The sequence below is a fragment of the Mesoterricola sediminis genome (assembly GCF_030295425.1).
Taxonomy (GTDB): domain Bacteria; phylum Acidobacteriota; class Holophagae; order Holophagales; family Holophagaceae; genus Mesoterricola; species Mesoterricola sediminis.
The window spans coordinates 1,084,445-1,140,396 of sequence record NZ_AP027081.1 but is presented as its reverse complement, the minus strand read 5'-3'; the positions used below and the strand labels follow the sequence as shown (position 1 = coordinate 1,140,396).

Below are 55,952 nucleotides of genomic sequence, written 5' to 3'. Positions count from 1 at the left end.
GAAAGCGCGCGCTCATCCAGGAGGACCGGCTGCTGGAGGGCTGGATCGCCAATTATCCCTACAAGCTGAGGCCCAACTTGAATCCGCGACGCTACCGCGCCCTGCGCCCTCAGGGATGGCCGACGGACACGCTCGATCCCCTGCAAGCCCAGTGGGGAGGCGAGGTCGCGGCGGATCGTTTGACAGGTCACCTGCAGCCGGCGCGATTCATCCTCTACACGGTGGTGCCGCCCGAGAAACTGGCCACCCACCTTCGCTTGCGTCCCGATCCTGCGGGGGACGTGGAAATCCTGGAGCGGTTCTGGCATTTCCCGAATCCTCCGGGCTATCCTGCCGACCTGGTGCCTCCCCTCCTGGTCCATGCGGACCTGATTGCCAGCGGTGATCCCCGCAATGTCGACCTCGCCCGGATGATCCATGTCACCCATCCCGCTCCGTGAAGGCCTCCACCTGGACCCCGTGCTTGTCAGGGTCCTGGCCCGGGTGGACAGTGCGGCCAGGGACCTGGGCGCGCCCTACCTTCTGACGGGCGCCATGGCCCGCGAGATCCTCCTCGTCTTCGTGCATGGCCTGCCCCGCGGACGGGCCACGCGCGATGCGGATTTCGGTATCCAGGTGGAGGATTGGGCGTCCTTCGAATCCTTCAGACAGATCCTCCTGGAAGGTGTTGGGTTCGAGGCGGATCCAGTCATCCAGCACCGCCTCTATACGCATGCGGAAGCGTTCGGCGTCCGGATGCCCGTGGACCTGGTCCCCTTCGGCCCCCTCGAATCCCCGGGTGGAATCATCCGCTGGCCGCAGGACAAGGATGTGGTCATGGACGTGCGGGGCTTCCACGTCGGCATGGGAAACACCCAATCCATCCAGGTGGAGCCCGGCCTGGTGGTGCCGATTCCCCAGGTCGAAGCCATGATCCTCATGAAGGCCCTGGCATGGAAGGATCGGGGAGCCGTGACCCGCGGACGGGATGCTGTCGATCTGGTGGAACTCCTGGAGCGCGCGGAAGACCTGATCGGCCTGGAAGCCCTCTATGACAACCACATGGAGACCGTGGAGCGGAATGGCGGCGACCCCAGGTTGGCGGGCGCCGAGGTATTGGGATGGAGGGCCCGGAATTGCGCACCCCCGGAACTCGGAGATGAAGTCGAGGCGATCCTGGGGCAAGGCCTGGAGGCGAATCTGGTCACCCAGGTCCTGGCTGGAAGCGGCGGCGGGGAGGTTTCCCGGCGCGCGGAGGCCATCACGGCCGTGGTCCGGGCCTGCATACGTGGCCTGGGCATCTTACGCGGAAGGCCCAGTTCATGACCCAGAACCTCACCGCATTTTGGAGCATTTCGTGGAGCACGCCCGGCCAGGCAATGAGCCGTGCCGATTAAAAACAAGAACACCCTTGATTACTCAAGGGTGTCTGCTGGTAGGGCTAACGGGATTCGAACCCGTGTTGCCGCCGTGAAAGGGCGGCGTCCTGACCCCTAGACGATAGCCCCCCGGGGTGTGGAACTTGGTGTGTTTTCAAGTGGTGAGCCCTGCCGGACTCGAACCGGCGACAATCTCCTTAAAAGGGAGGTGCTCTAACCAGCTGAGCTAAGGGCCCATGCCGCTGCCGGCGAATGATCAGTTTGCCTTCGGAGCGCTTGAAGGTCAAGGGTTGCTTCGGGGAAGCGGGGATCCCAAGCTGACTGGGGGAGGTCCGGCATGGAGGAGCCGAAGGGCTGGCGCGTCACGGTGGCCGTGGTGGTGGAGCGGGAAGGCCGCTTCCTGGTGGTCGAGGAGACGGATGGGGTTCACCCCGAGCGGGTGTTCAACCAACCGGCTGGTCACGTGGATCCGGGAGAGACGCTCCGGCAGGCCATGGTCCGGGAGACCTGGGAGGAGACGGGCCTGGACCTCACCCTGGAGCACTTCCTGGGCGTCTACCAGATCCAGGCGAAGAACGGCCGCGACTACATGCGCTTCGCGTTCACGGGGTCGGTCCCCCCGGACGCCGAGGCCCGGCCGCGGGATCCGGAGATCCTCGCCTGCCACTGGCTCACCCGCGAGGAAATCGCCCGCAGGCCGCGATCCTCCGCCGTCCTGGCGGTCATTGACGACTACCTGGCCGGCACCCGCCACCCCCTTTCGGCGGTGGAACGGGTGCTGCGGGACCGGGCCTGAATCACTGCTCGGAATAGAGCACGTAATCCATGGGCGCCGAACTGGCGCTGTAGGGATATCCGGTGGACTGGAGCACGCGGACCTTCCCCTGGGACGTGAAACCCAGGAAGGGCGGGAGGTTCGGCCTGGGTCCCAGGATGACCCTGTTCCAGGCGCCGCTGGCGTAGGTCACAAGGAGACTTCCTTGGCTGGTCGGGCAGGACAGGACCAGCCTGTCGCCGGCGGGGCTCACCTGCACCGGGAGGGCCATCATATTGGTGGTCACGCTGGCGAGGACCGTCGGCAGGGTCCACGTTCCGGCGATCCGGTGGCTCCACACCAGGTCGTCGCCGCCGTTATAGGGGTAGTGCGGGCGCACCAACAGCACGTGCAGGTCCCCATCCGAGGTCGCGGAGATCGCCAACGAGGAGGAGGCGCCGTACGAATTTCCATCGGTGGGCAGGGCTTCGGAGGCCCACGCGCCGGCGCCGGTCCGTCGCAGCACCCACGTTCCGTTATAACAACTGACCAGGACAGCCGGCGCCCCGGAGGCGTCCAGGGTCAGGGCCATGTAGGAGATGTTCGCATTCGCCGGCAAGGCCGAGGCCAGCGTCTCCGTCGTCCAGGTGCCGTTATCCGCCTTGAAGGCGTAGGACAGACCCCCGTTGGCGGCCATGAACAGAACCACGGGATGTCCATTGGCGTCCAGGCGCGTGAGGGGGGTGGGGGCATAGCTGGGCAGCACGGCACGGGTGATTTCCTCCGACTGCCAGGCGGATCCATCGAACCAGGCATGGACGAAGGCCATATCGTTGGTCCCCTGCATGACGATGCGGGTGTAGACCCCATGGGGGTGGCTCGACGCGTCGGACAGGACCCAAGGATCGGCGGAGGCGTTGGCATTGGGGAAGGTCTGAGCCGCCCAGGTCCCGCCCACGAGGTAGTTGATCTGGCAGGGCATCGAGGAGGAACCCGAGGTTCCCAGGATCCAGGTTCCGTCAGGCGCCAGGGCGCCCGAGAGGGCCACCGGGAGTTGGAGGAGGGAAGGCGTCACAGCCAAGCCGGGCGCGGTCTCCGGCAGGGTGGCCACCTTCGCGACCGGGCTCGGAGCTCCGGAGGTGGCCCCCGCGATCCTGGCTTCCACGCGATAGGTGTAGTACCCGGTGGCCAGTTGGAGATCGTCATAGGTGGTCGCCGTTGGCGCCAGCGTCGCGACGACGGAGAAGTAGGGGTAGGCATCCAGGCCCGAGGACCGCAGGACGACCACCGAGGCCGCGCGCGCGCTCCGGTTGGTCCAGCTGAGGTGGACGCTCTCGAACCCGGGCGTCGCGACCAGATCGATGGGGGCGCTGAGGGAGGTCTGCACGCTGTTGCCGACGCTGGAGGCGGAGGCCTGGCCCTTGGCGTAGGTCACCCGGTAGGAGAGATAGACGCCCTCCGGAACGTCGAGGTCGGTGTAGGTCGTGGCCCCGAACATCACGGACGGGATGGGGGTCCAGACGGTGCCGGCCGTGGCAGAGGAGCTGGCAATGCCGCGCTCCAGGGTCAGCGTATCGGCGATGGCGCTGTTGTTGTACCAGGTCACCTTGTAGCCGCCGCCCACCTGCTCCACGTAGGGATAGGTCGGGGCGCGGAGCGGCGTGGTGACCGAGGCCACGTTGCTGTAGGCGGAGACGTCGGTTCCGCGCTGGCAGTTCATGCGGAAGTTCAAGGCCGTGAGTTCAGGCAGGCCCAGGGTGCCGGTCGTGTAGCTCGCACCGGTCCAGGTCGACGGGAGAAGGCTGTTGAGGTTCAGCTTGACGAAGCTGCCCGATCCGAACTGGCCCTCCACGTTATAGCCGTCGAAGGTCTGGCTGGGCGGGGTCCAGGCCAGTTCGATCTCGTCCGTATAAGCCTCGGACCATTTCGCGCTGAAGTTGGTGGGCGCCGTGAGGGATGAACCCTTGCCGCCCCCGCCGCCGCTGCAGCCGGCGAGGGTCGCGAGCGCGAGGAGGGCCGCGCAGATCGAGGTTCGGAGAGGGTTCTGGAACATGGAGGCTCCGGAAGGCCAGGGGTGGGGTGCCCGCATGGGGCGCGGATCGGAGCCCGGCAGGCCGGTAGCCGGGTCCCCGGGGCGGCGGCCCCGTGCGTCCTGAATGGAAAGGGATGGCTCCAGTGTACCAGCTAGGATCTGGCATAAAAAGCCCCGGATCGAAGTCCGGGGCCTTTTATTTTCATGGTCTTGAGGCAGGTTTCCCGCGGGTTTCCGCGCCGGCCTCCTGGTCGTGCGTCCCGCCCGCAGCGGGGGGGAAGGACCTGGGCGCCCAGGCTCCGAGTGCAGCGTCCGCAAAGTTGCCTGAATCATCCGAGGGGAGCGGCCGCTGCACTTCCATCGGGGGCATAGCCCCCTATGGCGTCGGGAAGGCAGTGCCTTCCCGACTGTCGCCCCGGGCCCCCAGACCCCCGGCAAGTGCCGCTCCCATCGCGTACGGATTTTCCAAGAGACTTGGCGGACGCGGCTCCTAGCGTTCCGAGAAGAGGAGGAAGTCCGTCTGGGTCTGGGGCGACCCCATCACAAACCGGAGCTTGCCCTCGGGGGTGAACCCCAGCATGGGGCCCACCCCATAGGCCAAGCCCAGGTTCGGCGTGATCCAGGCGCCCTGCGAATAGACCAGGAGATGGGTCCCCGTGCCGTCGAACGCGGCGCAGGCGATGCGGTCGCCGGCGGGGCTGACCCGGTACTCCCCGCCGGGCATGAGGGTGCCGCTGGCGGTCATCAGGACGGTGGGCGCGCCCCAGGTCCCGGAGGCGCGCCGGACCCAGACCAGTTCATTGGAGGCAGGGGAGGTTACGGGGAGGTGGGCCCTTCCCACGAGGAGGTGCAGATCCCCGTCGGCGGTCACCGCGAGCCCCAGCCGGGAGAGGGACGTATCGGTGGCCCGATCCAGGGGGACGGCCTCGGCTTGCCAGGTCTGGGGACCGGTGCGCCGGGCCACGTTCCAGGTGGTGGCATTGGCGATCGCGACGACGGGTACGCCCGCCGCGTCCAGGGACAGCGCATACCGGATCGCCCCCCCCGCAAGCGGCGGCTGGACTGCGGCCAGGGATTCCGTCATCCAGGATCCATCCTCGCCTTTGAGCGTGCAGGAGAGGACCCCCGAGGAGAGCGGGGCCACCACGACCGGGTTCCCGGACCGGTCCAGACTGGCCAGGATGGGGAGGGACCAGAACCTGTCATAGTCGCCGGTGGCGAGCGCTTCATCCTGCCAAACGGACCCATCGAACCAGGCGTGCCGGAGCATCTGGCTGGAACTGCCCTGGATGGCGGGGCGCAGGTAGAGCACGTGGGGCTGGTCGGAGGCGTCGAGCAGGATGCCCGGCTGGGCGAACTTCGTGGCATTCGGGAAACCCTGGGACGTCCACGTGCCGCCGGATGGCAGGTAGACCTGGCTGGAGCTGCTCCCGCCCTGCAGAAAACCGATCACCCAGGTCCCATCCCTGCGAAGGGCCCCGAGGTTGACACTCGGCCACTGGACCGAGAGGCCTTCGAGGGAGAACCCGGGCGTGGCGGCCGGCAACGCCGCGCCCAGCACGGTCGGGCTGCTGACGGTCATGGTGGGTTCCGGGTGCCGCGCCTGGATTTGGTAGAAGTAGGTGCCCGCGGCCAGGTCCAGATCGTCGTACGAGGTGGCCGTCGGCGGCAGGGTGGCGAGCTCGGTCAGGCTGCCCCCCCCATCCTTACCCGACTGGCGGAGGACCACCAGTGAGGTGGCGCCCGTGGTTTGGTTGGTCCAGGTCAGGTGGACGCTGGCCGGCCCCGGGGTGGCCACCAGTTGGGTGGGGGCGCTGATGGACGTCACCTGGGAATTGGAATAGCCGGACATCGAGGCCTCGCCCTTGGCGTAGGTCACCCGGTAGGAAACGCTCATCCCTTCCGGCGCCTCGAGGTCCGTGTATTGGAGATCCCCGAACCGGACCGACGGAAGCCGGGTCCAGACCTTGTCGGAAGGCGTGCTTGGCGAGGCGACGCCCCGCTCGAGGGTGAGGGTATCGGCCACCAGGCTTGGGTTGGTCCAACTGACCTGGACATGGTCCGCGTAGAAGTACGCCCCGACGTTCTTCGGGGCCCGGAGGCGGGTCATGAGCGTTACGACGTTGCTGTACGCGGAGACGCGGGGGGTCCGGAACGTATTCATGCGGAACCGGAGTGGGACCAGTTCGGGCAGGTTGTTCAGATTCATCGGGAACGAGGAACTGGTCCAGGCAGCGTGGATGTACTCCGTGTTCAGACGTACGAAGGGGCCGGCGTCCACCTGGTATTCCATGTTGTAGCCGTCGAGTTCGCAGGTCGGCGCGGTCCAGGAGGTGATCATCATGTCTTCGTAGTCCGGGGACCAATGCGCGGCGAAATTCGTCGGGGGATCGAGGGCCTCCTGGCCCTTGCCGCAGCCGGCGAGGGCCGCGAGCACGAGCATGGATACCAGACCCAGGGGATGAAGGATTTTGGAGATCATCGATACCTCGGACAACGATCGGGGAGGGCATCCGCGCGGCGCACCCGGAAAGGATGCGGCCGATCAGGAGCAATGCGAGGGCGGAGGCGGGAGTTCATGGCTCGGTGTACTGGACGTAATCCGACCAGCCATTGGCGTACTCATAGCCCGCCTTCTGGAGGACCCGCAGGCGCCCATCGGACATGAAGCCCAGCAGCGGCGGCGGCTCCAGCGCGGGTCCCAGGACCACCTGGGCCCAGGCGCCCTGGGCAAAGGCCAGCAGGGTGTTGCCCAGGGGGGTTGGACAGGCGACGATCACCCGGGTCCCATCGGGGCTCGCCTTCGCCTGGATGCTGGGCGTGGGGGACGCGTCGCGGAGGGCGACCAGGGTCGCGGGCGAACTCCAGGCTCCGCCGCTCCGTCGGCTCCAGGCCAGGTTGTACGTTCTGCTGAGGAAGGTCGTTTCCATGGCCAGGAAGAGGTGCAGGTCGCCATCCGCCGTGGCTACGAGCGAGCCGCGTCCGCCGTACTCCGCCAGGCCGCTGGGAAGGGCCTCCGCGACCCACGCGTCGGCACCGGTGCGGCGCAGGAGCTGGGGTCCGGGGTAATCCCCCGCGAGCACGGCCGGTGCGCCGGCCCCGTCCAGGATCAGGGTGAACCGATCACACACGAAGCCCACGGGCAGGAAGGGATCCAGCGTCTCCGACTGCCAGGTGCCGTCCTCCCCCCTGCTCATGTAGATCAGGTCCCGGGCGGAGGTCAGGAAGAGCACGCTGGGATGCTGGCTGCCGGCCGGCAGTACGAAGGCCGGCGGGGCGAAGCCCGTGGGCAGGGAGGTCCGGGTGATTTCCTCCTCCTGCCAAGCGCCCCCGTCAAACCAGGCGTGCACAAGGACGGATTGAGAACTCCCTTGGGCGACGGGCCGGGCCAGGACAAGGTGGGGCCGGCCCTGGGCGTCCGACGCGAGGCCCGGCGATGCCAGCCGGGTGGCGCTGGCGAACGCCTGCGTGACCCAGGTGCCATCGACCGGATGGAAGACCCGGCAAGTCGAGGAAAGCCCGGGCGGAATGCCCAGGAACCAGGTCCCCTGGGGGGCCAGGGCCCCGAGGCTGCCGCTGGGCATGGCAGGGAGGATGCTGGGGACGACGGTCAGGCCCGGGACCGCGGCGGGTCGGATCGCCACCTTGACGGCCGGACTCGGGGCTCCGGCGAAGGCTCCGGCGGCCCTCGCCTCCACCCGGTACGTGTAGTACCCGGTGGGTACCTGGACGTCGTCAAAAGAGGTCCCCGTCGGCGGAAGGGTCGCGATGGGCAGGAATGTCGGGTCGGCGCCCAGGGTCGAAGCGCGGGCGACGACGACGGAGGCGGCCGCCGTGCTCCGGTTGGCCCACGTCAGGTGGACGGAATCGGCCCCCGGCGTCGCCACCAGGTTGACGGGCCCGTTCAAGCCGCTCGTGAAGACCAGGCTGGTGGAGGAGGTCGAGGCCGCGCCCCTGGCGTAGGTCACCCGATAACAGATTCCTGCGCCTTCCGGGGCCGCGAAGTCCGTGTAGTCGAGGGCGCCGAAGGCGACGCCGGGGATCTGCGTCCAGACGGCGTCGGGCGCGTACCCGTTCGGGGTGACGCCCCGCTCCAGGGTCAGCGAATCGGCCACAAGGCTGTTGTTGATCCAGGTCACCCTGTAGCCACCGATCACCTCGGTCGTCACGGGGCGCGCCGGGGCCCGGAGCGGCGCGATGAGGCTGGCCTCGTTGGAGTACCCGGAAGTCCCGGACCCGCGCGTGGAACTCATCCGGAAGGAGAGGGGCGTGAGTTCGGGAAGGGTGGACAACGGGATCGGCCAATGCCCGTAGGTCCATGCCGGATTGTACAGGCCCTCGGTGTTCAGCCGGGTGTAGCCGCCCGAATCGATCCGGAATTCCGCGTTGTAGCCGTCGACGGGTTGGGCCGGGGCGGTCCAGGTCAGGTGCGCATGGTCCGCGAAGGTGGTGGACCAGCTCGCGGTGAGGTGGGTCGGCGGTTCCAGGGGAACCTGCGGCTGGCCCCCGCCCCCGCTGCAGCCCGGGAGGATCGCCAGGGCGAGGAGGGCCAGGCAGTTCAGGGGTCGAAGGGGATGCTGGGCCATCGAGGGCTCCGGAAAACCAGCCGGGCATCCCCCCGCCTGGAATGCGGGCTGGTTCCGGGCGGACCGGAAGCCGGGCCCCGGGGCGGCTGCCCCGAGCGGGATGCCAAGAGTACGGATGCCTCAAATCTACCAGCAGGCGTCAGGAATAAAAAGGCCCCGGGGAGGGGCCCCGGGGCTTTTCGGTTAAGGGATCCGGGAGCTACTTACCGCGGATTTCCTTCACGATCTCCTTGGCCTCGTAGACCTTGTCCAGGGCGGCCAGGATGGCCCGGGCGTCCACGGAGATGCCGCGGTTGGCGCGGCCGTCGTAGAAGAAGTGGCCGGGGAGGCTCTCGATGTTGCCATCGAAGATGAGTCCCACCAGCTCGCCCTTGCGGTCCACGACGGGGCTGCCGGAGTTCCCGCCGATGATGTCCACGGCGTGGGCGAAGACGAAGGGGGTGTCCATGTCGAGGGCGGCGCGCTTCTCCATCCAGCGCTTGGGCAGGGCCCAGGCGCCGTGCTCGGCCTCGGGGCCCCAGCCCGCGGCGCGATCGAACATGCCGCCGAAGGTCGTGAAGGGCTGGATGAGGGTCCCGTTGGCGGGATAGCCGGCCACGGGGCCGTAGGCGAGCCGGAGGGTGAGGGTGGCGTCCGGATAGACGGTCTTGCCGTAGGCCTTGAATCGGGCCTTGGCGATGCGGGCGCCGTGCTCGGCGATGACGGCGTTGATCGCCTCCATGCGCTTGCGGAACTCCCGGTTGGGGGCGTCGAGGATGCGGGCCATCCGGATCATGGGATCGGTGCTGGCTTCGACGGCCTTCCTGCCGCCCTCAAGGAGGGCCTTGCGGACGGCGGGATCGGCCAGCTTCGAGCCCTCGACGGCGGCCTTGGCCGCGGCCTCGGGGGTGCGGCCGTCCAGGATGGCCTTGATGTACGCGGGAGGGGCGCCGGCGGCGGCCTCCTTGAGGCCGAAGGCGAACTGGGCCGTCTCCAGGGCCGGGAAGAAGGGGCGCTCGTTGAGCAGCCGGCGCTTCACGGCGTCGAGGTTGGCGTCCTTGTACTCGTCGAGGCGCTTCTCGGCGGGGAGGCCGGCCTCGTCGGCGAGGCGGACCAGGGTCAGGGCCTGGCCCAGGAGGGTGCTCCCCAGCATGGCGCCGGAGCGCGCGTTGGCGAACTGGCTCTCCTCGAAGAGCGCCTTCTGGGCCTCGAGGGCCTTCTCGATGGCGGACCAGCTGCCCTTGGCGTCGGAGCCGGGATCGGCGGCCACCTTGGCCTTGAGCTCCTCCTCGTCCTTGCGGATGCGGTCCATGGCGGACCTGTCGCGGAGGCCGGACACGTAGCCGGTGGAGGCCTTGATGCTGTTCTCCAGGCCGAAGATGAGGCTGTTGACCTGGCGGCGGTTCTCGGGGGAGAGGCTGCCGTAGGCCAGGAGGGACTCCCGCTGGCGCTCCATGGCCTTGATGCGCCGGGGCAGGCTGAACTCGCCGGCGTGGAGCATCTGGGCGAAGGTGGCCAGCCGCTCCGTGGAGCCGGGGTGGCCGACCACGAAGGTCAGGTCGCCGGCCTTGACGCCGGTGGAGGTCCAGGTGAGGTGGTGAGCGGGATGGTAGGGCTTGCCGTCCTCGTAGACCCGGAAGAGGGTGAAGTCCAGGTTGTGGCGCGGGTAGGTGAAGTTGTCCGGATCCCCGCCGAAGAAGGCCACCTGCATTTCCGGGGCCATCACGAGGCGGACGTCGGTGTGCCGCTTGTAGGCGTAGATCCAGGTCTCGCCGCCCTGGTAGAGGCGGACGACGTCGGGGCTGAGGCCCGTCTTCTCGCGGACCTCCTTCTGGATGCGGGCCAGCTCCTCGCGCCGGGCCTTCTGGGCCTCGGCCTCCGACAGGCCGGGCTTCACCGCCTTGGCCACGCGGTCGGTCACGTTCTCCATGGAGACGAGGGTCCGCAGCTCCAGGCCGGGGACCTTGAGCTCCTGGTCACGGGAAGTGGCCAGGAAGCCGTCCTTGATGAAGTCCTTCTTCAGGCGGTCCGAAAGGAGCTGGACGGAGCTGCGGCCCACGTGGTGGTTCGTCAGGACGAGCCCGTCGGCGCTGATGAAGGAGCCGCTGCCGCCGCCGAAGTGGATGGCGGAGAGGCGCACATGGTCCAGCCAGGCCTGGTCAGGCGCGAAACCGTAGGCCGCCTTCATCTTGGCGACGGGGAGGTTGTCGAACGTCCACATGCCTTCGTCGGCGCGGAGGGCGGATCCGGCGGCGAGGGCGGCGGCGAGGGCGAGGAGGGGGAGGCGGGTCCTCATGGCTGCTCCTATTTGGCGTTGATCTCGGTGACGAGGTGTCCGGCGCCGTAGACCTTGTCCAGGGCCGCCAGGATGGCGGAGGCGTCGACGGAGATGGCGCGGTTGACCTTGGGATCGAAGAAGAAGCGCCCAGCGTTGGATTCGATGTTCCCGTCGAACACCAGGCCGATGAGCCGGCCCTGGCGGTCCACCACGGGGGAGCCCGAGTTGCCGCCGATGATGTCGTTGTTGGTGATGAAGTTGAAACGGGTCCTCAGGTCGAGGCGGCCCCGGGCCTCCTGCCAGCGCTTCGGCAGCTCCCAGGAGTGGTCCTCGGCCTCCGGGCCCCACGCGTCGGCACGGTCATAGAGGCCGCCGAAGGTGGTGAAGGGGGGCGCCAGGGTGCCGGCGGAGGGGTAGGTCTCGACGGCGCCGTAGGTCAGGCGCAGGGTGAAGGTGGCGTCGGGATAGACGGAGCGGCCCCGGACGCGGAAGCGGGCCTGGGCGATCCGGCCGCCGTGCTCCGAGAGGATGGCCTGGACCTCGCGCTGCTCCTTGCGGATGGGCTTCTGGATCTCCAGGATCCTGCGGGCGAGCACCAGCATCGGGTCCTTGGCGGCGGCCTCGGATCCGCCGGAGAGAAGGCCCTCGCGGACCTTGGCGTCCATGAGGCGGGTGCCGGAGACCAGGGCCTCGGCGGCGGCCTCGGGGGTGCGTCCCTGTAGGGCCGCGGCCACGAAGGGATGGGCCGCGCCCAGCTCGGCCTGGGCGGCCTTGAGGCCCGCGACGATGCTTTCCTTCTCGAGGGCCGGGGCGGGGATGAGGGTGGCCTTGAGGCGGCCCTTCACGCGCTCGATGTCGGCGTCGCTGCGGAACTGGGGGTCCCGCTCGCCCTTGGGCAGGGCGGCCTCGGCCTCCAGCCTGGCCACCGCCAGGGCGAACTCCAGGGTGCGGCTGCCCAGCCCGCCCACGAGAGACTCCTCGACGGCGGCCTTGACCCGGCGGGCGGTGGCGGCGGCGACCTTGTCCCAGCTGCCGCCGGCCAGGGCCTTCAGCGCGGGGTCCTTCTCGACGGCCGCGCGCAGCTCGGCCTCGGCCCGGGCGACCTCGGCCATGGCCTCCTTGTCCCGGAGGCCGGTGAGCTGGTTCACGTAGACCTTGTAGCCGTTCTCCACGCCCATGATGGCGTCGGAGACCTGGCGGGCCTGCTCGGGGCCGGAAGCGGCGTAGGCGTGGAGCACCTTGCGGGCCCGGTCCAGGGTCCGGACCATGAGGGGGGTCAGGGCGTCGCGCTGGGCCTCCATCTGGGCCAGGGTCTCCAGGCGGGAGGTCCGCCCGGGGTGACCGACCATGAAGGTCATGTCCCCGTACTTGGGGCCGGAGGCGGCCCAGGCCAGGTGGTGGGCGGGGCGGTAGGGCTTGCCGTCCTCGTAGACGCGGAAGAGGCTGAAATCCAGGCAGAACCGGGGGTAGGAGAAGTTGTCCCATTCCTTGCCGAAGGCGGCGATGCCGTATTCGGGGGCCATGACGAGCCGGACATCCTTGTGGACCTTGTAGGCGTAGATCCAGGTCTCGCCGCCCTGGTAGAGGACCACGGGCTCGCAGAGCAGGCCGGTCCGGGTCCGGGCCTCCTTGAGGAGGCCGGCGAGGGCCTCCTGGCGGGCCGCGGCGGCCCGGGCCTCGTCGGCCCCGGCCGGGACGGCCTTGGCCAGCGCCTCGGTGACGTTCTCCATGGACATCAGGGTGTGCAGCTCCAGGCCGGGGACCTTGATCTCCTGGTCCCGGGTGGCGGCCACGAAGCCGTTGCCCACGTAGTCGTGGGTCGGGTCGGAGACGCGCTCGATCCAGCTGTGGCCCACGTGGTGGTTGGTCAGCACGAGGCCGTCGGCGCTGATGAAGGAACCGCTGCCGCCCGGGAAGCGCACCGCGCTGAGGCGCACGTGGTCGAGCCAGGCCGCGTCGGGGGCGAAGCCGTACTTGGCCTTCATCTTCTGGGTGGGGAGGTTGTCGAACGTCCACATGCCCTCGTCGGCGCGGAGCGCGGGGGCCGCGATGAGGAGGGCCAGCAGGGGGGTGAGGGATGCGCGCATCGGAGGCTCCATGGAACGGGTTACTTGGTAGTGATTTCCTTGACCAGGTGCTGGGCGTCGTAGACCTTGCCGAGGGCCTCGAGGATGGCCCGCGCGTCCACGGAGACGCCCCGGTTGACTCTGGCGTCGTAGTAGTAGCGGCCCGCGAGGCTCTCGATGTTGCCGTCGAAGATGAGCCCCGCCAGCTCCCCCTTGCGGTTCAGCACCGGGCTGCCGGAATTGCCCCCGATGATGTCCACGCTGTGGGCGAAGTTGTACGGCGTCTCCAGGGCCAGGCGGCCCTTGCGCTCCCACCAGCGGGCAGGGAGGGACCAGGCCCCCCCTTCCGCCTCGGGGCCCCAGGCCAGGGCCCGGTCGAAAAGGCCGTGGAGGGTGGTGAAGGGCTGGATGTGGGTGCCGTTGGCCGGGTAGCCGGAGACGGCGCCGTAGGTCAGGCGCAGGGTGAAGGTGGCGTCGGGGTAGACGCCCTTGCCGAAGATCCGGAACCGGGCCCCGGCGATGCGGCCGCCGTGCTCGGCGACCACGGCGTTGACCTCGTCCTCGATCCGCTGGCGCAGGAGACGGTTGGGCGCTTCCAGCTTCCGGGCCAGGAGGAGCATGGGGTCCCGGGAGGCCAGCACCGCCTCGCGCCCGCCCTCCAGGAGGGCCTTGCGGACGGCGGGATCGCCCAGGCGGGAGCCCGCCACGGCGGCCTTGGCCACCGCCTCGGGGCTCTGGCCGCCCAGCATGGCCTGGACGAAGGGGTGAGCGGCGCCGAGCCCTTCCAGGGCCGACTTCAGGCCATGGGTGAACAGGGCCGTCTCCAGTTCGGGATGGTAGGGGCGGTCCACCAGGAGGCGGCGCCGGGTGGCCTCCACGTTGGCGTCGTTGTATTCGGCCAGGCGCCTGGCGCCGGGCAGGGCGGCCTGTTCCGGCAGGCGCACCAGGGTCAGGGCATGGCCCAGCAGGGTGCTGTTGCAGGTGTCCACCAGGGCCTGTTCCCGCCAGAGGGCGTTCCGGACCTCCATGGCCTTGGCGATGGCGTCCCAGCTCCCCCCGGCCTTGGCCTTGAGGGCGGGGTCGGCCTCCACCTGGGCCCGCAGGTCCTGCTCGGCCTTGGCCAGCCGGGCCAGGGCCTCGGCGTCCTTCAGGCCCGCGAGGTAGCCGTTCATGGCCTTGAGGCTGTTCTCCACGTTCAGGATCTGGGCGGCGACCTGACGCTGATGTTCGGGGGAGCGGCGGCCGTAGTCGACCAGGGCCCCGCGCAGGGCGTCCAGGGCGCGGATCCGCTCGGGCCACGCCACATCCCGGGAGGCCAGCATCTGGGCCTGGGTCTCGAGGCGGGCGGTGGAGCCGGGATGGCCGGTGACGAAGGTCAGATCGCCGGCCTTGAGGCCCTCCGTGGCCCAGGCCAGGTGGGCCTTGGGATGGTAGGGCCGGCCGTCCTCGTAGACCCGGAAGAGGGCGAAGTCCAGGCCGAACCTCGGGTAGGTGAAGTTGTCGGCGTCGCCCCCGAACTTGGCCATCCGCACCTCGGGCGCCATCACCAGGCGCACGTCGGTGTGCTTCTGGTAGCTGTAGATCCAGTACTCGCCCCCCTGGTAGAGCTTGACCACCTCGGACCGCAGCCCGGTCCGGTCCTGGATCTCCTTCTGGATCCGCCCCAGTTCGGCCTGGCGCGCCTCCGGGGCGGCCTTGGCCACCCGGGCCGTCACGTCCTCCATGGCCACGAGGGTGTAGAGTTCCAGGCCGGGGACCTTGATCTCCTGGTCGCGGGTGGCGGCCACGAACCCGTTCTTCACCAGGTCGCGCCCCTGACCCGAGACCGCCTGGATGTGGTCGCGGCCCACGTGGTGGTTGGTGAGCACCAGGCCATCGGCGCTGATGAAGGAACCGCTTCCGCCGGGGAAGCGCAGGGAGCTGAGCCGGGCGTGGTCCAGCCAGGCCTGGTCCGGCGCGAAGCCGAATTTCTCCTTCATACTGGCGAGGGGGAGGTTATCAAACGTCCACATCCCCTCCTCGGCGCGCAGGCCTGGCAGGGCGACCAGGGACAGGGCTAGGCCGAGCAGGCTTGGCTTCATGGGAGGCTCCAAATATGCCTCAGTTTACGAGGCCCACGGCCGGCGAACAATGGTAAAGGTCACACGGCCCCTGCGGCTCAGGCGATGGGCACCGTGAGGGTCATGGTCGTCCCCCTGCCTTCTCCCTCGCTATGCAGGGAGATGGTGCCGTTCATCATTTCCATGAGGTGTTTGCAGATGACAAGGCCCAGGCCGGTGCCGCCGTACTCCCGGCTGTGGCCGCCGTCCGCCTGGACGAACTTCTGGAAGAGCCGGGCCTGGGCCTCCCGGGTCACCCCGATGCCCGTATCGGCCACGATGAGCGCCACCTCGCCGAAGCCCCGCTCGACGATCACGTGGACCGAGCCCTCCTTGGTGAACTTCAGGGCGTTGGACAGGAGGTTCAGGAGCACCTGGCGGAGCCGGCCCGGGTCGGCCATGACCTCGGGGACCGCCTCGAGGCCCGCGGGCCAGTGGAGCTCGACCTCGGGCTTGCGGGGGTAGCCCTGGACGATGGCCTTCACCTCGTCCAGAAGGCCTCCGAGGCCGACGGGCTCGATCCGCATCTGCATGCGGCCGCTCTCGATCTTGGCGAGGTCCAGGATGTCGTTGAGGAGGTCCAGCAGGTGCTTGCCGGAAGCGTAGCTGTCGGCCAGCATCCGGCGCATCTCCTCCTCGTCCTCGTAGAATCCGTCCAGGACGAGGCGGGTGAAGCCCAGGATGCCGGTCAGGGGGGTCCTCAGCTCGTGGCTCGTCAGGGCCAGGAACTCGCTCCGGAAGCGGTCCGCCTCCCGCAGGGCGGCATTGGCCTTCTCGAGTTCCGTGGCCTGCCGCTGGAGGGTGTCGCGCTGCTCCCCCAGGTCCCGGAAGAGCCACGCGTTGTAGATGCTGGCCGCCACCTGGCGCTGGAGGATGGTGACGGAGTTCTGGTCCTCGTCCATGGGACGGCCCGCCTCGAGGCAGATGACGGCGAAGCCCATGAGGAGGAGCTGGTTCTCGAAGGGGACGTAGTAGAGGGCCGTGTCCTCCCCGGTCCGCAGGGGTTCCAGGCATCCGCCGTGGAGCCCCTCGTCCATCCACTGGTCCTGGAAGAGGACCATGGGGGCGCCGGGGAAGGGGTTGGGGGCCGGGAGCCGGAGGGAGGTCCACACCGACCTGGGGAGGCCGTAGCCGCAGCGGGGTTCGTAGCGGGCCCCGGAATCCTCGAGGATCCAGACGACGCAGGTGCGGGCCCCGAACTCCTGCACGAGGACGTCCTGGACGACCCCGGCGATCTGGGGCGCCCGGGGGGTGGCGGCCAGGATCTCGGCCACGTGCTGGAGGACGCTCATCTGGTGGGACCGCCGGGCCAGGCGCCCCCTCAGGTCCGCCAGCTCCTGGGTGAGGCCGGAGATCTGCCGCTGCCCCTGGAGGAGCTCCACCAGCAGCTCCGTGTTCTGCCCCGCCCCGGCCAGGGGACCCTGGGCCCCGGGCGCCGCCGGGCGGCCCGCGGCGGGGCCCGGCTTGAAGGGATTGGAGGGGGCGGTGCTCATTCGCTACCAGAATGCCCTCCTGGGCGCCCAATGCAAGAATTCTTGTGGAGGCGCGGGCCGCGGCCTCAGACTGGAAACTTCAACGTGAAACCAGGCATGAAACAGGCCCATCTCAAAGCCCCCGCCACCGAGCGCCTCATCTTCTGGAGCGTCGCCTTCATCCTCCTCAGCCAGATGGCCTGGTGGATCAGCCTCCAGATCCGGGAGTCCAGGAACCTCCAGAACGCCCGCATCGCCACCATGCGGGCCGGCCGCGCCGAGGCCTGGCAGATGGACAGCGCCGAGATCCTCCGCATCGTCTTCCAGCGGGACCCCGCCTCCGACCGGCCCGGCATGGTGGAGGCCAAGCTGCCGGAGTTCCCCCCCCTGCAGATCCGGAAGGCCGCCATCGAGCAGCGCTTCCCCTACGTCGCGGTGGTCCCCGGCCCGGTGGAGCCCGACGATCCCATCCTCCTCGACCAGTCCGCCTACCTGACCCTGCGCACCGAGATCCTCTCGGCCATGGAGCGGGAGCGGACCCTGGCCCTGTGGAGGGCCGCCGGCGAGGCGGCGGTGATGGTCCTGGCGGTGCTCCTCGGCCTCAGCTACATCTACCGCAAGCTGAACAGCGAGATGGAGCTCAAGCTACGCCAGCGGAACTTCATCGCCTCCGTCACCCACGAGCTCAAGACGCCCATCGCCAGCCTCCGGGTCTGGATGGAGACGCTCTTCACCCGGGAGCTGGGGCCCGACCGGAAGGCGAGGGTCCAGCAGCTCATGGACGGCGACCTGCTCCGGCTCACGGAACTCGTGGGCAACCTCCTGGACGTGGCCCGGGCCGACGCCGGGAGCCTGGAGCTGAAGCCCGAGCGCGTGGAGCTGGCCCCCTGGCTCCGGGAGGTCGCGGACGGCATGGACCACCGCCTGGGCACCGGTTCCCTGGGCCTCAACCTCCAGCTGGGCATCGACATCTGGGCGGACATCGACCCCCGGGCCATGGCCCAGGTGGTGGAGAACCTCCTGTCCAACGCCCACAAGTACGCGCCCGAGCCCCGGAAGACGACGGTCACCCTTGACTCGGACGGCGAGATGGCCATCATCAGCGTTTCGGACCGCGGCAACGGCATCAGTCCCCGCGAGCTCCCCCGCCTGTTCCAGCGCTTCTACCGGGTGGGCGACGAGATGACCCGCCAAGTGGCCGGCACCGGCCTTGGCCTCTTTCTTTCATGGGAAATTGTGACGCTCCACAAAGGCACCATAAAAGCTTCAAGCCCCGGTCTGGGGCAGGGCGCGACGTTCACGGTTCGCATTCCCCTCGCCTCGCGGTAGGTTGGAAGGATGATTCCGCCGAACGAAAGCGATCTCATCGCGAGGGCCCAGACAGGGGACGGCGACGCCTTCAGCGAGCTTGTGGCTCCGCATCTCGGATTGTTCTTTGCCGGCATCCACCGCATCCTCCAGGACACCCTCGACGCGCAGGACGCCCTCCAGGAGGCCCTGATCAGCATCCACACCGAACTGGGGCGGTTCCAGGGGAAGAGCAAATTCTCCACCTGGGCCTACCGCATCTGCATCAATGAGGCACTCATGCTGCGCCGGTCCCGCATCCGCCGCCGCGAGGACGCCATCGAAGATTTTCTGCCACGTTTCTCCCCCGACGGGCATCTCATGAACACGGACAGGATGCGGGACTGGAGCCAGGAAGCGATGGCCCTCGTCTCGGTTGAAAGGGACCAGATGCGGGCCAAGATCCGGGAGGGCCTCAACCGCCTTTCCGATGATCAGCGGGCCGTGTTCATCTTGAGGGATCTCGAAGGCATGAACACCGACGAAGTTGCACACAAGCTGGGCATCAGCCGCGGCCTCGTGAGGCAGCGCCTCCACCGGGCGCGCCTGGGGCTCCGGGGGTTCCTGGACGCGTTCATGGCCGGGAGGCGGGGATGATTCCGCGTTTCATCACCTGCGAGCGCGCGGTGTCCATGTTCTCCGACTACGCGGATGGGTGCCTCCCCTCCAGCCGGGTCCTCCTCCTGCGCCTGCACCTCCCCCTCTGCCCCGCCTGCCGCGCCATCCTGGCGACGATGCGGGCCCTGCCGGCCCTCGTGGCCCAGGTGGACGACGAGGCCCCCGAGGCCGCCCGCGCCGCCCTGCGGGGCGCCCTGGCCCGCATCGCCCGCGGGGAGGTCCCCCCTCCCGCCCGGCCCTGGCCCGCGACGCCGGTGCCGGAGGAGGCCCGGGACCTGCTGGGGGGGAGGCCCGACCTGCCCCTCGCCATCCTCGCCGCGGCCCACGAGGCCCTGGCCGGCGCCCGGCGCCCTGAGGCGGGCCCCTTCCACCTGCCCAAGGGCATCCTGGAGCGGCTCCCCCCCGCGGACCAGTGGCGCTGGGCGGCGGATGAGGGCGGCCGCCGCAGGGCCGAACTGATCGCGGAACCCGGCGGATCCCGCCTGGTGCTGGCCTTCGCCCCCGGCGACGCCCCGGCCCCGCCCCACCGGCACCTGGGCTCGGAGAGCGTCCTCGTCCTGGCGGGCACCCTCCTGGACGACGGCCTTCCCCTCGCGCCCGGAACCTGGGTCCACCACGGGCGGGGGTCGGTGCACGCGCCGGCCGCCGTGGGGGGATGCTGGTGCCTGATCCGCGAGGAGGGGGAGACGGAGGCCGCCGAGCCCCCCCGCTGAGGTCAGCCGAGGCGGGCCAGGATGCCGGCCTGGAGGTCGGCGGCGGTCGCCACGCCCCGGTCCGTGACGAGGCTCGTCACCAGGGCCGCAGGGGTCACGTCGAAGGAGGGGTTGAAGGCGGGGGTGTCATCGGCGGCCCAGGCGCGGCCGCCCTGCCCCCTCACCTCGGCCGCGTCCCGCATCTCGATGGGGATCCCGGCCCCGGCGGGGCAGGCCAGGTCCACCGTGGACCAGGGGGCGACGGGATGGAAGGGGACCCCGTGGAAGCGGCACTGCACCGCCAGGCCGTAGGTGCCGACCTTGTTGGCGAAGTCGCCGTTGGCGGCGACCCGGTCGGCGCCCACCAGGACCCGGTCGATGCGCCCGTCCCGGAGGAGGATGGCGGCCATGGAATCGGTGAGGAGCGTGTGGGGCACGCCGGCCCGGGCCAGCTCCCACGCGGTGAGGCGCGCCCCCTGGAGCAGGGGCCGGGTCTCGTCCACGTAGACGTGGCGGACCTTGCCGGCCTCCCAGGCCCGGAGGATCACGCCCAGGGCCGTCCCCACCCCCACGGTCGCGAGGGCCCCCGAGTTGCAGTGGGTGAGGACGGCCTCCCCGGCGCCCAGGAGGGACACCCCGTGGCGGGCCATGGCCTCGCAGAGGGCCACGTCCTCCCGGAAGATCGCCTCGGCCTCGGCGGCCAGGGCCGGGGCGCCCAGGGGGATGCGCTCCGCCATGCGGTCCATGGCCCACATGAGGTTGACGGCGGTGGGGCGCGCCGCCCGGAGGGAAGCGGCCGCCTGGCGGAGCGACGATTCGTCCGCACCCGACTCCGCGAAGACCGCCAGGGCCAGGGCGGCGGCGACGCCGATCAGGGGGGCGCCTCGGACGGCCAGCCGGCGGATGTGCCCCACCATGGCGTCGGGGTCGCCGCCGTCCACCCAGGCTTCCTCCCGGGGGAGGCGGGTCTGGTCCAGGATGAGGAGCCTGCGCCCGTCGTAGCGCAGGGCGAGGGACGTCATGGGGTTCACAGCAGCCTCCTTCCGTTCCGGGCGCGGGCCTCCCGGAGGGCTTCCACCTCCTCCGGCGGGAGGGCCGCGGCGCCGCCCAGTTCCAGGGCCGCCTTGAGGATCTGGCACACGTGCTCCAGGCGCTCCACGCCCCGGTAGGCCTCCTCCAGGTCCTCCCCCCAGGCGAGGGCGCCGTGGCGGGAAAGCATGAGGAGGCGGCGCTCCGGCAGGAAGGGCGCGAGGACCTCGCCCATGGCGGCGGTGCCGGGACGGGCATAGGGGACGATGGGGACCGCCCCCGCCGCGAGGATCACCTCCGGCAGGGCGTCGGAGGGGAGCCAGGCCCAGTCCGGCCGCGCCAGGCTCAGGGCGATGGCCGTGGGGGGATGGGCGTGGACGACGGCGCGGGCCTCGGGGCAGGCCCGGTACACCGCCAGGTGCATCAGCCGCTCCGTGCTGGGCCGCCCCGCGAGCACCGTGCCGTCGGGGTCCAGGAGGGCCAGGTCGCCCGGGGCCATGCGGTTCTTGGCGACGCCGGAGGGGGTGATGGCGATGGTGCCGTCCTCCAGCCGCACGCTGACGTTGCCGTCGGCGGCGGCCAGGAGGTTCCGCCCGTGGAGGCGGCGGCAGACGTCACACACCTCCGCGCGGAGGTCGTCCTCGCGGGGGGCCATCCCGGGCCTACTTGAGGACCACCCGCTCCGGGGCGGAGAGGGTGAAGGCCACGGGCTTGGCCGCGGGGATCTTGATGATGGTGTCGGCGGTTCCGGCCGCGAGGGCGGTGCCGGCGGCGGCCCCGATGGCGGCGCCGCCCAGGGCGTGGTCGCCCTGGTTGTTGCGGCTGGAGAGGATGCCCACCAGGGCCCCGAGGGCGGCGGTGCCGCCGATGAACTTGGTGTTGCGCTCGCCGCGCTTGTCGCCGACGACGAGGAAGGTGCCCGCCTCCACGTCATTGGCGCCCACGGTGGTCAGGCGGATGCCGAGGCCCCCCTGGCCGCTCTGAAGGCGACCGGCCGGCGTGCTCTGGGCCACCACGCCCTTGACGGGGGTGCCCTTGGGCCAGACCACCCGGCCGTTCACGGAGACGGGCTCGGCGAGGGTGCCCTCCCAGGCGTCGCCCGCCTGGTCCTTGTCCGTGGCCAGGTCCCGGCCGATCTCGACGATCAGGCGGGTGTTGGCGGGCACTTCCACCAGGACCGCCCGGTCGGCGACGGCCTTGGGGGCGGCCGCCAGTTCCTGGGCCTCGGTGTGGCGCTGGGCGGCGGCCTTCTTGGCCTGGTCCAGGCGCCGGTCCAGGGCCTTGACCTGGGCCTGGCTGACGTGGATGGCGGCGTCGGCGTCGCCCTCGCCGGCCACCTTCCCGGCCTTGATTTCCTCCAGCTGCTTTTCGAGCGCGGCGACCCGGTCGTCAGCAGCCTTGGCCGCTTCCTGGGCCTGCTTCACCGCAGGGCTGGTCCGGTCGCAGGCGACCCCGAGGACGAGGACGAGGGCCGCGGCGGTGGAAAGAATGGGACGGTTGAGCATGGCGCGCCTCCGGGCTAGGTCAGAAAATGAAGTATAGTTGACCAGGGCCCGCACTGGCGCCTGGGTCATGGGATTTCGACATTTGACGTTAAACCTCTCCCCCCGCAGCGAATCGGTCCTCAAGACGCTCATCGAGACCTATCTCGTCGAGGGTGAGCCTGTAGGCTCGCGCGTCCTGTCCAAGCGCATCCCGGGGGCCTATTCCAGCGCCACCATCCGCAATGTGCTGGCGGATCTGGAGGATGAAGCGCTCCTGGACCAGCCCCATACCTCGGCCGGCCGGATCCCCACGGAGAAGGCCTATCGCTATTACGTGGACCACTGGGTGCAACCGATCCAGCCGGACCCGGTGGAGGCCGCGCGCCTGTCCGAAGCGCTCGGCGGCCTGGACGGCCGCGAGGGGGATGCCGCCTGGCTGCGCAACGCCGCCCGGGTCCTCTCCGAGGCCATGAAGGGCATCTGCGTCGCCCTGCCCCTCCACCTGAGCCGGAGCCGGCTCGTGCGCCTGGAGTTCATCCCCCTCGGCGGCGGCCATCCGCCTGATCGCCTTGTCGCCCTCTGGGTGGGCACGGGGGGCGAGGTGGAGCACCAGCTCCTCGCGAACCCCTGGGGCCTGCGCGCCGAGACCCTCATCGAGCTGGGCAACTTCGCCACCGCCCACTTCCATGGGCTGACCCTCCCCGAACTCAAGGCCCGCCTCATCACCGATCTGGAAGGGAAGGCCACGGACGCCGAAATGCTCGCCCGCCGCCTGAACGACCTGGCCTCCTGCATGTCCCCCCAGCCGGAGGGTTCCCTGGTGGTCGCCGGCCTGGGCGAGCTGGGCAAGTTCCCCGAATTCCTGGATCCCGGCCGGTTCCGCGGCCTGGTGGAGATCTTCGAGCAGCACGAGCGGCTCGCCCACCTCCTGAACGCCTTCGCGGAGGCCGCCACCCAGGAGGTGCAGCTGCTGCTGGGCTCGGAGAACCCCTTCCTCCCCGACCTGCCCCTGGCCACCGCCCTGCGCACCGTGACCGTCCGGGGCGGACCCCAGGTCACCTTCGCCCTCATGGGCCCGCTGCGGCTGGACTACCGGAAGGTCGCGGGCGGCCTGGCGGGATGGCCCGCCCCCCTCGGCCGGGGAAATTCCGGCAACGTTTGACCCTCTGCGCTTAACATTTCATTATCGAGTTGATCATGGCAGACCAGAAACCCAATCCCTCTCAGGACCTCTCTCCCGGGACCGTCCCTCCCGAGAATGACCTCACCATGGAACTCAACCTGGAGGAATTCGGGGAGGGCCAGGATCTCCAGGCCCTTGCCGATGAAGCCGCGGATGGCCTGGAGGCGGCGTCGACCGCCAAGGCGGCCCCCGCGGGCGGCCAGGGTTCCGGGGACGTGGACGCCGAAATCGTCCGCTTGAAAGCCCGGGTCGAGGCCCTGGAACGGGCTGAAAACGAACACAAGGACAAACATCATCGCCTCCTCGCGGATTTCGCCAATCACCGCAACCGCGTGGGCCGCGAAACCCAGCTGGCGGTCACCCTGGCCGAACGGAAGCTCCTCCTGGAGATCCTCCCCGTCATGGACAGCTTCGAGCGGTGCGTCGCGGCCACCTACGCCAGCGTGGAGGACTTCCACAACGGCGTGGTGCTCATCCACCGCCAGATGCAGGAGGCCCTCCGAAAGGCCGGCGTGGAGCCGGTGGAACTGCAGGTGGGCGATCCTTTCGACGCCCAGCACGCCGAGGCCCTCACCACCACCGCCCAGCCCTCCCTGCCCGACGGCAGCGTGGCCGCGATCTTCGAGCGCGGCTACACGCACCGGGACCAGCTCCTCCGGCCCGCGCGGGTCGTCGTCAACAACCACCCCGACCCGGACGCCACCGCCTCCTAGGCCGAATCCCCCTTTCCCCACCTGCGGGAGTACCAACCCATGGCCGGCAAGCTCATCGGAATCGATCTGGGAACCACCAACAGCTGTGCGTGCGTGATGGAGGGCGGGGAGCGCCGCGTCATCCCCAACCGCGAGGGGAGCCGCACCACGCCGTCCGTGGTGGCCTTCACCGACAAGGGCGACGTCCTGGTCGGCCACATCGCCAAGCGCCAGGCGGTGACCAACCCCCAGCGCACCCTCTTCGCCGTCAAGCGCCTCATCGGCCAGAAGTTCGAGGCCCCCAACGTCCAGGAGGCCGTCCCCCGCCTGCCCTTCCCCGTGGTCAAGGCCCCCAACGGGGACGCCTGGCTCGGCGTGGGGGACCGGGGCTACGCCCCCCCCGAGATCTCCGCGATCATCCTCAAGAGCCTCAAGGCCTCCGCGGAGGCGTTCCTCCACGAGGAGGTCACCGACGCCGTGATCACGGTGCCGGCGTACTTCGACGACGCCCAGCGCCAGGCCACCAAGGACGCCGGCCGCATCGCCGGCCTCAACGTCCAGCGCATCATCAACGAGCCCACCGCCGCGGCCCTGGCCTACGGCCTGGACAAGAAGCACCTCCGGCAGACGCTGGCCATCTACGACTTCGGCGGCGGCACCTTCGACTTCACCGTCATGGACATGAACGACGGGGTCTTCGAAGTGCTCGCGACCTCGGGCGACACCTTCCTGGGCGGCGAGGACTTCGACCAGGCCATCCTCATGTGGCTCGTGGACCGGTTCCGGGACCAGACCGGGATCGACCTCACCAAGGACCGCATGGCCCTCCAGCGGCTGAAGGAGGCCTCGGAGAAGGCCAAGTGCGAACTCTCGACCCTGGACAAGGTGGAGGTGCGCCTGCCCTTCATCGCCCAGGGCCCCAGCGGCCCCCAGCACCTGGAATCCACCCTTAGCCGCGAGGACCTCGAGGCCATGGTCCAGTCCCTCGTGGCCCGCACCATGGTCCCCGTCCAGGACGCCCTGAACCAGGCCGGGAAGAGGCCCTCGGACATCGACGAGGTCATCCTCGTCGGAGGCCAGACCCGCATGCCCCTGGTCCAGCAGGTGGTCCGGGACTTCTTCGGGCGGGAGCCCAACCGCGACATCAACCCCGACGAGGTCGTCGCCGCGGGCGCCTCGATCCAGGGCGCCGTGCTCACCGGCGAGGTGACCGACCTGGTCCTCCTCGACGTCACGCCCCTGTCCCTCGGCATCGAGACCCAGGGCGGCGGCTACGTCAAGATCATCCAGCGCAACACGACCGTCCCCACCCGGGACAGCCGGATCTTCACCACGGTCACGGACAGCCAGGCCCGGGTCGAGGTCCACGTGCTCCAGGGCGAGCGCGAACTGGCCCAGTTCAACAAGAGCCTCGGCCGGTTCGACCTCATCAACCTGCCCCCCCTGCCCAAGGGCGTGCCCCAGATCGAGGTCGCCTTCGAGATCGACTCCAACGGCATCGTGAAGGTATCCGCCAAGGACCTGCTGACGGGCCTGGAGCAGAGCATGAGCATGCGCCCCTCCAGCGGCCTCTCCGAGCTGGAGATCCAGGCCATGCTGCGGGAGGCCCAGACCAACAAGGAGGCCGACCAGAAGCGCCGGGACGAGCTGAAGTACATCGCCTCCGCCGAAGGCCTCCTCTTCAGCTGCGACCGCAGTTTTTCCGAATGCGGCAAGTTCCTGTCCCTGGAGGACCAGGCCGAGGTCCGGGAGACCCTGAACCTGGTGCGCATGGCCGTGGCCAACAAGGACATCCAGGCCGTCAAGGCCACCGAACTCCAGCTCCTGGAGGTCCAGAAGGTGCTCACCAACGCGGTCCTGGCGGCGAGCGAGCAGATGATGAGCAGCCTGGACGAGGGGGAACCCCAGTAGGGGGCCCGGGAATCGGCCGGATTGGCCGCCAAGGATGGTAATCTGTCGGCATGAAGCGTGACTACTACGAGGTCCTGGGGGTAGGCAAGGAAGCGACCCTCGACGAAATCAAGAAGGCCTATCGGCGCCTGGCCATGCAGTTCCACCCGGACCAGAATCCGGGCAACAAGGAAGCGGAGGAGAAGTTCAAGGAGGCGGCCGAGGCCTACGCCATCCTTTCCGACGCGGACAAGCGCAGGCGCTATGACCAGTTCGGCTTCCAGGGCGCCCAGGGCTCCGGGGGCGGGACCCAGTTCCAGTTCGACCCGAGCCAGTTCGCGGGCTTCGAGGACATCCTGGGCTCGTTCTTCGGGGGCGGGATCTTCGCCGACCTCTTCGGCGGGGGCGGCGCCCGCCGCCGCTCCGGCGGCGGGGAGCGGGGCTCGGACCTGCAGTACAACCTCCGGATCTCCTTCAAGGAGGCGCTCTTCGGGGTGGACTCCAAGGAGATCGACATCCCCAGGCAGGACGCCTGCGACACCTGCCGCGGGTCCGGCTGCGCCCCGGGCACCAGCCCGCAGGTCTGCCCCAACTGCCACGGCAACGGCCAGGTCGCGGTCCGCCAGGGCTTCCTCCAGATGGCCGTCACCTGCCCCCGCTGCGAGGGCCGCGGCCAGATCATCCCCAGCCCCTGCTCCTCCTGCCGGGGCGCGGGCCGCATCAGCCGCCGGACCAAGGTGAAGTTCCGCATCCCCGCCGGCGTGGACCGCGGGCAGCGCCTGCGCCTCCAGAACGAGGGCGAGGCCGGCATCATGGGCGGGCCTCCCGGCGACCTCTTCATCGCCTTCGACGTGGAGGACGATCCCGACTACGAGCGGGACGGCCTGGACCTGCACCGCCGGCTGGAGGTGCCCTGGGCCCTCCTCGTCCTGGGCGGCGACTTCCCCGTCGAGACCCCCTACGGCAAGGAATCCGTGCGGATCGCCAAGGGCACGCCTTCCGACAAGGTCGTCAAGATCCCCAACGCCGGCGTCCCCCGCCTGCGGGCCGCGGGACGCGGCGACCTCTACCTCCACCTGCGGGTGGCGGTCCCCACCCGGCTCTCCAGCCAGGAGGAGGCGCTCGTCCGGCAGCTGCTGGAGGGCGCCGCCGTCTCCGAGGAGGGCGGCGAGGAGGAAGGGTTCCTGGCCAAGGTCTTCGGTTCGGACAAGGGCAAGAAGAAGAAAAAGAAGCGGTAGGCAAGCAGAATAGAGCATCGCTAGGGAAAGGAGCTTCCATGCGCAAAGCCACCCTGTTCCTCCTTCCGGCCATCCTCGGCGCGGCCCAGCCCGCCGTGAAGGACGTCACCCTCACCGCCGCCGACGGCTACGTCCTCAAGGGCACCTTCGTGATGCCCGCCCAGAAGGGACCCCGCCCCGTCGTCATCCTCGCCCACCAGTTCCGCGCCGACCGCTCCGCGTGGAAGCCGCTCGCGGACGACCTGAACGCCCGGGGCATCGCCACCTTCGCCCTGGACCTGCGCGGCCACGGCCAGAGCACGTCCAGGGACGGCAAGACGGTGGCCGTGACCGGCGATTTCGCCGCCTCCAGCCAGCTGGTGGGGTTCGCCGAGATCCCGGCCGACCTCCACCTGGCGGCCCTGTGGGTGCGCAAGCAGCACGGCGTCGACGGCCGCCGCCTGGCCCTGGCGGGCAGCTCCATCGGCGCCTACACCGCCCTCGCGGCCGCGCCGTCCATCCGGCCCGTGGCCGTCCTGGCCCTGAGCCCGGCCGGGGGCTGGGGCGACAAGCCCGCCGAACGCCTCGTGGCCGCCGCGCACAAGGCCCGCGCCGCCGTCTACGTGTGGGCCTCCGAGGAGGACCCGGACGCCTTCGCCAACGCCACCGCCCTCAAGCCCGTCTTCGGCGTCTACGCGCGCGTGGTGCCGGGCCGGGAGCACGGCTTCGACTACCTCCCCGGCAACCGGGACACCATGGCCGGCTGGCTCGCGGAGGTCCTCCGCCGTCCCGCCCGCGTCGCCGCCAAGCCCGCGACGGAAGTCCCCCAGCCCGCGGCCGAGAAGCCCTGAATTCAGCTGATGTCGTACTGGCTCATCTTGCGGTAGAGCAGCGGCCGCGAGATGCCGAGCAGCTTCGCCGCCTGGGCCTTGTTGTTGTTCGTCCGGGCCAGGGCGAAGCCGATGGCGCGCCGCTCGGCCTTCTCCACGGTGCGGTCCAGGGTGCTCTCGTCCTGCTCATTGAGGCGGCCGCCGGTTGACCCGACGCCCAGCAGGATCATGCGGACCTGGTCCTCGCTGATGCGGTCGTCCCGGACGATGGTGAAGGTGCGCTCCAGCACGTTGCGCAGCTCCCGGATGTTGCCGGGCCACGTGTACTCGGCCAGGAGGCGCTTGGCCTTCTCGGTCAGGACCTTGGCGGCCACGCCGTGGGTCTTCTGCAGGTCCGCCCAGAAGAGGGTGCCCAGGGCCGGGATGTCCGCGGGGCGCTCCCGCAGGGGCGGAATGACGATGGGGATGACGTTGAGACGGAAGAACAGGTCCCGCCTGAACTTCTTCTGCTCGACCAGGGCCCACAGGTCCTGGTTGGTGGCGGCGATCACGCGGATGTCGACGGGCATGGTGCCCTCCCCGCCGACGCGGTCGATCTCGCGTTCCTGCAGCACCCGCAGCAGCTTCGCCTGGGCCTCCAGGGGCATGTCGCCGATCTCGTCCAGGAAGATGGTACCGGTGTTGGCCTGCTCGAACTTCCCGGCCCGCCCCCCCTTCTTGGCGCCGGTGAACGCGCCCTCGGCGTAGCCGAAGAGCTCCGACTCGATGAGGGTCTCGGTGATGGCCGAGCAGTTCACCCTCACGAAGGGGCGGTCGTGGCGGGGGCTCAGGTTGTGGATGGCCTGCGCGTAGACCTCCTTGCCGACGCCGCTCTCGCCGAGCAGCAGGATCGTGGAGCTGGTGGGGGCGCCCATCATGGCGCGCTCCTTGGCGAGGACGCTGGAGTCGCTGACGGCGACGATGTCGTCGAAGGTGAAACGCGTGTCGCGGTGCTGCTTGCCCTGGCTCTTGCGCAGGGCCTCCAGTTCCATCTGCAGGCGCTTGACCTTCTCGGCGAGGCGCTGGATCTCGCGGAAGTCCTGGAAGACGATCTTGCCGACGGCGCCGAGGCACTTGCCGTCCTTGAAGATGGGGATGCGGCTCACCACGTAGGCGTGGCCGCTGATGGTCTGGAACTCGTCGACCTCGGGCACGCCGGTCCGCGCCACGATGTGCATCCGGGTGTTCTCGATCACGTCGGTGACCAGGTGGCCCTCCGACTCCTCCCGGCTCAGCTTGTGGATCTGCAGGAAGCTCTCGTTGACGAGGGTGATGACGCCGCGGGCGTCCACGACCTGCAGCCCTTCGACGGAGATGTCCAGGACGCGCTTCAGCAGGTCCACCTCGTCGAGGGCCGCCTTGTGGCCCTGGGCCAGCTGGGCGGTGAGCTCGAAGAGCACGAGGGCCCCGACGCCGTCGGCGCAGGCGCGGGTCTTGAGCACCATGAAGCACCGCTCCCGGTTCTGGACGTACCAGAAGGAGATCGGGGAGGCGTCCCCGTCCCTTCGCTGGGGATGGCCCGGCAGGAGGTCGCGGATGCGCAGGGGACGCCCGTCGAAGGCGTCGGGGAAGGCCTGCCGGAGCTGGGTGTTGGAGAAGAGGATCCGCTCGTCCGGGTCCACCAGGGCGGCCATGGGCTTGTCCGGACTGGAGAGGAGGGCGTGGAGCAGCTCCCGCCAGAGCCGGCCGTCGGCGAGCGGCGGCTGGGCCGGGGCCTCGTCAAGGGGGTCCTGGAGGTGGAGCTGGACGGGCTCGTGCGGGGCCTCCACCGGTCCCTTGCGGCGCAGGTAGTCCACCAGATCGAAGGTGCCGGCGACCTCGCCGCCCGGGCCGGCCACCTGGAGGGTGGCGCGGCCCGAGGCGAGGAGGGCCTCCACGACCTGACCCACCGGCGTGGTGCCCGGCACCAGGGGCGCGGCTTCCCCGGAGGGGGAAAGGTTCAGCATGGGAACCAGTATCCCGGCCCCCCCGGCCCGTTTCAAGCTGCACCGCGCGGCGGACGCCATGGTCAGATCCGGCCCTTGAAGGTGTAGGTCACCTCGAAGCGCAGGAAATAACCGGGATCCTTGCCGGCGTAGAAGTCGCCGGGAGCCATGTGTTCGTACAGGGCGTGCCCCTTGAGGCTGTCGTTGAGCTTGAGGTCCACCCGCACCTGCCAGAGGTCGCCCCGGTCCTTGCCCTTGCCGAAATAGGCCGTGGCAGCGGCGGGGGCCTGGAAGGCCGACATCCTGTAGTAGGTGGCGCGCAGGTCCAGGAACCGCGCGGGGCTCACCCGCGCTTCGGCCTCCCAGAGGCCGGTGTTGGTCCAGTAGCCGACGCCCTTTTCGGGGGGCTGGGAGTAGATGTAGAGTTCGCTCCACTTGGGCCAGCGGCTGAAGACCGGGTTCCAGCCGCCGATCTTGTCGGAGGCGGGATCGGAGCCCGAGAGGGCGATGTAGCCCAGGGAGACGCGGGGCTTCCAGGGGGCGTCGAAGGCCTTCTTCACGTGGGCGTAGCCCGCCCAGGCGCCGATGTCCTTGCTGGCGAGGCCCCGGACCGGGTTGGCGGCCTGGGTTCCGAACTGCCAGGCGCCCTCGGCGTTGGCGGTCCAGCCGCCGACGAAGGTGCGCTCGACCCGGGCGCCCACCGTGGCGAAGTGGCGGTCGGGCTGGAACAGGGCGTTGGATGGGGCCCGGTAGTCGTGGGTCTCGGCCTTGTAGACGGCGTAGGCGTCGATGGCCGTATCCTTGGCCTCACGTCCGGTGTAGTACAGGGCCAACGCCTGCTCGTCCCACTCCGTGAGCCGCTGCACCAGGTTCCAGGCGTCGGGGTCGTTGACCCGGGGCAGGTACTTGTCCTGGCGGGGGTCGGAAATGGCGATGAACTCCACCTTGGAGGCCTGGCCGACCTTCAGGGCCAGGTCCACGGCGTTCACGTAGGCGCAGCGCGACCCGTCCAGGGCGCTGCCGTCCATGAAGATGAAGCCCTCGCCCCGCATGATGTCCTGCCGGCCCACCTTGACCGACCAGCCCGGGGCGAAGCGCCAGGTGGCGCTGAGGGTCTCGAAGAAGATCTCCCGCCCGTTGTAGGCGGCGTCGGGACGCACCACCTTGCGGTTCTCGTTGGCGATCCCGGCCGCGAACTCCCAGTCCTGGCCGACGTTCAGCTGGCCCCAGACCCGGGTGCGCATGCGGTAGTGGAGGTGCCCGTCGTTGAGGGCGTCGGTGTAGTCGGTGATGTTGTTCCAGCCCTCGGAGCGGACCCGCTCCTCGAAGCCGTACTCGAGGCCCACGGACTGGGCCGCGGCCCGGGGCGCCCCGAGGGCGGCCAGGGCGAGGCCCGCCGCCAGGGGCGTCAGGAGCTGCCTGAATCGGTTGTTCATGTCTTCTCCAGGGATTGCGGAATCAGAAGGGGGTCTCCCAGCCGGTGTAGCAGGTGATGCCCTCCTCGCGGACCCACTGGGCGTGGGGGGCCAGCTCCTCCCGGGACAGGCCGGGGAGGTCCGCGAAGGCGTAGGGCTCGCCCACCTGGCGCCACTTGGATTCGCTGAGGCGGTGGAAAGGCAGGAGGTTGATGACTTCCAGGCCGCATTCGCGGACGAACCGGGCGGTCTTCCGGATGTTCTCCTCCCCGTCGTTCCAGCCGGGGATGACCGGGATCCGGATCACCACGAAGCAGTCCAGGTCCGAGGCGCCCAGCGTCTTCACGTTGCGGAGGGTCTGGGCGTTGTCGGCGCGGGTCCGTGCGCGGTGCGCGACGGGATCCATGTTCTTGATGTCGATGAAGAGGAAGTCGAGGAGGGCCGCCGCCTCCATGAAGTAGTCGGTGGGCAGGCAGGCCGTGGTCTCCACGCAGGTGTGGATGCGCGCCTCCCGGCAGCGCCGGAGGAGGGGCAGCATGAAGTCCCGCTGGAGGAGGGGCTCGCCGCCCGAGAAGGTGACGCCCCCGCCCCGGCCCCAGAACTGGCGGTCCCGGCGGAAGATGTCCATCAGCTGGTCGACGGTGTAGCGCTTCCCGCTGAGGACGTTGCCCTCGTGGTAGCAGGCCGAGACGCAGTCGTAGGTGGCGCAGTCGGCGCAGAGGCTCCGGTCGAAGGTCTCGAGGCCGTCGGCCCCCAGGGAGATGGCTCCCCGGGGGCAGGCGCGGGCGCAGCCGCCGCAGTGGACGCAGCGCTGCTCCCGGTGCATCACGACGGGCCGGCGGTGCAGGCCTTCAGGATTGCAGCACCATTCGCAGGAGAAGGGACAGCCGTTGAGGAACACGGTGGTGCGGGTTCCGGGCCCGTCGTGGACCGAGTGGGCCTGGATGTCGAAGATGAGCCCCGTGGGCTGCTCCGTGGAAGGGTGCGCTGGAAGCATTTCAGTATCCGTTCACTTCTTGTAGTCGGCCTTGAGCGGCAGGGAGGCCGCCAGCAGGATGGAGACGGCGAAGGAGGCCAGGGCGAAGTAGACCGAGTAGGTGTACTTGCCGGAGATGTCCTTGAGCCAGCCGCCCACGTAGGAACCCAGGAAGGGTCCGATGCCCATCACGATCATCGTGGCCAGGCCCCAGATCTTGCCGAGGGTCTTGCGGCCGTAGATGGCGCCGGTGTAGCCCACCACGCCGCCGGGCACGATGGCCCAGTAGATGGCGAAGATCACGCAGGCCACGTAGGCGAACAGGTCGGCGCGGGGGCTCTCCAGGAGGAGGAGACAGGCGACGACGCCGGTGGCGGGTCCGATCAGGAGCATGATCTTGCGGCCCTTGGATTCCAGGCCCACGGCCTGCACCACCTTGTCGGAGATCTTGCCCATGATGGGCATGGAGAAGATGCCGACAAGACCAATGAGGGCGTAGATGTTCGTGGCCTTCTTCAGGGTGTAGCCCACGTCCGCGGTCCAGTAGCTGACGACCTGGGTCCAGATGAGGAACTCGCCCATCATGCTGGTGAGGAAGGTGAGGATGGCGCCCCAGATGGCGTACTTCCCGAAGGCCTCGCCGATGCTCCAGTCGATCTCGGCGGGAGCGGCGGCGTTGCCGGGGGCGGGCGGCATGGCGCCGAAGGGCTTCATGCCGTAGCGCTCGGGGGACTGCTTGGCCACGAGGACAGCAACGACGAGGGCGAAGAACACGATCACGCCCAGGATGGTCATCTGGGTCCGCCAGGCGTGGTCGAGGCCGTGGATCGCGGACTGGACGTCGGGCATCGCCAGGACCGCGGGGTCCTTGAGCTTGCCGGCGATGGCCACGGCGAGCTCCTTGGGGGCCAGGGCCGCAGCGTTCTCGATCAGAGGCTTGATGGCGCCGTCCAGCTTCGCCTGGCTCGCGCTCAGGGTGGGCTTGACGACCTGGGCCAGCACGAACTGGGCCATGGGGCCGCCCGCGAAGGCGAAGCCCCACATTGTCGCGTAGGTCTTTCCGATGTACCACTTGCGGACCGAGACCGTGGAGGTCACCCACAGCATGCCGGTGGCGATGCCGCCCAGCAGGCCGAAGGTGAAGAGGTAGGTCAGGTGCGAGTCGATGCGGGCGGTGAGCACGAAGCCCAGGGCGCCGAAGACGGCGGCCACGGTGTAGACGGGCTTGGTTCCCCACTTGTCGAGCATGAGGCCGCTGAAATAGGCGGCGACGGCGTAGAAGACCATCATCAGGCTGTAGCCGAGGGTCACCTGGGCGGTGGTCCAGCCCAGGGTCACGGCCATGGGGCCTTTGAGGATGGCGAAGGTGGCGCGGTAGCCGAAGAGGCAGAACACGGCCAACCAGGAGGCGAAGACCACGGACCAGCCGTAGGTTCTGGCTTTGGCATCTTCCATTGGGAACTCCCGATCATGACGGAACAGGTATCGAATGGTCCCCCATCCGCAGGCCTTCCCGGCTTCCACGGCAGGGCCGGGGACGCCAGGAAGGCCGGGGTGGGCGTTGTCAGGCCCGAGGCTTCACAGCGCGGCGTAGCGGTCGCAGGTCACGGCCGCCATGTCAGGATAGGCGAAGAACTTCGGCTCGTGCGCGGAGGCGTTGCAGTGGCCCATGTGGCTCGTGCCGGGGGTGCAGGCGAATTCCTTGCAGTTCGCGCACTTGGGGAGACGGGCGAAGTCGGCGCACTGCTCCGTGTCGGCCAGGACGATGTCCTTGGTCAGGTGGCAGATGCCCTTGGTGACGTCGATCGGGGCGAAGTTCGCGCAGTCGCGGTGGTTGAGCTTGGTCGTCATGGTCAGATCCCTTCGTATTCGGTGCGGGCGATGAGTTCATCCTGGACGGGCTTGCCGATCTCGACCCAGTACTGGGTGAAGCCGGCCACGCGCACCATCAGGTCGCGGTAGTTCTGCGGGTTGGCCTGGGCGTCCTTGAGGACCTTGGTGTCGACCACGTTGAACTGGATGTGGAATCCGCCCTTGCGCATGTAGGCCTGGATCAGGTCGAGGAGCTTGCGGCTGCCCGCGCCGCCCTGGATGGCGCTGGGGTGGATCTTGACGTTCAGCTGCGAGTTCTGGGACATGGTGTGGTCCCAGATCGCGGCCGAGTTCAGCAGCGCGTAGACGCCGTTCCGGTCGGTGCCGGGGAAGGCGGAGAGGGACGCGTCGGCGAAGGTCGTGCCGGCGAGGCGGCCGTCGGGGGTCGCGATGGTGGCCGAACCCATGGCCCCGTGCGTGGACACGGAGATCTGGCAGGAGTACATCGGGTGGGCGTAGAGCGACTCGTAGTTGCGGCAGTCGGGGCAGAAGAAGTTCTCCCAGTCCAGGAGGATCTCGTCCGCGAAGGCGTCGTCGTTGCCGTACTTGGGCGCCTGGAGGCACATGAAGTGGAGCTTGTCCCACATGCCGGGGCCGTCGTTGCGCTTCTCCTGGTCGGAGAGGCTGAAGGAGTTGACCTCCTTGGCGGTCTTGAAGCCGAAGTTGTCCTTGATGGCCTTCTTCAGGTCCTCGAGGGTGACGGCCTTGTCCTCGTACACCAGCTTCTTGATGGCGGCGAGGGAGTTCACGGCCGTGATGGTGCCGGCGGACTCGACGTTGTAGGTCGCGTTGAAGCGGTAGCCCAGCTCGTCGATCAGGTGGCCGCGGTCGAGGCAGTCGGGCTTCAGCATGCTGTTGATGACCGCCATGTTGTTCTTGCGCCAGATGTCGTGCTGGATGTTGTTGGTGAGGGCGAGGATGTCCACGGCCTTCTGCCAGTAGAGCTTGAACTGGTCCCACAGCTCGTCGTAGGTGGCCAGGCTGCGGTTGTGGGGCGGGAAGACCTGCTCACCGGTGCGCTGGTCCACGCCGTTCCAGAGCACGTGCTCGAGGATCTTGGGCATGGAGAGGAAGTGCACGCCGACGGAGGTGGGCTGGCCGGCGCCGCCGGGGATCCAGTATTCCTTGCCGTTCAGGTGCAGGGGCTTCCAGGCGCAGGGGGAGGACTCGAGGCAGCCGCCGATGGCCCAGGCGCGGGCCTCTTCGGGGGTCATGCCCTCGGGGCCGTACTGGTTCATCATGAAGGTCAGGGCGTTCTGGTTGTTCATGAAGGCCGGGTAGCCGGCGCCGGTCTTGATGCACTCCATGGCCAGGAGGAGGAAGTCCTCGGGCAGCTTCTCGTCGTAGAGGAGGGCGAGGGTGGGCTGGGGCATCTGGTTGGTCATGCCGGCTTCGAGCAGCAGGTACTCGAGGCGGTTCGCCGCGGACCGGCCGTCCTTGGTGAGGCCGCCGATGCTGACGGTGTTGAAGGTGTTGCCGGAGAGCACGCCGCCGACGACGCCCGCGGAGGCGAAGCAGTCGATGGAGGAGATGCTGAGGCGGTAGCACTCCAGCAGCTCCAGGACCTCGTCCTCGGAGATGCGGCCGGAGGCGATGTCCTGCTCGAAGTAGGGGTAGAGCACCTGGCCGATGCGGCCGGGGGACATGCCGGAGATGGCGTCCTCGTTCACCACGGCGAGGTGGGTGGTGAGGATCATCTGGATGGCGTCGCGGAAGTCGCGGGCCTTGTTGGCGCTGAGCCACTCGAGGCGCTCGGCGATCTGGGCGTACTCGCGCTTCTGGGCGGGGTCCTTCTCCAGGCCCTCGAGGCGGCGGGCCTCCTTGGCGTAGTTGGAGATCCAGATCTTGAGGCCTTCCAGGGCCAGGATGACGGCTTCGTAGTTGAAGAGGCGGTTCGTGCCCTTGAGGCCGTCGCCGTCGGCGCGGCCGGCGACCTTGTCCTTCATCTCGCGGGCGATGGCGATGAGGCCGTCGATGCCGTACTCGAGCATGTAGTAGTAGTTGATCACTTCCCGGCCCTGGGGCAGGGTGTAGCCGGAATCGAACATGCAGACGATGTTCCGCATGAGGGCTTCCTTGATCTCGTAGTCGGGGACCATCTGCTCGTACTTGTGGCCGAGGTCGTCCACGGACTTGCCGACCCAGGCCTTCGCCAGCTTGAGGAGGCCGGGGACCTCTTCCTGCCGCATGCCGAACTTCCCGGCGATGGAGACGACCTTGCCGAAGCTCTTGGTGACGTTGCCGCCGCCGGTGCCGAACTTGGAGTGCTCGTCCGCGGAGGCGGAGCCGCGCTTCAGGGCATCCTGGTAGAGCTCGTCCTCCTTGGCCATGTAGTAGCCTTCGGACAGCCAGGGCATGGGGAAGGAACCGCGGAAGAACTGGGCCTTGTGCATGACCAGCAGTTCGCCGGGGTAGATGACCGGGGTCAGGTGGCTGAAGCCGGCCTTCAGGGCCATGGCGCGGCGCACCACGGGGATCTCGGTGTCGTGGAGGGCGTATTCGCGGGTGTACCAGTACGGGAACTCGTTGTTCGCCGAGGACAGCGTCTGCATGAAGATGTCCTTGAGCTTCTTCACGCGGGCGTGGGGCTCGCGGTTGACCTCGCGGTCGGTCATGTTGGCCGGGGAGTGGCCACCGGACTCGAAGTCCATGGGAATGCCGGCCTCAACCAGCACCTCTTTGAGTTTCTTGGGCATGCGGGTCTCCTTGGATGGATGGAGGTTGACCGGCGCGTCCGCCGGGAGTGAACAGGGTGAGGCCCTTCACTTTGCAAGCCGCGTGCCACACGTAGGTAATCAGTCCTAATCTATTGTAATCAATAGACTTGAATCCATAGCGACCGGGGCCGTCCACCCCTTTCAACCCCTCGCGCCCCAAAAGTGTAACGAATGGTTATCAAATGCAGGTTCACTTCTGGAAGTGGGAGCCAATTCGGACCTGGGCCAACTTTTTTTAAATCATATGATAACTTTTTTTAATGATGACTTTTCCCATCATTCTTCGAGAAGCGTAACTTACCATGACGCGAGTGTCAGGAATTATTACACATGAAAATCCAGCCTTAGGGAGTTGAATAGAAGGCGATCCCGAGGTCAGCATGGCCGGTCCCCTCCCCCCATCCCACGGCGGTGATCCCTGTGCGGAGGGGGTGGCCCGGTTCCAGGCCGGGGACGCCGAAGGCGCCGCGGCCTGCTTCCTGCGGGCCGCCCGGGAGCGGCCGGGAGAGGGTCATCCCCGCTACCTCCTGGGCCTGCTTCATTTCAAGAAGGGCCGCTACCGGGAGGCCGAAGCCCAGCTGCGGGCCAGCGCCGCCCTGGAGACCCGGGAGGACGGCCTGATCAAGCTGGCCCTGGCCCGGGGCGAACAGAAGGACCTCCCGGGCTGCCTCGCCCTCCTGGAGGAGGCCGCCCGGAGGCTGCCGGCCTCGGCGGCCATCCGCGCCCACCTGGCCACCACCCTCCGGAGCCTGGACCGCGTGCCGGAGGCCATCGCGGCCTACGCGGGCGCCCTGGCCCTGGATCCCGGCCATGTCCCCGCGCACTGGGGCCTGGGCCTCGCCCTGGGCATGGAGGGCCGCTTCGCCGAGGGCATGGCCGCGCTGCGCCAGGCCATCGCCCTGGACCCCGGCTTCCCCCCGCCCCATTTCCACCTGGGCGTCCTGGCCTGGGCCGCCGGCGACGCGGCCGAGGCCCGGGCGCAGGCGGCCTGCCTGCGCTCCCTGGCGCCCAGCTATGCCAGTCGCCTGGATCAACTCATGCAAGAGGAGTCCCCCCATGAACCCGCCTGACTCACCGCGCGAACGGATCATCCACCGGATCGTGGATCTGGAATGGAAGATGTTCAGCACGGTGAAAGCCCGCGAACCCGCCGCCTGCCAGGAGGAGGAAGGCACCTTCCGGCTCATGCGCTGGATGAGCCATTCCGTCTACTCCGACCTGCTCCTGGACATGCTGGCCAGCCACCTGGAGACCGCCACGACGGCGGGCCGCAACCTGATGACCGAGAAGTACGCCCGGATGGAGGACCTGATCCCCCCCCTGCGCACGAGCCCCCTCATCCCCTACATCCTCGCGGCCGAAACCGCCTGGATGGCCGACCTGGGCCGCCGGTATCCCCTCACCTTCCCGGGCACCGGCGAGCGCTTCGGCGCCTACCTCGCCGCCGAGTTGGAGACGTGGCCGGAGGACGCCCTGGAGCGCTACGCGGCGGAGGTCGGCACGGCCCAGGCCACCGGCGCCAACCTGGTGGAGGCGCGGTACACGAACCTCTTCCGGCGCCTGGGCGATCCGGACCTGGAGGCCCGGGAGCACCGGACCCGCCTGGGGATGTTCCGGTGTGCCCAGTAGGCCTGGACCTCGCCCGGGACTTCTGGGCCGAGGAGGTGGCGCCCCGCCTCGGCCCGCTGGGCCGGGTCGTGGCGGCGGGCCTGGTGGGCGAGGGCTCCGAATGCTTCGGATTCGATGACACCCTCTCCCGGGACCACGATTGGGGTCCCGCGGTCTGCCTCTGGCTGAGGCGGGCGGATCGGGACGCGGCCGTGCCCATCCGGGCCGCCCTGGCCCACCTGCCCTCCTCCTTCCACGGTCACCGGGTGCGGCGCCCCTCGCTGGAGGCGGTCCACCGCACCGGCCTCCTGGAGGTGGAGGGGTTCTACCGGCGGTTCACGGGCCTGGAGCGGCCCCCGGCGACCCCGGAGGAGTGGCTGGCCTGCCCGGGGTACGCCCTGGCGGCCTGCACCAACGGCGCGGTCTTCGCCGACGGGCCCGGGGCCTTCTCGGCCCACCGGGAGGCCCTGCTCGCCCACTACCCGGAGCCCGTCCGGCGTCTTCGGCTGGCGGCCCACCTGGAGGCGGCGGCCCAGGGCGGCCAGTACAACCTGCCCCGGGCCCTCCAGCGCTCCGACCGGGTGGCCGCGACCCTGGCCCTGGCGGCCTTCCTGCGCCATGCCATGGCGGCGGCGTTCCTGCTGGCCCGCCGCTACCCGCCCTTCTCCAAGTGGACCCACCGGGCCCTCACCGAACTGCCGGCCCCCTGGCCCGAACTGGCCCGGTGCCTGACCGACCTGGCCCGGGCCACGACGGCCCGGGAAACCGACCGGCGCGTGGAGGCCGCGGCGGCCCTGCTCGCGGGCGGCCTCGTCCGGGACGGGCTCCCCGCGGGCCAGGGCCTCTTCCTCCTGGACCACGCCCACCGCATCCGGGAGAGCATCGACGATCCCCACATCCTGGCCCTGCACCCCCGCATCGACTAGGGTGTGTTCGTAATCTAGGATAGTAATGGCTAATACCCATCCGTGCCGGAGCATGGAGGAGCTGGAATAGTGAGTCTGTGCTGCAGTGCCTGATGGCGCCGCGCATTCGCAGCATCCTATTGGAACGCGGAGGCGCGGAGGATCTCGCTGAGGCTCGCGGAGAAAGGATCAAGCCCTTGTATGTATCACCCGCTTGATTCCACCGTCTTTGAAAGGCCACTGACGGAAATTGAGGACCGCCTTAGCCTCCACGACCACGAGGTCGTCAACCAGCAAATCCAGCCGGTAGGCCCGCTCAACCACAAGCCCCCTCCACTCGATATCCAGGGGCAGGTTCCAGGAGCGCTTTCCTCCGCGACCCTCTGCGAGATCCTCCGCGCCTCCGCGTTTCATAGGATCAATGAGGATCCGGAACGCTTGTCACCCTCCGCTCATAGCCTCAGCCAGATCACGATGCAGGCCAAAGCCACCTGGGCTGAGAAACTTCGCGCCGTTTTGTCGAACCTGGTGGCCAGCGCCCTGAACTGTTTGAGCCTGGCGAACCCATGCTCGATGGCATGGCGGGCCTTGTATAGGTGTGAGTCCCAGGCCGCCGGATTCTTGCGCCGGGGATGAGGTGGGATGACGGCTGTCGCACCCATGGCCTCGATCGCCTTCCATACCGGGTTCCCATCGTAGGCCCGATCTCCGAACACGTACTCTGCCTGCCAACCGCACAGCAATCCTTCAGCAGACCGGCTTTCATGGGCTTGCCCCGGAGTGACCAGGAAATCCAAAGGATTACCGTGGGCATCGCAGATCAAATGGATCTTGGTCGAGCATCCACCCCGAGATCGTCCGAGCGCCTGGTTCCAGAGCCCCCCCTTTTGCCTGCTGAAGGTTGATGAGCGCGAATGATGGTGCCATCCAGCATGACCCACTCCAGGTCGGCTTCCTTGCGCAGGAACTCCAGGATCCTTTGCCACACGCCGCGCTTGGTCCAGGCCTCAAATCGCGTGTACACGCTTGTCCAAGGTCCAAATTCCTCCGGCAGGTCCCTCCACGGCGCCCCAGTCCTGTGCCTCCACAGGATCGCCTCCACCATGGGACGGTTGGGGTGACGGGATCGCCCCCTCCCTCCACGCTCTGGCGGAAGGAGCGGTTCAAGCTTTGCCCACATGGCATCGGTCAGGAAACGTCTCGGCATCGTTACCCCAGGAAAATTCGTGGTGTACGAGCCTTTACGTATGAGTACAAGTTAACTATTTACCCAATCTATAGATTCCGAACACAGCCTAGATGCATTGGCCCCGCAATGAATGAGGGGCCAATACAGGATGTCTAGGCGGCGGACCAGCGCTTGCCGAGGGCCATCAGGGGGCGTTCCAGGAACCGGTACGTGAGGGTGGAGAGGCCAAGGGTGAGGGCCACGGCCAGGAGGAAGCCCGGCCAGGGGGCCCAGCCGCCAGGATGCAGCCGCTCCATGCCCTCCCGCACCAGGGGGTGGAGGATGTAGACGGAGTAGCTGATATCGCCCAGGTACCGGCCCACGGTCTTGACCGGGGAGTCCGGGGCCTCGTAGAAGGCGGCCACGGCCACGGCCGCCACGGAGAGCAGGCAGAAGAGATACCGGGTGGTCCCCACCATGATGGTGAAGTCGTCGTAGAAGTGGCGGTGCTTCAGGAGGAAGACCGCGGCCAGGCCCCCGGCCAGCAGCAGGAAGGCCCACCTGGGCAGGCGAATGGGCCAACGGGCCCGGGCCTGGGCGATGAGGCCGCCGGCCAGGAACAGGAAGCCGTGGTTGGCCACGGCCACGTAGGTGTGGAACTTCATATCCCCCGCCATGGGGGCCTGGGGGACCCAGCGGTACGTCCAGGGCAGGGAGAGCGCCAGGAGGACCAGGGTGGCCAGGGTCAGGAAGGGCCGCCACCGGACCGCGGCCCAGGCCAGGAACGGCAGGGCGAAGTAGAAGACGAACTCCAGCCCCACGGACCAGCCGCCCAGCACCAGGGCGTGGTTGGGGTGGAAGAGGCCGAAGGTGAGGGTGGCGTTCTCCAGGAGCATGCGGCCCGAGTAGGGCACCCCCCCGCCCGTGAAGCCGAAGGCGGCGTTGAGGGCGATGGCCAGGTAGAACAGGGGGGCGATGCGGAAGAACCGCTTGGTGAAGAAGACCCGGGCGCCCCGGCCGGTCAGCAGCCCGGCCCCGTACAGGTGGAAGAAGCAGAAGCCGCTGACGACGAAGAAGCCCTCCACCCCGTACACGCCGATCTTCTTGGCGGTGTCGGCCGCGAATTCGCCCTGGCGGAGGATCGGGAACCAGTAGCCGAAGTGGTACAGGGCCACGGCGAACGCCATGAAGCCCCGGAAGATGTCCAGGGAATCGACCCGCTGGCCCGCGGAGCCCGGCGCCGGTTCAGCGATAGGTCACCTGCCCGGTCCCAGGGACCAGCTCCCCCAGGACCCAGGGGCGCTCGCCGGCCGCGACCAGGTCCTTGAGGAGCCCCGGCACCTCCGCCCGCGCGGCGATGAGGACGAGGCCAACGCCCAGGTTGAAGGACCGGCGGGCGTCCTCGACCGGGAGGGCCGCCTTCTCGATGAGGAACTGGAAGAGGGGGGGGACCTGCCAGCTGCCGGTGACGATGGCGGCATCCAGGTGACCGGGCAGGACCCGCGGCAGGTTGTCGGTCAGGCCGCCGCCCGTGATGTGGGCCATGCCCAGCAGGCGGTGGGCCTTGACCAGGGGGAGGACCGGCTTCAGGTAGCTGCGGTGCACGGCCAGGAGGGCCTCGCCCACGGTCTGGTCCGTGCCGGGGAGGAGGTCGCCGACCCCCAGGCCGGCCAGGTCGAAGCAGACCTTGCGGGCGAGGGAATAGCCGTTGGTGTGCAGGCCGGTGCTGGGCAGGCCGATCAGCACGTCGCCGGCGGCCATGGCCTCGAGGCGGGGCAGGAGGTCGGGCTCGTCCACCACGCCGACGATGGTGCCGGCCACATCCACCTCACCCTCGGCGTAGACGCCGGGCATCTCCGCCATTTCCCCGCCGATGAGGGCCAAGCCGCCCTCCTGGCAGGCGCCGGCCATGCCCTGGATGATCTGCTCGATGACCGCGGGTTCCAGGCGCTGGGCGGCCACGTAATCCAGGAAGAAGAGGGGGCGGGCGCCCTGCACGAGGATGTCATTGATGCAGTGGTTCACCAGGTCGGCGCCCACGGTGTTCCACCTATCAGCCAGACGAGCGACCTTCATCTTGGTGCCCACCCCGTCCATGGAACTGACGAGAATGGGGGCCTTCTCCTCGAACCTGGCCGAGTAGAGGCCCCCGAAGAGGCCGATGTCGCTGCGCACGCCAGGGGTCCGGGTGGCCTTCACCAGGGGCTTGATCCGGGCCAGGGCGTCGTCCTGGCGGTTGATGTCCACCCCGGAGGCGGCGTACGTGAGCTTGGGTTCCGTCATGGGTCCACTCCAGGCAAGATGATCCCATGGGGCGGGTCTCAAGAAAACCGGCCCCGTGGCCGATAAGTCGAACGGGTGACCCATGACCACCGCCGCCGCCACAGCCCTGAGTTCCTTCTCCTACCTGAGCGCCCTCACGTCGAGCGGCGCCTCGAGCGCGGTCCTGGGGACGCTGGCCTCCGCCTACACCAAGGCCTCCGCGGCCCAGGACGGCAGCCTCGAGGCGGTCGCGGGGCAGGGCTACCTCGGGACCCTGGCCTCCGCCATCTACACCCAGAGCGGTTCCGCCGGCTCCATCCAGAACCTCTCCGCCCTCACCGTCGGGGGACTGGACTCCGGCTCCGCCGCGTCCCTCCTGTCCGGCCTCACCTCCGACAGCGCCTCCGCCCTCCAGGGCTTCGACGCCTCCCTGCTGGGAGGCGCCAGCCTCGCCGCGGCGGGCGCGGAGGCCCGCAAGGCCTACGGCTCCGGCACCCTGACCCAGGCGGCCCAGGCGGCCGCGGACACCACGTCCTCCCCGGCCACCCTGGCCCTGCAGGCCGTGGCCGCCTCCCTGGGCAACACCTTCACGCTCCTGGCCTGAGGCGGACGCGCGAAGCGGGTCCCCCGCTCCGGCCCGATTCCTGGCACCCTGGTCTCCGGAGGTGCCCATGTCCTTTGATGCCCCAGGCGCGGCCGCGGCCGTGCGTGATCTGCTCCTCAGCTTCGGGGCCGATCCGGACAGCCCGGAACTCCGCGACACGCCCCGGCGCGTCGCGGAGTTCTGGGCGGAACGGCTCGCGGGGACGGAGGCGGATCCCTCCCTCGAGCTGGTCCCCCTCCCCGGGGACCTGGCCTCCTGCCCCGTGATCCTCGAGCGGGTGCCTTTCGTCAGCACCTGCGAGCACCACCTGGCGCCTTTCGAGGGCTACGCGACCATCGGCTACCTGCCCGGGGTGGGCGGGACCGTGGGGCTCTCCAAGCTCGTGAAGGTGGTCCACGGCTTCGCCAACCGGCTGCAGGTCCAGGAGCGGCTCACCCACGAGATCGCCTCGGCCCTGGAGACCCGGCTCCGCCCCGCGGCCTGGGGGGTGAAGCTGGTGGCCATCCACACCTGCATGTCCCATCGCGGCGCCCGCACCCCCGACGTCCCCGTGACGACGCAGGTCCTCGGCGGCGCCTGGGAAAAGGAGCCGCCGGGCCCCTTCCGGAATTGAATTCCCCTTCCCTTTCCCGACCGTTTTGGTAGGATTTGGTCCAACGCGCCTTGCGCATCCGTGGAGGTACCCCATGGCTCATGAACCGAAGAACTACGATCACCTCAAGGGCGGCGCCCTGAAGGGACTCAGCGACAGCCAGCTCGACCAGCACTTCACCCTCTACAAGGGCTACGTCGCCAAGCTCAACGAGATCGAGGCGAAGCTCGCCGAGGCCGACAACACCAAGCCCAACTACTCCTTCAACGAGTACAGCGAGCTGAAGCGCCGCGAGGCCGTCGCCTTCAACGGCTCCTTCCTGCACGAGCTCTACTTCGAGAACCTCGGCGCGGACAACGGCATCTCGCCCAAGCTCCAGGCCGCCCTCGACGCCCAGGGCGGCAAGGACAGGATCGTCGCCGACCTGAAGGCCGCCGCCCTCTGCGGTCCCGGCTGGGCGATCCTCACCCGCAACCGCCGCGACAACAAGCTCCACACCTACTTCTTCGCCGAGCACCACCTGGGCCTGCCCATCGACCAGGACATCCTCTGCGTCCTCGACAGCTGGGAGCACGCCTTCATGGTGGACTACGGCATCAAGCGCGCCGCCTACGTGGACGTCTTCGCGGACAACATCAAGTGGTCCGAGGTCAGCAAGCGCTTCGCCTAGAAGCCTGGCTGCGCCCTTCGCCCCGGGTCCCGCCGCGCGCCGGCTGGGCACGGGGCGAAGTCGCGTCCGGCCCGGGGTCAGCAGGCCCGAGGCGGCAGCCGCAGGGCGAAGGTCCCGCCCTCGACGCGGACGATGGCGCCCAGGCGCTGCGCGGCGGACGCGGTCACGGGGGAGCAGATGCGCCCGGGCACCAGGTCCGGCCCCTCGAACCGCACCTCCACGCCCCCCTCCCGGGCGGCGACGCTGATCCGCAGGTCCGCGAAGGCGCCCGGCGCCGCGCGATGGACGCGCCGCGCCTGCACCGCCCCCAGCACCAGGTCGAGGAGCAGCAGGCCCAGGGCCCCCGGGAAGGCCTCGATGGACGGCAGGTCCGGATCGGGGACCACCCGGATCCGATGCGTGTATTTCCATTCATTGCGCGCGAGGAGCACCGCGGCCTCCAGGCAGGCGTTGACGTCCACGGGGCCCGGCTCCGGGGCCTCGGGGCGGCTGAAGCTTCTCATGGCCTGGGTGATGGCGATGATGTGCTCGAGGTTCTCCTGGGATTCGGCCAGGGCCCGGGGGGCCTCCTCCTCCATCCAGGCGATCTCCGCGGGGGCCGCGTCGCGGGGGAGCCCCCCGCGGTGGGTTCGGGCGAAGGCCAGGATCCGGCCCATCTCGGCCTGGAAACCCTGGAGGAAGCGGAGGTTGGACCCGAGGCACTGCACCGACGTGCTGAGCTCGTGGGCGATGCCCACCGTCAGGCGCCCCACAGCCTGCTGGCGCCGCCGCTCGTCCCGGACCATGCTGCCCCCTCCGAGGGGCCGAAGGGCCCCGGACTCCAGGATCCGCCTCCGGAGGCCCGGCGTTAATACGGCGGATTACCTAGGAGGGGGTGGCCAGGAAGGCGTCCGCCCGCGTTCAGGCCCGGGACAGTTCGCCCACGTAGTGGGCGAGGGCGTAATCCAGCCAGCGATGGCCGGGGATGTTCCGGGCGATGTAGCCCATGTGGCCCCCGGTGCGCTCCAGGTGGAGGTGCACGGAGCCGGAGCGGGGGAAGGCCGCCACGTCCGAGCCCGGCGCGAAGGGGTCGTCCTCCGAGGTGAGGATCACCATGGGGATGTCCACCCCGGCCAGGTGCGGGCCGCAGGAGCAGGCCGCATAGTACTCGGCCCGGGAGGGGAACCCCGCCTGCCGCGCCGTGTAGGCCTCGTCGAAGTCCCGCAGGGTCCTGGGCCGGCCCAGGGAGTCGCCCCCGGGGCGCCCCGCCACCTCGCGTCCCAGGCGCCGCAGGAAGTACTGGTCGTAGGCCCGGGAGAACCCGCGCAGGAGCCGGCGGGAGCAGGCCTCCAGGTCGGCCGGGGGGTTCACCGCGAGGCCCGCGTCGGGCAGGGCCAGGTGGCGGTCCCGCCCCGCGAGGAGCAGGAGGATGTTGGCGCTGATGGAGAAGCCCACCGTCAGGAGGCGCTCGCCGGGGTACCGCTGCCGGCACATGCCCAGGACGGCGGCCATGTCGGAGGTGGCGCCGCTGTGGTAGATGCCGCGGGCCAGTCCCCGGCCCGCGCCGGCCCCGCGGTGGTTCACGGCCACGACGGTGTGGCCCGCGGCGTGGCACAGGGCGGCGGCGCGCCGCATGTAGTGGCCCTCCACGCTGCCCCCCAGGCCGTGGAAGAGGCTCACCACCACCCCGGAGCGGCCGCGGAGGGCCTGGATGGCCAGGGCGTCCCCGTCCTCGAGGATGAGGCGGAAGCGCTCCCAGGGCAGCTCCACGTGGGGCGTCGGCAGGTACTGGGCCGCCAGGGTCTGCAGGTGGCCGCCCCGCGCCCACAGGGGCGGGAGGCAGGGCTCGGCGGGGGGCGCGGGACGCATCAGCCCCTCCATCGCCGGGCGTCCGGCTCGCGCAGGCCCAGCTGGTCCAAGACCCGGGTGGCGAAGGCCTCCTGGAGGTCCTCCAGGGTCTCGGGATGGTGGTAGTAGCCGGGCATGAGGGGCATCACCACGGCGCCCGCGTCGTGGACCCGCAGCATGTTCTCCAGGTGGATCCGGTTGAGGGGCGTCTCCCGCACGCAGAGCACCAGGGTCCGGCGCTCCTTGAGGCAGACGTCGGCGGCCCGGCTCACGAGGCCCTCGCTGGTGCCCGCGGCGATGCGGCCCAGGGTGCCCGCGCTGCACGGCACCACGGCCATGCCGTCATGGAGGTGGCTTCCGCTGGAGATGTCGGCCCCCACGTTGCGCTCGTCCAGGATCCGCACCTTGGGCGAGAGGGCGGCGAGGTCGTCGGCCCGCAGCCCGCACTCGTCGTGAAGGCAGCGCCGCCCCGTGGGCGACAGCAGGAGGGAGACGCGGCCCACGGCGGGGCTGGCCGCGAGGCGGCGGGCCACCGCCGCGCCGAACCCGGCTCCCGTCGCGCCGGTGATGGCGAGGACGATGTGCTTCGATTCCATGGCTGCCTGGACAATCCGCGGCACCTGCCGCACCTTCCACCTTAACGCCTCAGGGCGCCGCGTTCATTCATCGTCGTCCATCGCCGCGTAGGCGCCGAAGAAAAGGGCGTTGAGGAAGGCCCGGCCCGTGAAGGGCGCGCAGCCCCGGTGGACGGGGTCGCCGGCGAAGAGGATCACGGCCCCCCTGCCCTTGCGCTCCCGCACGGCGTAGGCGGTGCGGCGCAGGCGGGACGCCAGGGCCTCCGGCAGGAGCCCGGACAGGGCCAGGTCGCCCTCGCCGTAGCGGAGGGGGCTCTCGCCCGAGGGGCTCAGCTCGAGGATGGGGTCGCTGGTGTCGAGCACGGCGCCCTCGGTGGCGTTGAGGCCCCAGGCCAGGGGGTGGGTGGGATCCACCTCGGCCTCCAGCAGGGCGCCGGGGATGGTCTCCTGGAGGGCCTGGTCCTCCCGGGCGCCCCAGGGAACGAGGCGGGCCTCGGCGGGTGGCGCGGGGGCCTCCCGCTTGGGGTCCTTCTCCTTCAGGCGGGCCTCCTCGTCCCGGCGCGCGAGGAAGGAGATCCCCGCGTCGGCGAGGCCGGCCTTCGAGGCGAAGGCGCTGCCCCCCTGGAAGGCGACCAGGACGCCCCCCTCGGCGGAGAAGGCCCTGAGCCGCGCCGTCCCCGCCGGGCCCAGGACGGCCTGCCACCCCCGCCCCAGGGCGTTGTCGTCCGCCAGCACCAGGTGGGTGTAGCGGCGCAGGTCCGCGTTCCCCAGGCGGGAGGCCCGGAGCTGGGTGAAGGGCAGGCCCGCCTCCCGCAGGGTGTGCAGGACCGCGCCCACGGCGGTGGGATCGGCGGGGGCGTCCATGACCACGGCCACCCGGGGCGCCCGCAGGGCCAGGGCCCGGGGCGAGCCCGGGTCCGGGCCGGCCTCGGCGCCGCCGGCGTCCAGGGCCGCCACGCAGCCCGGGGCCTGGGCCGCGAGGTCGCGGATCCGGGCCTCGAGCCGGGCCCGGTCGTTGCGGCCGAAGGGGAAGACCACGGTGCCCGCGGGCAGGGCGCGGCCGGCGGCCTGGGCCGGGGCGGGCAGGGCCGCGCCCCGGAAGCCCTCCAGCAGCAGGGCCGCCAGCACGCGGTCGCGGCCCTCCTGGTTGGACAGGACGGCGTAGCCGTAGGCCGCGGCGGGCACGGACTCCGGCGCGACCGCGGCGAGGGGGGCCGTGCCCACCCGGGGCCGGACCGGAGCGTGCCAGGCCGGCACATGGAAGGTGAGGGGCAGGCTCCAGGCCGTGGCGTCGTAGCTCGGCTTGGGGCCGAAGGCGGCGCGGCGCTCCAGGAGGGCGGCCGCGAGGGCGCCCCGGGGCTGGTCCAGGGGCACCAGCCAGCTGCCCGCCGGCGCCGGCCCCCGGGCGCCCGGCAGCACGGGCTCCAGGCCCGCCGTATCCACGGCCGCCGTCGTGCGGAGCACCTCGATGCCGTTGCGGCGCAGCAGGTCGACCAGGGCCCGGGCCCGGCCGGGATCCGGCCCCGGCGCCAGGAGGAAGGCCCCGGCCCGGTCGCCCTTCGCGGCCCGGTCCAGGCGGGCCCGCACCCAGTCCTGGAGCAGGTCCTTGCGCCGGGCGGCGGCGAGGGAGACGGTGGCCAGGGCGGCGGTGACGTGGCGCCGGACCCGGCTGTCCAGCGTCAGCAGCTCGCCGTCCTTGCGCAGGTAGGCGAGGCCCCCGGGGTTGGGGCACTCGTAGGTCATGCCCACGGCCCCCTGGAAGCAGCTCCAGGAATCGCCGTAGCTGGGGTAGAAGAGGTCGAAGACCTCCCGGCTGAAGTGGCGCCATCCGGCCCGGTCGAAGGCCTCGCCGAGGGCGGTCCCGAAGGCCTTCTGCCACCCACCCCCGAAGGCCGGGGGCAGCGCCTGGTGGACGGGGTCCATGCCGGGCGGGAAGAAGTAGTTGTTCTCGGGCTTCATCTCGTGGAAGTCCGCCAGGACCTGGGGGTTCCAGGCGAGGAACTGGGCGACCTTGGCCCGGGTCTCCCCCTGGGTCTGCCAGGCCCAGTCCCGGTTCAGGTCGAAGAGCCGGTGATTGAAGCGCCCGGAGGGCCACCGCGGCGCGTTCTGGGCGTCCTGGGGATCGGGCGGGTTGAGGCCCTGGGTGGCCTCGGCCACCGCCTGGAGGTGGCGGGCCCGGCCATCCGGGTTCTGGGTCACGTCCAGGAGCAGCACCGTCGCGTCCAGCTGGGCCAGGACCTCGGGATCCTGGCAGGCGGCGAAGTGCCAGGCCACGGCGAGGGCCGCTTCCGTGCCCGCGGCCTCGTTGCCGTGCACGGAGAAGCCCAGCCACACGAAGGCCGGGTGATCGGCCAGGAGGGCCTGCCGGGCGGCGGGGTCCAGGCCCCGGGGATCGGCGAGGCGGGCATTGGCCGCCTGGAGCGCGTCCAGGCGCGCGATGCGGGCGGGGCTGGAGATGGCCAGGAGCACCTGGGGCCGCCCCTCCTCGGTCACGTGGTAGGTGAAGGCCCGGACCCGGTCCCGGGCGCCCTGGATCCCCGCCAGGGCGGCGGCGAGGGCGGCGTCCGAGGTGTAGGCGGCGCCCACCTGGGGCCGGGGCACCTCGACCCGGTAGATCCGCCCCGGAAGCATCGGCTGGGCCGCCAGCGGCAGGGCGACCAGAAAGGCGGCAGGGCGCATGGGCGGCTCCTCAGAAGGGTCCGTAGTGGAAGAGCACGGGGGGGATCAGCAGCAGGAAGGCCAGCAGGATCAGGATGCCCATGAGGGGCAGGAACCAGGCCGCCCAGCGCTCCCAGGGCAGCTTGGCGGCGCCCAGGACGCCCATGGTCACCGCCGAGGTCGGCAGGATGGGGTTCACGAACTCGCAAAGCTGGAAGGCGTAGACGGAGGTCTGGCGGGTCACGCCGACGAGGTCCCCCAGGGGCGCCATGATGGGCATGGTGAGGGCCGCCTGGGCCGTGCCCGAATGGATGAAGAAGTTGATCACGGTCTGGATGAGGAACATGGTCTGGGGGATGACCGCCCGGGGCAGCACGCCCATCAGGTTCTTGCTGTGGAAGAGCACGGTGTCGAGGATCTTCGCGTCGTTGGCGATCACGAGGAGGGCGCGGGCGCAGGCCACGATGAACACCACCCCCACCATGTCCTTGGCGCCGGCCACGAAGGACTGGGCGATGCGGCTTCCCCCCATGCCCGAGGCGAGGCCCAGGGCGATCCCCATGGCCAGGAACAGCGCCCCCATGGCGTCCATGTCCCAGCCGAGGGCCATGATCCCGTAGACGAGGAGGACGAGGAAGGCCGCGAAGAGCGCGAGCACCAGCACGAGGCGGGGCGTCCACGCGCCCTCCTCGCCGGGGTTCCGGTCCACGGGGCCGCGGGCCTCGTCGAGGTCCCGCACGGGGCTGAGGGAGGGGTCCCGCTTGATCCTGCGGGCGTAGACCATCACGTAGGCCACCATGACGGCGGTGCCCACCGCCCAGGTGAAGACGCGGTAGCCCAGGCCCGAGTTGATGGGGAGCCCGGCGATCTTCTGGGCGACCCCCACGGTGAAGGGGTTGAGGAAGGCCGCCGCGAAGCCCGCGGCCGCGCCGAGGAAGGGGATGCAGACGCCGACGATGGAGTCGTAGCCCAGGCTGCGGGCCAGGGGGATGAAGATCACCACGAAGGGGATCAATTCCTCGCCCAGGCCGAAGATGCTGCCAGCGAGCGAGAACACGGTCATGAGGACGGGGATCATGAGGCATTCCAAGGTCGGCCGGGCGGAGATGGCCCGGGTCAACCGTTTGATGCCCACCTCCACCGCGCCCGTCTCGTTGAGCACGTTGAAGGCCCCGCCGATCACCAGGAGGAAGGCGATGAGCATCCCGCCGTCCAGGAAGCCACGGAGGGGGGCCAGCACGAGCATGGCCGGGCTGAGCCGGATCTTCTGGACCACGTGGTAGGTGGCCGGGTCAGGGACCAGACGCCCGTTCAGGGGAACCCGGTCGAACTGGCCGGAGGGGATGATCCAGGACGCGACCAGGACCAGCAGGACGAGGGCCTCCACCACCACGAGGGTATGGGGCATCTTGACGTTCTTGAGCTTGGTGAGCCAGCCGCCGTGCATGGGTTCTCCCGTGGCTTGAGGGGTAGGAGCAGTATCCCGCGTGGAAGGAATGGAAAATTTTATTCATATTAGTCAAAATTTGGAAAATTTTATTTTCGGATTGACGCGGTCCGGAACCCTGCGGGAAATTGGCATCAATGTTGATAACCCGAAAGGCAGATACCTCCCTCCCGGATGTGTCTATCCTTGAACCCTCGGGTCCCCACCCCCCGCCCTTCGGGGCGTTTCCATCGGAGGCACCATGCGCCGTTCCTTCCTCATCCTCGCCGCCGCCGCGTTCGTCGCCGCCATCCCCGCGTCCGCCAAGGCCCCCTGGCTCGGCAAGCTGAAGGCCGCCGGCGTGGCCGACGCCAAGTGCACCACCTGCCACACCGCCATGGGCAAGAAGGACCTCAACGAGGTCGGCACCTTCTCCAAGGCCCACATGAAGAACGGCGAGCCCGACTTCCAGGCCGTGGCCGCCCACATCAAGAAGTAGTCCGCCCCCGCGGAAGGGAGGGCCCGGCTCCGGCCGGGCCCTTTCACTTGGACAGGAAGGCGGGGCCCACGGTGGTGATCGTGCCGGCGCCCATGGTCACGATCAGGTCGCCCGCCTTGGCCAGGCTGGCGAGGACCTCGGGCAGGTCCTCCACCCGCGGCACGTAGCGGGCCTCGCGCTGGCCGTGGGCCAGGATGGCGTCAACGACCGAACGGCCAGTGAGGCCGGGGATCGGGGGCTCGCTGGCGGCGTAGATGTCCGTGACCAGCACCGCGTCCGCGTCGAAGAAGGCCCGGCCGAACTCCTCCAGGAGGGCCTGGGTCCGGGTGTAGCGGTGGGGCTGGAAGGCCACCAGGATGCGCCGGTCGGGGAAGCCCTTCCGGGCCGCGGCCAGGGTGGCGGCGATCTCGGTGGGGTGGTGGCCGTAGTCGTCGATGACGAGGATGCCGTCGCGCTCGCCCTTCTTCTGGAAACGGCGGTCCGCGCCGGTGAAGCTGGCCAGGCTGGCCCGCACCACCTCGCGCTCGACGCCCAGCTCCAGGGCCACGCCGATGGTGGCCAGGGCGTTCAGCACCATGTGGTGGCCGGGCACGCCGATGGAGAACTCGCCCAGGTCCTCGCCCAGGGCCCGCACGCGGAAGTGGGCGCGCCAGCCGTCCATGCGGATGTCCGTGGCCCGCAGGTCCACCTGGGGGTTGGTGCCGTAGGTGCGCACCTGGCGCTTCAGGCGGGGCCGGAGGGCGGCCACGTTGGGGTCGTCCATGCACACGTAGACGGAGCCGTAGAAGGGGATCTTGTTCCCGAAGGCCGCGAAGGCGTCCATGATCTCGCCCAGGTCCCGGTAGTGGTCCAGGTGCTCCCGGTCCACGTTGGTGATGACCCCGATGGTCGGGCTCAGGAGAAGGAAGCTGCCGTCGCTCTCGTCGGCCTCGGCCACGAGGAAGGGCCCGCGGCCCAGCTTGGCGTTGCTGCCGATGGCCCCCAGCTTGCCGCCGATCACGATGGTGGGGTCGATGCCGCCCTGGCTGAGGACCTGGGCGATCATGCTCGTGGTGGTGGTCTTCCCGTGGGAGCCGGCCACCGCGATGCCGTACTTCATGCGCATCAGCTCGGCCAGCATCTCGCCCCGGGGGATGACGGGGATCTTGGCCGCCCGGGCGGCGGCGACCTCGGGGTTGTCCCCCTTCACGGCGCTGGAAATCACCACAACCTGGGCATGCTCGATGCATTTCGCATCATGCCCGAGGGTCACCTGGACCCCCATGCCCTCCAGGCGCTGGGTGACGGCGCTCTCGCGGAGATCGGACCCGCTCACCCGGTAGCCCAGGTTCACGAGGACCTCGGCGATGCCGGACATCCCGATGCCCCCGATGCCCACGAAATGGATATGCTGGATCTTTCCAAACACGAGTCGGCTCCACGCTGCGAAAACCCAGGATACCGCCAAGCGGGCCTCAACCATCAGCCCGCCGAGGCCATCTATGGGGCCAAGCCGGTAATAACCCAAGCCTGGGCCGAACGTGAAGGGAGGTTCCCATGCCCAACCCCACCCTGACCCTCACCGCCCTCTTCGCCGCCGGAGCCCTCCTGGCGGCCCCGGTGCCGCCCGGCAACAACCCCCGGGGCGGCGACCCCGGCCGGGACCGCGGCCCGGCCACCCCTTCCCAGGCCCCGCCCCCGCCGCCGGCGATCCAGCCCGGACCGGCGCGGCCGGCGCCCCCTTCCGCCCGGCCGGGCCCCACGGACCGGATCGGACCCCGCCCCCTCCGCCGCCTGGGAACAGTCCCTCCGGACGCACGTCCGGTTCCCGACCGGTTCTTCAAGGAATCCCGCCCCCTGACCGTCCCGAACCCCCGGAGCTACGAGGTGTTCATCCCCCGCGCCACCGTCCGGGGGCCCCACTACCCCGACGCGGCCTACTGGCGGAGCCGGGACCTCGGACGGGAGATCCAGGCCATGGCCCGGCGCGGGTTCATCCCCGTCACCAGCGGCGGCCTGGCCCCCGAGATCCAGGGCGTGGCCTTCTACCCCGCGGGCTGGCGCGCCTACGCCTTCGTCGTGCCGCCCCGGGAGAAGCTCCACGTGCGGCTGCACCACCCCAACGAGGGCTGGTTCCGCCTGGCCATGGTCAACCGCTGGGGGCAGCTGGGCCCCGGCATGCTCCAGAACGTCATCCCCACCGGCAACCCCGAGGTGACCTACACGAACCCGGCGGACATGGCCAACGTCGTCTACGTGGTCGTGGACGACCCCACCTGGATGTCCACCGCCCAGGATCCCTTCGTCCTGAAGGTCGACCGGAGCTGGGATCCCGCCAAGGTCGAGGCCCCCGAACTCCCGCAGGTGATGGGCCTCTGGGCCAAGGTGGACCTGGGCACGGTGCCCGTGCCGCCCAAGGAGGAGCCCGCCCCCAAGGGCTGAGCCCGCGTCCGGATCGCCGCTCCCCGGGTTGCGCGCGCCGGGGGGCGGTGGTTCCATCGAAACCAGGCGCCCCGTGGCGGGGCCCGGGGGGAGGATCGACATGACACGGCTCCGGCGCGCATGGGCGCCCATCCTGGCCCTGGCCGCCGTCGTCGCCGGCGCCCAGGGCGCGGCCTGGAACCGGGAGCACTACCGCAAGCGCGAGGTCCTCGTGCCCATGCGCGACGGCCGGCGCCTCTTCACCGCCATCTACACCCCGGTCGAGGCCCGGGGGCCCCTGCCCATCCTCCTGGAGCGCACCCCCTACGGGGTGGGGCCGTACGGCCCGGAGGGCTACCCCGATGTCCTCGGCCCGTCCGAGCTCTTCGACCAGGAGGGCTTCATCTTCGTGCACCAGGACGTGCGCGGCCGGATGATGAGCGAAGGGACCTTCGTGGACCTGACGCCCTGCCTGGACGGGGCCCCGGGCATCGACGAGGCCACCGACACCTGGGACACGGTGGCCTGGCTCCTGGACCACGTGGAGGGCCACAACGGCCGCGTCGGCCAGTGGGGCATCAGCTACCCCGCCTTCTACGCGGCGGCGGCCCTCGCCCAGGCCCACCCGGCCATGGTCGCCGTCAGCCCCCAGGCGCCCATCGCCGACTGGTTCGAGGGGGACGACTTCCACCGCAACGGCGCCCTCTGGCTCCCGCACCTGTTCAATTTCATCGTCAACTTCGGCCGGCCCCGGCCCGGTCCCACGACCCGCTGGCCCGAGCCCTTCCAGCACGGGACCGGGGACGGCTACGGCTTCTTCCTGGCCATGGGCCCCCTCCCCCAGGCCGACGCCAAGTACCTGAAGGGGGAAATCCCCTTCTGGGAGGAGGTCATGGCCCACGGGACCCGGGACGCCTACTGGAAGGCCCGGGACCTGCGCCCCCACCTGCGGAACGTGCGCCCCGCGGTCCTCGTGGTGGGCGGCTGGTTCGACGCGGAGAACCTCTTCGGCAGCCTCCAGGTGGACCGGGCCCTGGAGCGCCAGAGCCCCGCCACGGACCATCGCCTGGTGATGGGCCCCTGGATCCACGGGGGCTGGGCCCGCACCCCCGGGGACCGCCTGGGCGACATCCCCTTCGGCTCGGCCACCTCCCGGCACTTCCAGGCCCGCATCGAGCTCCCCTTCTTCCTCCACCACCTCAAGGGCGCTCCGGACCCGGCCCTGCCCCGGGCCACCGTCTTCCAGACCGGGACCAACCGCTGGCTCGCCTTCGACCGGTGGCCGCCCGCGGAGGTCCGCCCCACGGCACTGTGGTTCCAGCCCGGGGGCCGGCTCGGCTTCGCCGCCCCCGCGGAGGCCGGGACCGTGGCCTGGCGGAGCGATCCGGCCCATCCCGTCCCCTACTACAACGGCATCACCCTCGGCATGGCCGCGGACTACATGACCGCCGACCAGCGGTTCGCCGCCCGCCGCCCCGACGTGGCCGTGTGGTGCACGGCGCCCCTGGAGCGGGACCTGGCCCTGGCGGGCCCCCTCCGGGCGGAGCTCTTCGTGAGTACGACGGGCACCGACGCCGACTGGGTGGTGAAGGTGATCGACGTGTGGCCCGACGATGCGGGGCGCCCCGCGGGCCGCAACCTGGGCGGCTACCAGCAGCTCCTGCGCGGCGAGGTCATGCGGGGCAAGTTCAGGAACAGCCTGGAGCGCCCCGAGCCCTTCCGGCCCGGCAAGCCCACCGAGGTGGCCTTCGCCCTCAACGACGTGTGCCACACCTTCCGGAAGGGCCACCGCATCATGGTCCAGGTGCAGGGCTCCTGGTTCCCCCTCATGGACCGCAATCCCCAGGTCTTCACCGACATCTACAAGGCCGTCCCCGGCGACTTCAGGCCCGCGGAGCTGCGGGTGCACGTGGGCCCAGGCTTCCCGTCGCGGCTGGTGCTGCCGGTGCTTCCGTGAGGGCCCTCGCCCTCCTCCTGGCGGCCGCGGCCCTGCACGGCCAGGGCTCGGCCTGGCTCCGGAGCGCCTACCGCAAGACGGAGGCCCGCGTGCCCATGCGGGACGGCACCGAGCTCCACACGGTCATCTACGCCCCCCGGGCGGGGAAGGGCCCCTTCCCCATCCTCCTGGAGCGCACGCCCTACGGCTGCCACCCCTACGGCCCCGACACCTGGCCCGAGGCCCTCGGCCCCTCCGAGACCCTCGCCCGC

At 69.9% G+C, this 55,952-nt stretch carries 46 protein-coding genes, 2 tRNA genes and 1 pseudogene (2 of these 49 running past the window's edge); 21 read left to right on the top strand and 28 right to left on the bottom strand.

Annotated features, from left to right (window positions below):
• Positions 1-440, top strand: the 3' portion of a protein-coding gene (locus R2J75_RS04875) for a type IV toxin-antitoxin system AbiEi family antitoxin (RefSeq protein WP_243331585.1). Its footprint begins 424 nt before the window's first position; the window shows 440 of its 864 coding nt (coding positions 425-864); its start codon lies off the left edge, out of view; its stop codon occupies positions 438-440.
• On the top strand, positions 418-1,305 hold the full coding sequence (locus tag R2J75_RS04870) for a nucleotidyl transferase AbiEii/AbiGii toxin family protein (RefSeq protein ID WP_279341908.1): 888 nt from the start codon (positions 418-420) through the stop codon (positions 1,303-1,305). The genes R2J75_RS04875 and R2J75_RS04870 overlap by 23 nt, the downstream gene beginning before the upstream one ends.
• 107 nt (positions 1,306-1,412) lie before the next feature.
• On the opposite strand, the gene R2J75_RS04865 is transcribed toward R2J75_RS04870, so the two are convergent.
• Both R2J75_RS04865 and R2J75_RS04860 read right to left on the bottom strand, forming a co-directional pair.
• Positions 1,413-1,487: transfer RNA gene (locus R2J75_RS04865), tRNA-Glu, on the bottom strand.
• Between the two features lie 30 nt (positions 1,488-1,517).
• Positions 1,518-1,594: transfer RNA gene (locus R2J75_RS04860), tRNA-Lys, on the bottom strand.
• A 101-nt stretch (positions 1,595-1,695) separates the two neighbouring features.
• Between R2J75_RS04860 and R2J75_RS04855 the strand changes: the two genes are divergently transcribed.
• Entirely contained in the window at positions 1,696-2,154 is a 459-nt protein-coding gene (locus R2J75_RS04855) for an NUDIX domain-containing protein (RefSeq protein ID WP_243331581.1), read from the top strand.
• A 1-nt stretch (position 2,155) separates the two neighbouring features.
• Here the strand turns inward: R2J75_RS04855 and R2J75_RS04850 are convergent, their stop codons facing one another.
• The 7 genes from R2J75_RS04850 to R2J75_RS04820 form a co-directional block, all read right to left on the bottom strand.
• Positions 2,156-4,165 carry a fibronectin type III domain-containing protein gene (locus R2J75_RS04850; protein ID WP_316411177.1) on the bottom strand — a complete coding sequence of 670 codons (2,010 nt, stop codon included), beginning with the start codon at positions 4,163-4,165 and terminating at the stop codon, positions 2,156-2,158.
• Between the two features lie 469 nt (positions 4,166-4,634).
• Positions 4,635-6,626, bottom strand: a complete 1,992-nt coding sequence (locus R2J75_RS04845; protein ID WP_316411176.1) for a fibronectin type III domain-containing protein — start codon at positions 6,624-6,626, stop codon at positions 4,635-4,637.
• 94 nt (positions 6,627-6,720) lie between these two features.
• The gene (locus R2J75_RS04840; protein ID WP_316411175.1) at positions 6,721-8,730 is read right to left on the bottom strand and encodes a fibronectin type III domain-containing protein; all 2,010 of its coding nucleotides are present in this window, start codon (positions 8,728-8,730) and stop codon (positions 6,721-6,723) included.
• Between the two features lie 199 nt (positions 8,731-8,929).
• A complete protein-coding gene (locus tag R2J75_RS04835) occupies positions 8,930-11,005 on the bottom strand; it encodes a S46 family peptidase (RefSeq protein ID WP_316411174.1) in 2,076 nt (691 codons plus the stop codon).
• An 8-nt stretch (positions 11,006-11,013) separates the two neighbouring features.
• Positions 11,014-13,074, bottom strand: coding sequence for a S46 family peptidase (locus R2J75_RS04830; RefSeq protein ID WP_243331566.1), 2,061 nt, complete (start codon positions 13,072-13,074; stop codon positions 11,014-11,016).
• A 20-nt stretch (positions 13,075-13,094) separates the two neighbouring features.
• A complete protein-coding gene (locus tag R2J75_RS04825; RefSeq protein WP_316411173.1) occupies positions 13,095-15,134 on the bottom strand; it encodes a S46 family peptidase in 2,040 nt (679 codons plus the stop codon).
• A 77-nt stretch (positions 15,135-15,211) separates the two neighbouring features.
• Positions 15,212-16,645, bottom strand: a complete 1,434-nt coding sequence (locus R2J75_RS04820; protein ID WP_243331561.1) for a sensor histidine kinase — start codon at positions 16,643-16,645, stop codon at positions 15,212-15,214.
• Positions 16,646-16,741: 96 nt separating this feature from the next.
• Between R2J75_RS04820 and R2J75_RS04815 the strand changes: the two genes are divergently transcribed.
• The 3 genes from R2J75_RS04815 to R2J75_RS04805 are packed head-to-tail and all read left to right on the top strand — an operon-like array spanning position 16,742 to position 19,302.
• The gene (locus tag R2J75_RS04815) at positions 16,742-17,953 is read left to right on the top strand and encodes a sensor histidine kinase (RefSeq protein ID WP_243331559.1); all 1,212 of its coding nucleotides are present in this window, start codon (positions 16,742-16,744) and stop codon (positions 17,951-17,953) included.
• Between the two features lie 9 nt (positions 17,954-17,962).
• Complete coding sequence (locus R2J75_RS04810; protein WP_243331556.1) at positions 17,963-18,568, top strand: RNA polymerase sigma factor; 606 nt, start codon at positions 17,963-17,965, stop codon at positions 18,566-18,568.
• On the top strand, positions 18,565-19,302 hold the full coding sequence (locus R2J75_RS04805; RefSeq protein ID WP_316411172.1) for a cupin domain-containing protein: 738 nt from the start codon (positions 18,565-18,567) through the stop codon (positions 19,300-19,302). Before R2J75_RS04810 ends, R2J75_RS04805 begins: the two co-directional genes overlap by 4 nt.
• A 2-nt stretch (positions 19,303-19,304) precedes the next feature.
• On the opposite strand, the gene mtnA is transcribed toward R2J75_RS04805, so the two are convergent.
• Genes mtnA through R2J75_RS04790 form a run of 3 tightly spaced genes read right to left on the bottom strand, consistent with a single transcriptional unit; the run spans position 19,305 to position 21,815 of the window.
• Positions 19,305-20,312: an S-methyl-5-thioribose-1-phosphate isomerase gene (gene mtnA, locus R2J75_RS04800; protein WP_394365876.1), complete on the bottom strand. Its 1,008-nt coding sequence runs from the start codon at positions 20,310-20,312 to the stop codon at positions 19,305-19,307.
• Complete coding sequence (locus R2J75_RS04795; RefSeq protein ID WP_243331548.1) at positions 20,309-20,965, bottom strand: class II aldolase/adducin family protein; 657 nt, start codon at positions 20,963-20,965, stop codon at positions 20,309-20,311. The genes mtnA and R2J75_RS04795 overlap by 4 nt, the downstream gene beginning before the upstream one ends.
• 7 nt (positions 20,966-20,972) lie before the next feature.
• A complete protein-coding gene (locus tag R2J75_RS04790; RefSeq protein ID WP_279341910.1) occupies positions 20,973-21,815 on the bottom strand; it encodes a hypothetical protein in 843 nt (280 codons plus the stop codon).
• Between the two features lie 82 nt (positions 21,816-21,897).
• On the opposite strand from R2J75_RS04790, the gene hrcA reads away from it, so the two are divergent.
• The 5 genes from hrcA to R2J75_RS04765 all read left to right on the top strand — a co-directional run bounded on the left by hrcA (position 21,898) and on the right by R2J75_RS04765 (position 27,627).
• The gene (hrcA, locus tag R2J75_RS04785) at positions 21,898-22,956 is read left to right on the top strand and encodes a heat-inducible transcriptional repressor HrcA (RefSeq protein WP_243331546.1); all 1,059 of its coding nucleotides are present in this window, start codon (positions 21,898-21,900) and stop codon (positions 22,954-22,956) included.
• 107 nt (positions 22,957-23,063) lie between these two features.
• Positions 23,064-23,690: a nucleotide exchange factor GrpE gene (locus R2J75_RS04780; RefSeq protein ID WP_243331535.1), complete on the top strand. Its 627-nt coding sequence runs from the start codon at positions 23,064-23,066 to the stop codon at positions 23,688-23,690.
• A 39-nt stretch (positions 23,691-23,729) separates the two neighbouring features.
• The gene (dnaK, locus tag R2J75_RS04775; protein WP_243331533.1) at positions 23,730-25,580 is read left to right on the top strand and encodes a molecular chaperone DnaK; all 1,851 of its coding nucleotides are present in this window, start codon (positions 23,730-23,732) and stop codon (positions 25,578-25,580) included.
• 50 nt (positions 25,581-25,630) lie between these two features.
• A complete protein-coding gene (dnaJ, locus tag R2J75_RS04770) occupies positions 25,631-26,797 on the top strand; it encodes a molecular chaperone DnaJ (protein ID WP_316411170.1) in 1,167 nt (388 codons plus the stop codon).
• A gap of 38 nt (positions 26,798-26,835) precedes the next feature.
• The gene (locus tag R2J75_RS04765) at positions 26,836-27,627 is read left to right on the top strand and encodes an alpha/beta hydrolase (protein ID WP_243331528.1); all 792 of its coding nucleotides are present in this window, start codon (positions 26,836-26,838) and stop codon (positions 27,625-27,627) included.
• 2 nt (positions 27,628-27,629) lie between these two features.
• On the opposite strand, the gene R2J75_RS04760 is transcribed toward R2J75_RS04765, so the two are convergent.
• The 6 genes from R2J75_RS04760 to hpdB form a co-directional block, all read right to left on the bottom strand.
• The gene (locus R2J75_RS04760; protein WP_243331526.1) at positions 27,630-29,591 is read right to left on the bottom strand and encodes a sigma-54 interaction domain-containing protein; all 1,962 of its coding nucleotides are present in this window, start codon (positions 29,589-29,591) and stop codon (positions 27,630-27,632) included.
• A 62-nt stretch (positions 29,592-29,653) separates the two neighbouring features.
• Positions 29,654-31,006: an alginate export family protein gene (locus R2J75_RS04755; RefSeq protein WP_243331524.1), complete on the bottom strand. Its 1,353-nt coding sequence runs from the start codon at positions 31,004-31,006 to the stop codon at positions 29,654-29,656.
• Between the two features lie 22 nt (positions 31,007-31,028).
• Positions 31,029-31,982 (bottom strand): glycyl-radical enzyme activating protein, encoded by a 954-nt coding sequence (locus R2J75_RS04750; protein ID WP_243331523.1) that lies wholly within the window; start codon positions 31,980-31,982, stop codon positions 31,029-31,031.
• A gap of 12 nt (positions 31,983-31,994) precedes the next feature.
• Positions 31,995-33,416: an MFS transporter gene (locus R2J75_RS04745; protein WP_243331521.1), complete on the bottom strand. Its 1,422-nt coding sequence runs from the start codon at positions 33,414-33,416 to the stop codon at positions 31,995-31,997.
• Positions 33,417-33,539: 123 nt separating this feature from the next.
• Positions 33,540-33,812, bottom strand: a complete 273-nt coding sequence (hpdC, locus tag R2J75_RS04740) for a 4-hydroxyphenylacetate decarboxylase small subunit (RefSeq protein ID WP_243331519.1) — start codon at positions 33,810-33,812, stop codon at positions 33,540-33,542.
• Between the two features lie 2 nt (positions 33,813-33,814).
• The gene (gene hpdB, locus R2J75_RS04735) at positions 33,815-36,529 is read right to left on the bottom strand and encodes a 4-hydroxyphenylacetate decarboxylase large subunit (protein WP_243331516.1); all 2,715 of its coding nucleotides are present in this window, start codon (positions 36,527-36,529) and stop codon (positions 33,815-33,817) included.
• Between the two features lie 401 nt (positions 36,530-36,930).
• On the opposite strand from hpdB, the gene R2J75_RS04730 reads away from it, so the two are divergent.
• The 3 genes from R2J75_RS04730 to R2J75_RS04720 are packed head-to-tail and all read left to right on the top strand — an operon-like array spanning position 36,931 to position 39,084.
• The gene (locus R2J75_RS04730; protein ID WP_243331514.1) at positions 36,931-37,620 is read left to right on the top strand and encodes a tetratricopeptide repeat protein; all 690 of its coding nucleotides are present in this window, start codon (positions 36,931-36,933) and stop codon (positions 37,618-37,620) included.
• Positions 37,607-38,179, top strand: coding sequence for a DUF4125 family protein (locus tag R2J75_RS04725; RefSeq protein ID WP_243331511.1), 573 nt, complete (start codon positions 37,607-37,609; stop codon positions 38,177-38,179). The genes R2J75_RS04730 and R2J75_RS04725 overlap by 14 nt, the downstream gene beginning before the upstream one ends.
• Complete coding sequence (locus R2J75_RS04720; RefSeq protein WP_316411169.1) at positions 38,167-39,084, top strand: DUF4037 domain-containing protein; 918 nt, start codon at positions 38,167-38,169, stop codon at positions 39,082-39,084. Before R2J75_RS04725 ends, R2J75_RS04720 begins: the two co-directional genes overlap by 13 nt.
• Positions 39,085-39,252: 168 nt before the next feature.
• Here R2J75_RS04720 and R2J75_RS04715 read toward each other — a convergent pair whose 3' ends face one another.
• The 4 genes and pseudogenes from R2J75_RS04715 to purM form a co-directional block, all read right to left on the bottom strand.
• Entirely contained in the window at positions 39,253-39,477 is a 225-nt protein-coding gene (locus R2J75_RS04715; RefSeq protein ID WP_316411168.1) for a GxxExxY protein, read from the bottom strand.
• 41 nt (positions 39,478-39,518) lie between these two features.
• Positions 39,519-40,243 (bottom strand): annotated as a pseudogene (locus tag R2J75_RS04710) (IS5 family transposase); the annotation flags it as partial.
• Positions 40,244-40,404: 161 nt separating this feature from the next.
• Positions 40,405-41,433 carry an acyltransferase family protein gene (locus R2J75_RS04705; protein WP_308220660.1) on the bottom strand — a complete coding sequence of 343 codons (1,029 nt, stop codon included), beginning with the start codon at positions 41,431-41,433 and terminating at the stop codon, positions 40,405-40,407.
• A 43-nt stretch (positions 41,434-41,476) separates the two neighbouring features.
• The gene (purM, locus tag R2J75_RS04700) at positions 41,477-42,514 is read right to left on the bottom strand and encodes a phosphoribosylformylglycinamidine cyclo-ligase (protein ID WP_243346232.1); all 1,038 of its coding nucleotides are present in this window, start codon (positions 42,512-42,514) and stop codon (positions 41,477-41,479) included.
• A gap of 82 nt (positions 42,515-42,596) precedes the next feature.
• Between purM and R2J75_RS04695 the strand changes: the two genes are divergently transcribed.
• From R2J75_RS04695 to R2J75_RS04685, 3 genes are all read left to right on the top strand, one after another.
• Positions 42,597-43,097, top strand: coding sequence for a hypothetical protein (locus tag R2J75_RS04695; RefSeq protein WP_243335649.1), 501 nt, complete (start codon positions 42,597-42,599; stop codon positions 43,095-43,097).
• 67 nt (positions 43,098-43,164) lie between these two features.
• The gene (gene folE, locus R2J75_RS04690; RefSeq protein WP_243335647.1) at positions 43,165-43,710 is read left to right on the top strand and encodes a GTP cyclohydrolase I; all 546 of its coding nucleotides are present in this window, start codon (positions 43,165-43,167) and stop codon (positions 43,708-43,710) included.
• 73 nt (positions 43,711-43,783) lie between these two features.
• A complete protein-coding gene (locus tag R2J75_RS04685) occupies positions 43,784-44,359 on the top strand; it encodes a superoxide dismutase (RefSeq protein WP_243335645.1) in 576 nt (191 codons plus the stop codon).
• A gap of 77 nt (positions 44,360-44,436) precedes the next feature.
• On the opposite strand, the gene R2J75_RS04680 is transcribed toward R2J75_RS04685, so the two are convergent.
• The 5 genes from R2J75_RS04680 to R2J75_RS04660 form a co-directional block, all read right to left on the bottom strand.
• The gene (locus R2J75_RS04680; RefSeq protein ID WP_243346233.1) at positions 44,437-45,144 is read right to left on the bottom strand and encodes a sensor histidine kinase; all 708 of its coding nucleotides are present in this window, start codon (positions 45,142-45,144) and stop codon (positions 44,437-44,439) included.
• Positions 45,145-45,259: 115 nt separating this feature from the next.
• Positions 45,260-46,207 carry a YheT family hydrolase gene (locus R2J75_RS04675; protein ID WP_243335642.1) on the bottom strand — a complete coding sequence of 316 codons (948 nt, stop codon included), beginning with the start codon at positions 46,205-46,207 and terminating at the stop codon, positions 45,260-45,262.
• Entirely contained in the window at positions 46,207-46,782 is a 576-nt protein-coding gene (locus tag R2J75_RS04670) for a UbiX family flavin prenyltransferase (protein ID WP_243335641.1), read from the bottom strand. Before R2J75_RS04670 ends, R2J75_RS04675 begins: the two co-directional genes overlap by 1 nt.
• Before the next feature lie 63 nt (positions 46,783-46,845).
• Positions 46,846-49,440 carry a M14 family zinc carboxypeptidase gene (locus R2J75_RS04665; protein ID WP_316411167.1) on the bottom strand — a complete coding sequence of 865 codons (2,595 nt, stop codon included), beginning with the start codon at positions 49,438-49,440 and terminating at the stop codon, positions 46,846-46,848.
• Positions 49,441-49,450: 10 nt separating this feature from the next.
• The gene (locus R2J75_RS04660; RefSeq protein ID WP_243335639.1) at positions 49,451-50,866 is read right to left on the bottom strand and encodes a YfcC family protein; all 1,416 of its coding nucleotides are present in this window, start codon (positions 50,864-50,866) and stop codon (positions 49,451-49,453) included.
• Positions 50,867-51,107: 241 nt separating this feature from the next.
• On the opposite strand from R2J75_RS04660, the gene R2J75_RS04655 reads away from it, so the two are divergent.
• Positions 51,108-51,344 carry a hypothetical protein gene (locus R2J75_RS04655; protein WP_243346235.1) on the top strand — a complete coding sequence of 79 codons (237 nt, stop codon included), beginning with the start codon at positions 51,108-51,110 and terminating at the stop codon, positions 51,342-51,344.
• 43 nt (positions 51,345-51,387) lie between these two features.
• Here the strand turns inward: R2J75_RS04655 and murC are convergent, their stop codons facing one another.
• Entirely contained in the window at positions 51,388-52,752 is a 1,365-nt protein-coding gene (gene murC / locus R2J75_RS04650) for a UDP-N-acetylmuramate--L-alanine ligase (RefSeq protein WP_243335637.1), read from the bottom strand.
• 128 nt (positions 52,753-52,880) lie between these two features.
• On the opposite strand from murC, the gene R2J75_RS04645 reads away from it, so the two are divergent.
• The 3 genes from R2J75_RS04645 to R2J75_RS04635 form a co-directional block, all read left to right on the top strand.
• A complete protein-coding gene (locus tag R2J75_RS04645; RefSeq protein ID WP_243335653.1) occupies positions 52,881-53,765 on the top strand; it encodes a hypothetical protein in 885 nt (294 codons plus the stop codon).
• A gap of 100 nt (positions 53,766-53,865) precedes the next feature.
• Positions 53,866-55,701, top strand: coding sequence for a CocE/NonD family hydrolase (locus R2J75_RS04640; protein ID WP_316411166.1), 1,836 nt, complete (start codon positions 53,866-53,868; stop codon positions 55,699-55,701).
• Positions 55,698-55,952: the start of a CocE/NonD family hydrolase gene (locus tag R2J75_RS04635; RefSeq protein WP_316411165.1), read on the top strand. Its footprint extends 1,593 nt past the window's final position; 255 of the gene's 1,848 nt are visible here — the first part of the coding sequence; the start codon lies at positions 55,698-55,700; its stop codon lies beyond the right edge, outside the window. Before R2J75_RS04640 ends, R2J75_RS04635 begins: the two co-directional genes overlap by 4 nt.

What these genes read in the sequence shown, in the direction of transcription:
- R2J75_RS04870 (WP_279341908.1), top strand. Translation starts at nt 418, where the DNA reads ATGTCACCCATCCCGCTCCGTGAAGGCCTCCACCTGGACCCCGTGCTT.
- R2J75_RS04855 (WP_243331581.1), top strand. Translation starts at nt 1,696, where the DNA reads ATGGAGGAGCCGAAGGGCTGGCGCGTCACGGTGGCCGTGGTGGTGGAG.
- R2J75_RS04850 (WP_316411177.1), bottom strand. Translation starts at nt 4,165, where the DNA reads ATGTTCCAGAACCCTCTCCGAACCTCGATCTGCGCGGCCCTCCTCGCG.
- R2J75_RS04845 (WP_316411176.1), bottom strand. Translation starts at nt 6,626, where the DNA reads ATGATCTCCAAAATCCTTCATCCCCTGGGTCTGGTATCCATGCTCGTG.
- R2J75_RS04840 (WP_316411175.1), bottom strand. Translation starts at nt 8,730, where the DNA reads ATGGCCCAGCATCCCCTTCGACCCCTGAACTGCCTGGCCCTCCTCGCC.
- R2J75_RS04835 (WP_316411174.1), bottom strand. Translation starts at nt 11,005, where the DNA reads ATGAGGACCCGCCTCCCCCTCCTCGCCCTCGCCGCCGCCCTCGCCGCC.
- R2J75_RS04830 (WP_243331566.1), bottom strand. Translation starts at nt 13,074, where the DNA reads ATGCGCGCATCCCTCACCCCCCTGCTGGCCCTCCTCATCGCGGCCCCC.
- R2J75_RS04825 (WP_316411173.1), bottom strand. Translation starts at nt 15,134, where the DNA reads ATGAAGCCAAGCCTGCTCGGCCTAGCCCTGTCCCTGGTCGCCCTGCCA.
- R2J75_RS04820 (WP_243331561.1), bottom strand. Translation starts at nt 16,645, where the DNA reads ATGAGCACCGCCCCCTCCAATCCCTTCAAGCCGGGCCCCGCCGCGGGC.
- R2J75_RS04815 (WP_243331559.1), top strand. Translation starts at nt 16,742, where the DNA reads ATGAAACAGGCCCATCTCAAAGCCCCCGCCACCGAGCGCCTCATCTTC.
- R2J75_RS04810 (WP_243331556.1), top strand. Translation starts at nt 17,963, where the DNA reads ATGATTCCGCCGAACGAAAGCGATCTCATCGCGAGGGCCCAGACAGGG.
- R2J75_RS04805 (WP_316411172.1), top strand. Translation starts at nt 18,565, where the DNA reads ATGATTCCGCGTTTCATCACCTGCGAGCGCGCGGTGTCCATGTTCTCC.
- R2J75_RS04795 (WP_243331548.1), bottom strand. Translation starts at nt 20,965, where the DNA reads ATGGCCCCCCGCGAGGACGACCTCCGCGCGGAGGTGTGTGACGTCTGC.
- R2J75_RS04790 (WP_279341910.1), bottom strand. Translation starts at nt 21,815, where the DNA reads ATGCTCAACCGTCCCATTCTTTCCACCGCCGCGGCCCTCGTCCTCGTC.
- R2J75_RS04780 (WP_243331535.1), top strand. Translation starts at nt 23,064, where the DNA reads ATGGAACTCAACCTGGAGGAATTCGGGGAGGGCCAGGATCTCCAGGCC.
- dnaK (WP_243331533.1), top strand. Translation starts at nt 23,730, where the DNA reads ATGGCCGGCAAGCTCATCGGAATCGATCTGGGAACCACCAACAGCTGT.
- dnaJ (WP_316411170.1), top strand. Translation starts at nt 25,631, where the DNA reads ATGAAGCGTGACTACTACGAGGTCCTGGGGGTAGGCAAGGAAGCGACC.
- R2J75_RS04765 (WP_243331528.1), top strand. Translation starts at nt 26,836, where the DNA reads ATGCGCAAAGCCACCCTGTTCCTCCTTCCGGCCATCCTCGGCGCGGCC.
- R2J75_RS04760 (WP_243331526.1), bottom strand. Translation starts at nt 29,591, where the DNA reads ATGCTGAACCTTTCCCCCTCCGGGGAAGCCGCGCCCCTGGTGCCGGGC.
- R2J75_RS04755 (WP_243331524.1), bottom strand. Translation starts at nt 31,006, where the DNA reads ATGAACAACCGATTCAGGCAGCTCCTGACGCCCCTGGCGGCGGGCCTC.
- R2J75_RS04750 (WP_243331523.1), bottom strand. Translation starts at nt 31,982, where the DNA reads ATGCTTCCAGCGCACCCTTCCACGGAGCAGCCCACGGGGCTCATCTTC.
- R2J75_RS04745 (WP_243331521.1), bottom strand. Translation starts at nt 33,416, where the DNA reads ATGGAAGATGCCAAAGCCAGAACCTACGGCTGGTCCGTGGTCTTCGCC.
- hpdC (WP_243331519.1), bottom strand. Translation starts at nt 33,812, where the DNA reads ATGACGACCAAGCTCAACCACCGCGACTGCGCGAACTTCGCCCCGATC.
- hpdB (WP_243331516.1), bottom strand. Translation starts at nt 36,529, where the DNA reads ATGCCCAAGAAACTCAAAGAGGTGCTGGTTGAGGCCGGCATTCCCATG.
- R2J75_RS04730 (WP_243331514.1), top strand. Translation starts at nt 36,931, where the DNA reads ATGGCCGGTCCCCTCCCCCCATCCCACGGCGGTGATCCCTGTGCGGAG.
- R2J75_RS04725 (WP_243331511.1), top strand. Translation starts at nt 37,607, where the DNA reads ATGAACCCGCCTGACTCACCGCGCGAACGGATCATCCACCGGATCGTG.
- R2J75_RS04715 (WP_316411168.1), bottom strand. Translation starts at nt 39,477, where the DNA reads ATGAAACGCGGAGGCGCGGAGGATCTCGCAGAGGGTCGCGGAGGAAAG.
- purM (WP_243346232.1), bottom strand. Translation starts at nt 42,514, where the DNA reads ATGACGGAACCCAAGCTCACGTACGCCGCCTCCGGGGTGGACATCAAC.
- R2J75_RS04695 (WP_243335649.1), top strand. Translation starts at nt 42,597, where the DNA reads ATGACCACCGCCGCCGCCACAGCCCTGAGTTCCTTCTCCTACCTGAGC.
- folE (WP_243335647.1), top strand. Translation starts at nt 43,165, where the DNA reads ATGTCCTTTGATGCCCCAGGCGCGGCCGCGGCCGTGCGTGATCTGCTC.
- R2J75_RS04685 (WP_243335645.1), top strand. Translation starts at nt 43,784, where the DNA reads ATGGCTCATGAACCGAAGAACTACGATCACCTCAAGGGCGGCGCCCTG.
- R2J75_RS04680 (WP_243346233.1), bottom strand. Translation starts at nt 45,144, where the DNA reads ATGGTCCGGGACGAGCGGCGGCGCCAGCAGGCTGTGGGGCGCCTGACG.
- R2J75_RS04675 (WP_243335642.1), bottom strand. Translation starts at nt 46,207, where the DNA reads ATGCGTCCCGCGCCCCCCGCCGAGCCCTGCCTCCCGCCCCTGTGGGCG.
- R2J75_RS04670 (WP_243335641.1), bottom strand. Translation starts at nt 46,782, where the DNA reads ATGGAATCGAAGCACATCGTCCTCGCCATCACCGGCGCGACGGGAGCC.
- R2J75_RS04665 (WP_316411167.1), bottom strand. Translation starts at nt 49,440, where the DNA reads ATGCGCCCTGCCGCCTTTCTGGTCGCCCTGCCGCTGGCGGCCCAGCCG.
- R2J75_RS04660 (WP_243335639.1), bottom strand. Translation starts at nt 50,866, where the DNA reads ATGCACGGCGGCTGGCTCACCAAGCTCAAGAACGTCAAGATGCCCCAT.
- R2J75_RS04655 (WP_243346235.1), top strand. Translation starts at nt 51,108, where the DNA reads ATGCGCCGTTCCTTCCTCATCCTCGCCGCCGCCGCGTTCGTCGCCGCC.
- R2J75_RS04645 (WP_243335653.1), top strand. Translation starts at nt 52,881, where the DNA reads ATGCCCAACCCCACCCTGACCCTCACCGCCCTCTTCGCCGCCGGAGCC.
- R2J75_RS04640 (WP_316411166.1), top strand. Translation starts at nt 53,866, where the DNA reads ATGACACGGCTCCGGCGCGCATGGGCGCCCATCCTGGCCCTGGCCGCC.